Source organism: Cellulomonas sp. Leaf334 (assembly GCF_001424195.1).
Lineage (GTDB): Bacteria > Actinomycetota > Actinomycetes > Actinomycetales > Cellulomonadaceae > Cellulomonas.
Window position 1 is genome coordinate 1,424,191 of record NZ_LMOO01000001.1, and the last position, 54,597, is coordinate 1,478,787.

Consider the following 54,597-nt stretch of genomic DNA (forward strand, 5'->3'; position numbering starts at 1 on the left):
GGTGGTCGGTCTCGTGCTGGACGATCCGCGCGGACCAGCCGCCCAGGATCTCGTCGACCTCGGCTCCGCGCTCGTCGGTCCCGGTCAGGTGCACGTGGCGGGCGCGGGCGACCACGGCCTGGTAGCCCACGACGCTCAGGCACCCCTCGTAGAAGCCGACCACCTCGTCGCCCACGGGCGTGTACCGCGGGTTCACCAGCACCCGGAACGGCAGCGGTTCGCGCTCCCGGACCTGGGCGTGCTCCTCGGAGATGCTGCCCGGGTCCTCGAGCACCGCGAGCGCCACCGGCAGCCCGAGCTGCGGTGCCGCCAGCCCGACGCCCGGCGCCGCCCGCATCGTCCGGTGCATGACGTCGAGCAGCGCCGCCAGCTCCGCGTCCGACAGCTGACCGTCGTACGGCGTCGCGACGGCACGCAACGCCGGGTGCCCCGCCTGCACGATGGGCGCGACCCCGTCGGCCGACTGCGTGCCCGACTCGATGATCCAGAGCGCCACGTCCCGCAGCGCCTGGTCCCACTGCGCGCCCGACGGCACTACAGCGCCAGCCGGTGCAGGACGACGTCCGCGAGCTCGTGGGCCACCCGGTCGGCCTCCGCCTGCGTGCCCGCCTCGACCATGACCCGGACGAGGTCCTCGGTTCCCGACGAGCGCAGGAGAACCCGACCGGTGCTGCCCAGACCGGACTCGGCGGTCCGCACCGCGTCCAGGAGCGACTCGTCCGACGACGCGCGGCGCTTGTCGACGCCCGGCACGTTGACGAGGGTCTGCGGCAGCCGCCGGACGACCCCGGCGAGGTCGGCGATGGTCGTCCCCGTCTGGGCCACGCGCGCGGCCAGCTGGAGCGCGGTCAGAACACCGTCGCCGGTGGTCGCGTGCGCCGCCATGATGATGTGCCCGGACTGCTCGCCGCCGAGGGAGTACCCCCCGGCACGCATCGCCTCGAGGACGTACCGGTCGCCGACCGCGGTGTCGATCGTCACGATCCCGGCCTGCGTCATCGCGATCTTCAGGCCGAGGTTGCTCATGACGGTGGTGACCAGGGTGTCGGCCACGAGGTCGCCACGGTCGCGCATCGCGATCGCGAGGATCCCCATGATCTGGTCGCCGTCGACCAGGTTGCCCGACGCGTCGACGGCCAGGCACCGGTCGGCGTCCCCGTCGAACGCGACCCCGAGGTCCGCCTCGGACGCCACGACGGCCGCCTGCAGCTGCTCCGGGTGCGTGGAGCCGCACTTCTCGTTGATGTTGCGACCGTCGGGCGAGGCGTTGATCACGACGACGTCGGCACCGGCCGCGCGCAGCGTCGCGGGACCGACCTCGCTCGCCGCACCGTTCGCGCAGTCGACCGCGATGCGCAGACCCGTCAGCGGGACGTCGATGGTCCCGACGAGGTGCTCGATGTACTGCTCACCGGCCCGGCCGGTGTCGACGCGGATGCGCCCGACGTCGCCGCCGAGCGGCCTCTCCCAGTGCTCGCCCATGCGCGCCTCGATGGCGGCCTCGAGCTCGTCATCGAGCTTGTGCCCGCCCTTGGCCAGGAACTTGATGCCGTTGTCGGGCATCGGGTTGTGCGACGCCGAGAGCACCACGCCGATGTCGACGCCGAGGGCGGCGGTCAGGAACGCGACCGCGGGCGTCGGCAGCACCCCGACGTTGTTGACGTCCACGCCCGCCGAGGCGAGCCCGGCCGACACGGCGGCCGCGAGGAACTCCCCCGACGCGCGGCTGTCACGTCCGACGATCGCCCGCGGCCGGTGCCCGTCGAACTGTCCCAGCGAGCCGAGGACGTGCGCGGCCGCGACCGAGAGGTCGAGCGCGAGCTCGGCGGTGACGTCCTTGTTGGCGAGCCCACGCACGCCGTCGGTCCCGAACAGTCGGCCCATGGTCAGACTCCTTCGTCCTGCGGCGACGACGATGTCGGCACACGCCCCTCGCTGATGGTTGCAGACGTGCCGATGGCCCTGCTGGTCGCGAGACCAGCAGGGCCATCGGGCCGAGGCGCGAGGATCAGCGCTTCGAGTACTGCGGAGCCTTGCGGGCCTTCTTGAGACCGGCCTTCTTGCGCTCCACGACGCGGGCGTCGCGGGTCAGGAAGCCGGCCTTCTTCAGGGCCGGGCGGTTGTGCTCCTCGTCGATCGCGTTCAGCGCACGGGCGATGCCCAGGCGCAGCGCACCGGCCTGGCCGCTCACGCCACCGCCGGTGATGCGGGCGACGACGTCGAAACGACCCTCGACGTCGACCAGCTTGAACGGGGAGTTCACGAGCTGCTGGTGCACCTTGTTCGGGAAGTAGTCCTCGAGCGTGCGCCCGTTGACCTTCCACTGACCGGTGCCGGGGACCAGGCGCACGCGCGCGATGGCCTCCTTGCGACGGCCGAGCGCGTTCGCCGGTGCCGTGATGCTCTGACCGCGCCCCGTGGGGGCAACCGTCTCGGAGGTGTAGCTGGTGGGGGTGTCATCGCCCTCGAGGTCGATGTCGACCGTGGTCTCTGCCACTGGTGTCCTCGCGTCCTTGTTCTCTGTACTCAGCCGGCTCACGCCTGCTGAGAGACCTGGGTGATCTCGAAGGGCTTCGGCTGCTGCGCCGCGTGCGGGTGCTCCGCACCGGCGTAGACCTTGAGCTTGGTGAGCTGCTGACGCGCGAGCGAGCTCTTGGGGAGCATGCCGCGGACAGCCTTCTCGATCGCGCGCTCGGGGTGCTTCTCCAGGAGGTCGGAGTAGGCCACGGCGCGCAGGCCACCCGGGTATCCGGAGTGGCGGTACGCGAGCTTGTTCTCGCGCTTGTTGCCGGTCAGTGCCACCTTGCTCGCGTTGATGACGATGACGAAGTCACCGCCGTCGACGTGGGGAGCAAAGGTTGCCTTGTGCTTGCCGCGCAGCAACGTGGCCACATGTGTGGCCAGGCGACCCAGGACGACATCGTTCGCGTCGATGATGTGCCAGGTCCGCTCGACGTCGCCGGGCTTCGGGGTGTACGTGCGCACGGTCGTCAGCCTTCGTTTCGTTGCGAATCTTGTCGCGGCGGGACGTCGCAGGGTGCGGGTCCGCCGATGAATGCTCTCGTCGGCATCCAGGCGGCGAGCGGGAACGCACCGGCCCTGCCGTTCTGGCTCGGTGCTGCGTGCTGAGAGGGCACGAGCAGCCGCCGGAACGGGGACGCACAACGACTCACCAGATTACCTGGCTCTGCACCGAGGGGTCAAAACGCGGAACTCGGGGTCATCCCGCGGAAGGTGGCCCGTGGCGACGGACGGGCCGCAGAGCCGCCGACGCAGCCCGCACCACCCGTTCCGTGAGGTCGTCGAGGGTCGGGGTGCGCAGCGCCCAGTGCTGCCAGTAGAGCGGTACGTCCAGGGATCGACCGGCCCGGATCTCGACGAGCGCGCCGGCCGCGATCAGCGGGGCGGCCGCGACCTCCGGCACCATCCCCCACCCGAGCCCCGCCTCGACGAGACCCACGAACGCCGACTGCGACGGCACGTAGTGCACGTTCGGCGTCACCGTGCGACGCCCCACGACGGACGCCACGAAGCGTTCCTGCAGGCCGTCCTCCCTGTTGAACGCCAGCAGCGGCGCCGCGGCGAAGACCTCCGCACCCAGACCGTCGGCGAACCAGCGGTCCCGCCGGTCGGGTGCCGCGACCGCCAGGTAGCGCATGGCACCGAGGCGCCGGACCCGGCAGCCCTGCACGGCGCGCGGGTCGGCGGTGACCGCGGCCATCACGGTGCCGTCGCGCAGCAGGTCGGCCGACAGCTCCTGGTCCTCGCGCCGCAGGTCGAGCAGGACGTCGGGGGGCAGGTCCGCGACGGCGGCCGGGAACCAGGTGGACATCGAGTCGTCGTTGACGGCGACGGGGAGCCGGCGCGACGACGGTGCGGCGCGCGGACCTCCGGGAGCGGGGACCAGCTGCGCCATCGCGTCCCGGCCGAGCAGCTCCATCTGGCCCGCCAGCCGGACGAGCACCTCGCCGTCGTCGGTGGGCCGGCAGGGACGCGTCCGGAGCACCAGCACGCGTCCCACCTGCTGCTCCAGCGCCTTGATGCGCTGGCTGACGGCCGACGGCGTGACGTGCAGACGCTGCGCTGCCGCGTCGAAGCTGCCCTCGTGGACGACCGCCGCGAGGGCGCTGAGCTGATCGACGTCGAAGGCCACATGAATGATCCTAATGGTTGTCCAGGATCTTGATCTGGACTACAGGTCCTGCTCGGCCTAGCGTCGTCCCCATGCCCGCTGCCGCCCTCTCGGGCTACCTCACCGCGCTCTCCCTGATCATCGCCATCGGGGCGCAGAACGCTTTCGTGCTGCGCCAGGGCATCCGTCGCGAGCACGTCCTGCCCGTCGTGGCGGTCTGCGCCGTGGCGGACGCGCTGCTGATCGCCGCCGGGATCGCCGGGCTGGGCGCGCTGGTGACGAACAACCCCGCGGTGCTCACCGTGACCAGGTACGCGGGCGCGGCGTTCCTCCTGGTGCTCGCCGTCGGGGCAGCACTGCGCGCCCGTCGCCCGGAACGTCTCGACCCCGCGACCGAGGGGCCCGCTTCCCTCGGGGCGGTGCTGACCACGTGCCTGGCGCTCACGTTCCTCAACCCGCACGTCTACCTCGACACCGTCGTGCTGCTGGGCTCGCTGGCCCACCAGCACGACCCGGGCGCGTGGGTCTTCGGGGCCGGCGCCGTGCTCGCGAGCATCACCTGGTTCGCCGCCCTCGGGTTCGGTGCGGCCTACCTGCGTCCCGTCTTCGCCCGGCCCCGTGCCTGGCAGGTGCTCGACATCGTCATCGCGGTCGTGATGGCGACGCTCGCCGTCACGCTGCTGGTCTGAGGATCAGCGCACGCGGTCGACGCGCCCCGCGTCCCAGACGGGCTCCGGCGTCTCGACGACCTCCCCGTCCGCGCCGAACACCAGGTACCGGTCGAACGTGCGGGTGAACCACCGGTCGTGCGTGACCGCCAGGACCGTGCCCTCGAACGCGGCCAGCCCGGTCTCGAGCGCCTCGGCGGAGTGCAGGTCGAGGTTGTCCGTCGGCTCGTCGAGCAGCAGCAGCGTCGCTCCCCCGAGCTCCAGCAGCAGGATCTGCAAGCGCGCCTGCTGGCCTCCGGAGAGCGTCTCGTAGCGCTGCTCGGCCGCACCGACCAGCTCGTACCGGTCGAGCGCCTTGCTGGCCTGCTCCCGGCCGAGACCCGCGCGGTGCCCCTCGCCGCGGTGCAGGATCTCGAGCAGCGTCCGGCCCACGAGCTCGGGGTGCCCGTGGTTCTGCGCGAACCAGCCCGGCCGCACGCGCGGGCCGAGGACGACCCGGCCCGTGTGCGTCACCGGAGCGACCGGGAGGTCGTCGGCAGGCGCGTGCTCGGGGCCCGGGTCGCTGCCGCCGGCCGCCAGGAGACGCAGGAAGTGCGACTTCCCCGACCCGTTGGAGCCCAGCACGGCGACGCGCTCGCCGAACCAGACCTCCAGGTCGAACGGCTTCATCAGTCCCGTGAGCTCGAGACCGGTCGCGACGATCGCGCGCTTGGCCGTCCGTCCGCCGCGCAGCCGCACCCGGACGTTCTGCTCGCGCGCCAGCAGGGTCGGCGGCCCCGCCTCCTCGAACTTGCGCAGCCGTGTCTGCGCGGCGGAGTACCGCGACGCGAGCCCGTCGTTGAACGCGGCCTTCGTCTTGAGCGTCAGCACCAGCTCCTTGAGCTTGGCGTGCTCCTCCTCCCACCGCCGCAGCAGCTCCTCCAGCCGCGAGCGCCGGTCCTCGCGCGCCTGGTGGTACGTCGCGAAACCGCCACCGTGCACCCAGACCGCGGCACCGTTGACGCCGGGCTCCAGCGTCGCCACCTGCGTCGCGACCCGGGCGAGCATCTCCCGGTCGTGGCTGACGAAGAGCACGGTCTTGTTCGACGCGCGCAGCTTGTCCTCCAGCCAGCGCTTCGTCGGCACGTCCAGGGCGTTGTCGGGCTCGTCGAGCAGCAGGACCTCGTCGGGACCGCGCAGCAGCGCCTCCAGGACGAGGCGCTTCTGCTCGCCGCCGGACAGCGTGCGCACCTCCCGGTGCTGCGCCGCGTCGAACGGGATGGACAGCACCGCGTCGGTGACGCGGTCCCAGCCCGCCTCCGCCTCGTAGCCGCCCACGTCGGCCCAGTCCACGAGAGCCTGCGCGTACCGCATCTGCGCGGGCTCGTCGTCGACCTCCATGATCAGCAGCTCCGCCGCCGCGAGCTCCACGGCGGCATCGCGGACGGCCGGCGACGCCAGGGACGCCAGCAGGTCCCGGATCGAGCGGTCGTCGTCGATGCGGCCGATGTCCTGCCGCATGATCCCCAGCCCACCGCTGCGACCGACGGACCCGGCGTGCGGCGCCTCGTCGCCCGCGACGATCCGCAGCAGCGTCGTCTTGCCGGCTCCGTTGGGCCCGACGAGCGCGACGCGCGCACCGTCGCCCACCCGGAACGACACGTCGTCGAGGAGAGGACGACCGTCGGGCAGGAAGTACCCGATGCCGCCGATGTCGAGGTGGCCCATGCGCCCAGTCTCCCCGGCCACGGACCTGTCCGGACACCGGATTGTTCGTAGCGTCCCCCACTCCCCCTGGCGCCGGGGGGCGCGCGGTGCGAGGGTCGGACACATGAGTGAGACTCCTGGCACCAGCGCCGACCCCGAGCTCGGCAGCGAGGGCGACACCGACCAGCTGCCCAGCGAGGACACCCTGGTCGACCGCGGGGTCGACGACCTCCTCGACGAGGGCTACACCGTCCCGGACCGGCCGCGCTCGAACCACTACGGCGAGACCCCGTGGGAAGAGGCGCACCGCGAGACGATCGACCAGCGGATCGGCCAGGAGGAGCCCGAGGTCTGGGAGGCCCGGCCGCGCCCCGAGCGCGACGAGTCCCGAGCCGGTCGCCTGGTCGAGGACGACGACGCCGTCGAGGCCGGCGGCACCGACGGGTTCGCCATCGACGCGGGCTACTCGGGAGGCGCCGCGAGCGCCGAGGAGGCGGCCGTGCACCTCATCGAGGAGGAGTACGTCGACGACCGCCGTTACCGCGACGACGTCGACGAGGTCTGACCCTCAGCCGCAGCAGCTCGCGTGGAGCAGGTCGTCGGCCGCCCGTCGCGCCCGCGTCTGCACCGCCCGCGCGCCCAGCTCCTCGTCGGGCGGGTAGCCCACCTCCTCGAGCGTGAGCCCGTGGGCGGCGACGACGTGCACTCCCTCACCACGGCGCCGCGCGGCGAGGAGCTCCGCCGGCCAGCCCGACCCGCGACGCCCCTCCCCCACGGCCAGGCTCGCGCCGACGAGCGACCGCACCATCGAGTGGCAGAACGCGTCCGCCTGCACCGTGGCGACCACCAGGCCCGCATCGGGACCGTCGACGGGGCGTGACCACGCGAACGCCTCGAGCGTGCGGATCGTCGTCGCACCCTGCCGCGGCTTGCAGTACGACGCGAAGTCGTGGCGTCCCACCAGGGGCCGCGCCGCGGACGCCATGGCGTCGACGTCCAGCCCCCGGCGGTGCCACAGCACGTGCGTGCGGGAGAGCGGGTCGCGCCGGGCCGCGTCGTCGCAGATCCGGTACGTGTAGCGGCGACGCAGCGCGGAGAACCGGGCGTCGAACCCCTCGGCCGCCCGTGTCAGGGTGTGCACGACCAGGTCCGACGGCAGGATGCCGCCGAGCCGGGTCAGCAGCACCTCGTCGACCGGGCGCGACGACCGGCCGCTGCTCTTCTCGATGAGACCCGCGGGGATGTCGACGTGCGCCACCTGGCCGCGCGCGTGGACGCCCGAGTCCGTGCGACCGGCCACGGTCACGCGCGGCGGCCCGTCGGTCCGCAGGACGGTGCCCAGGGCGGCCTCCAGCACCCCCTGGACGGTCCGCAGGCCCGGCTGGATCGCCCAGCCCGCAAAGCCGGTGCCGTCGTAGGCCAGCTCGAGCCGCAGCCGGACGGCGGGCTCCTGCGTCGGCACGCCCACGGGCTCGCCGTCCATGCTCTCGCTCACGGGTCCACACGGTAGTCCGCCGGCGCCCCGTCCCTGAGCGCCCGCACCGCCTCCTCGCCCCATCCCGCCCGTTCGCCCGCTCCGTCGCCTAGCGTGGGCTCCGTGCCCGACTCCGGCTCCGACCCGTTCACGCTGGCCGTCGACTGCGGCGGCGGGGGCATCAAGGCGTCGGTCCTCGACGCGGCGGGCACCCTGCACGCACCCGCGGTCCGCGTCCCGACGCCGTACCCGCTCCCACCGGAACGTCTCGTCGCCACGATCGCGGACATCGCAGCCGGCCTCCCGCCCGCCCACCGGGTGACCGTGGGGATGCCGGGAATGATCCGGCACGGCGTCGTCGTCGCGACCCCGCACTACGTGACCCGCTCCGGGCCACGGACAGCGATCGACCCTGCTCTGGTGTCCGCCTGGGCGGGCTGCGACATCCGTGCAGCCGTCGAGAGCCGGCTCGGGCTGCCCACCCTCGTCCTGAACGACGCCGAGGTGCACGGCGCCGGCGTGATCTCCGGGACCGGCGTCGAGCTCGTCCTCACCCTCGGCACCGGGCTCGGCACGGCGTTGTTCGACGGGGGTGTCCTCGCCCCGCACCTCGAGCTCTCGCACGCCCCCGTGCGCTGGGGCACCACCTACGACGCCTACATCGGGCAGGTCGAGCGCGCACGGCTCGGTGACGCGCTCTGGTCCCGACGGGTCCGCCGCGTCGTGGACGGCTTCCGCCCCGTGTTCGTCTGGGACCGGCTCTACCTCGGCGGCGGGAACGCCCGACAGGTCACGGCGACGACGCTCGCGCGGCTGGGCGACGACGTCGTGGTCGTGCCGAACCAGGCCGGCATCGTGGGCGGCGTCCGGGCGTGGTCTCTGGGCCGCTGACAGCGCCGCCGGCACACCTCGCGTCGTCCCGGCCGAGCCGGCGATCCCCCCCGTCGGTCGCGAGCGCAACGGTGGGGCGTCGCGTCCGACCTGGTCGCCGGACACGAGCGTCACGCATCGACGCGTCCGCGGATCACGTCCCGGCCGACACCGCCGACCGGGCCTCGACCTCGTCCAGCGCCTCGAGCAGCACGCGCGTGAACCGCGCCGGTTGCACCAGGCTCACCAGGTGGGTCGCACGCGGCACCACCACGAGCCGCCCGTCCCGGCAGGCCGCGAGGAACCGGCGCTCCTCCCCACGGAAGTGGTCGTACGCACCGTTGACCAGCCACACGGGCGCCTCGACGCGCGCCAGGTCCGCCACGGGGGTCGCGATCGACATCTCCCGCAGGACCTCGTTCGTCGCGTCGAGCGCGAAGCCCCCGGCACCGACGTCCTGGGCGCCGGTCGGCGGCAGCGCGAGGTCGACGAAGAACTGGTTCAGCCGGGCACCCCGGTCCGGCAACCGCGCGATCCCCTGCGCACCGACCGACCACCCCGCCACCAGGATGCGGTGCGGGCGTGTCGAGCACGACGCCGCCACCAGCCCGGCGACCTGCTGCGGGTGCCGTGCCGCGTGCCGGATCCCCACGTACCCCCCGAGCGAGAGCCCGACGACGAACGCCGACCGTCCGACCTCGTCGATCGCGTCCGCCACGGTGTCCACCGCCGCGTCCAGCGTGAACGGCTCACCGATCCGGGTCCCGTGGCCCGGCAGGTCCACCGCGACCGCGCGGTGACCCACCCGCTCCAGCGCCTCGACCTGCGCCCGCCACATCGTGCGGGAGGTCCGCAACCCGTGCACCAGGACGACCGGCAGGCTCATGAGACCGACTCTAGGCTCGCCCGCCGGGCGCTGCCCCGGGACGACGGAAGGCCCGGGACCAGTCGGTCCCGGGCCTTCCCGACGTCGCCGTCAGATCACGCCTTGTCGGCGTCATCCTTGCTCTCGGCGGGCGCGTCCTCGACGGGAGCGTCCTCCACGGGCGCGTCCTCGACGACGGCGTCCTCCACGGGCTTGTCCTCGGCCTTCTTCGCCTTCGGCGCAGCCTTCGCGGCGGCCTTGGTGGCCTCCTTCACGACGGCCTGCTTCGGGGAGAGCGGCTCGAGCACGAGCTCGATGACGGCCATCGGGGCGTTGTCGCCCTTGCGGGGGCCGATCTTGGTGATGCGCGTGTAGCCACCCTGACGCTCGGCGACAGCCGGGGCGATCTCGGTGAACAGCACGTGGACGACGGACTTGTCCTTGACGACGGTCATCACGCGGCGGCGGGCGTGCAGGTCACCACGCTTGGCGAACGTGATGAGGCGCTCGGCGAGCGGACGCAGGCGCTTGGCCTTCGTCTCGGTCGTCGTGATGCGCTTGTGCTCGAACAGCGACGTCGCGAGGTTCGCGAGGATCAGCCGCTCGTGCGCCGGTCCGCCACCGAGCCGGGGACCCTTGGTGGGCGTAGGCATGGTCTTTACTCCTTGAGTTCCAGTGATGGGCTGTGACGGTCAGCCGTCAGGCCGACCGTCTACGTCCCCGGCGTCAGTACTGCTCGTCCTCGACGAAGTCGCCCTCGTCGTCGCCGTAGTAGGCGCCGGCGGCGGACGGGTCGAAGTCGAGCGGGCTGTCCTTGAGCGTCAGGCCGAGCTCGGCGAGCTTCTCCTTGACCTCCGTGATGGACTTCGCACCGAAGTTGCGGATGTCCAGGAGGTCCGCCTCGGACCGGGCGACGAGCTCACCCACGGAGTGGATGCCCTCGCGCTTGAGGCAGTTGTACGAGCGGATCGTGAGCTGCAGGTCCTCGATCGGCAGAGCGAGGTCCGCGGCGAGCGCAGCGTCGGTCGGCGACGGGCCGATCTCGATGCCCTCGGCCTCGATGTTCAGCTCGCGCGCCAGGCCGAAGAGCTCGACGAGGGTCTTGCCGGCGGAGGCCAGCGCATCGCGCGGGCCGATCGCCGACTTGGTCTCGACGTCGACGACCAGCTTGTCGAAGTCCGTGCGCTGCTCGACACGCGTCGCCTCGACCTTGTAGGTCACCTTGAGGACCGGCGAGTAGATCGAGTCGACCGGGATACGGCCGATCTCGGTGTCGAACGACTTGTTCTGGTTCGCCGACACGTACCCACGACCGCGCTCGACGGTCAGCTCGATCTCGAGCTTCCCCTTGTCGTTGAGCGTGGCGAGGTGCAGGTCCGGGTTGTGCACCTCGACACCGGCCGGCGGCACGATGTCTGCGGCGCTGACCTCACCGGCACCCTGCTTGCGCAGGTACATCACGACGGGCTCGTCGTTCTCCGAGGAGACGACCAGCTGCTTGATGTTGAGGATGATCTCGGTGACGTCCTCCTTGACGCCCGGCACGGTGGAGAACTCGTGCAGCACGCCGTCGATCCGGATGGACGTGACGGCGGCACCGGGGATGGAGGACAGCAGCGTCCGGCGGAGCGAGTTGCCGAGCGTGTAGCCGAAACCCGGCTCCAGCGGCTCGATGGAGAACCGCGACCGGTTCTCCGAGATGACCTCTTCGGTCAGGGTGGGGCGCTGTGCAATCAGCACGGTGTATTTCCTCTCAGCGGGCGTCCGCCATATGACGCTGCGCAGTACTACGGGTCGGCCTGGTCTCGGTCCACCTGGTCGACGTAAGGATGTCCGGGTCGGTGCGCGACGTGCGGTCGCGCACCGACCCGTACGAAAGCAGGGTCAGACGCGACGGCGCTTCGGTGGACGGCAGCCGTTGTGCGCCTGGGGCGTCACGTCCTGGATCGAGCCGACCTCGAGGCCGGTCGCCTGCAGCGAACGGATCGCGGTCTCACGGCCGGAGCCGGGGCCCTTGACGAAGACGTCGACCTTCTTCATGCCGTGCTCCTGGGCGCGACGAGCGGCCGCCTCGGCGGCGAGCTGCGCCGCGAAGGGGGTCGACTTGCGCGAACCCTTGAAGCCCACCTGGCCCGACGAGGCCGACGCGATGACGGCGCCGGTCGGGTCGGTGATGGAGATGATCGTGTTGTTGAACGTGCTCTTGATGTGCGCCTGGCCGTGGGAGACGTTCTTCTTCTCCTTGCGGCGCGGCTTGCGCACGGCGGAACGGGTCTTGGGAGGCATTCTCTTCTTCTCTCGAGGTCTGATCGGCGTGCCCTGGCGCGTGGCGCCTGGGGCGGAGGGCTACTTGCGCCCGGCCTTCTTCTTGCCGGCGACGGTGCGCTTCGGACCCTTGCGGGTACGCGCGTTGGTCTTGGTGCGCTGACCGCGCACCGGAAGGCCACGGCGGTGGCGCAGGCCCTCGTAGCAGCCGATCTCGACCTTGCGGCGGATGTCCGCAGCGACCTCACGGCGAAGGTCACCCTCGAGCTTGTAGCTCGTCTCGAGGAAGTCACGCAGCGCGACGAGCTCGGCGTCGCCGAGGTCCTTCACGCGCAGGTCCGGGCTGATGCCGGTCGCGGCCAGAGTTGCCTGGGCGCGGGTACGGCCGACCCCGTAGATGTAGGTGAGCGCGATCTCGAGCCGCTTCTCGCGGGGGAGGTCGACGCCGATAAGACGTGCCATGTGCCTGGTGGCTCCTGAACTGCTTCGGAGGTCTGCCGCACTGCCCTCCCGCGTGCTGCGGGCCCCGGCCTCCGACCGAGGGTGCACCGGCGAGTGATCGCCGGAGTGGCTGTGCGCTTGCTGGTCCCCCGGAGAGGACCGGTGGTGCTGGTCGAGCTGCTGGTCCGACGGACCGGCGTCAGGGCATCAGCCCTGGCGCTGCTTGTGGCGCAGGTTCTCGCAGATCACCTGGACGCGACCGTGCCGGCGAATCACCTTGCACTTGTCGCAGATCTTCTTGACGCTGGGCTTGACCTTCATCGCGTGTTCCTCCGCCGCCGCTCTGCTCCCGGGAGACCCCGAGGGATGACGGCGTGTTCGAGTGGCTGTTACTTGTAGCGGTAGACGATCCGGCCACGGGACAGGTCGTACGGGCTCAACTCGACCACCACCCGGTCCTCGGGGAGGATCCGGATGTAGTGCTGTCGCATCTTGCCCGAGATGTGGGCGAGCACCTTGTGGCCGTTGGTGAGCTCCACGCGGAACATCGCGTTGGGCAGAGCCTCCACGACGCTGCCCTCGATCTCGATGACACCGTCCTTCTTCGCCATATCCTCCGCTAACTGTCGGTTCTGATGAATCAGCCCACATCGGCCGGCCCCGCCCAGGAGTGGACGGGTTCGGCGTGGTGGGGACTTCGGTCGGGACCCTCGCAGGTACAGCGCGCCACGAGAACCGGGCGCACACCCAACGGACAATCTTACGCCATCAGGCCCAGGGGACGAAACCGTCTCAGGCCGCCGACGCGTGCCGTCCGCCACACCGGCACTCCAGGCGCGCTGCACCACCCTCGCCACGACGCGCGGAAGGCCGCCGTCAGCGCGACGGCGGCCCTCCGACGATCGATCAGGTGGTGCGCAGACGACGTGCCAGCAGGAGGCCCGCCCCCGAGAGCACGAGGATCCCGCCGGCCAGCAGTCCGGGCAGCGGGGACGACCCGGTGGCGGCGAGCGACGCACCGCCCGTGCCCCCGTCGGCCAGGACCTCCGAGTAGAAGGTCGCGGTGGGGGTCGGCGTCGGGGTCGAGGCCACGACCTCGGTCGTCGGCGACGGGGTCGGCGTCGGCTCGTCGTCGACCTCGGTGACGGGCGGCGGCGTGACCGACGGTGCGGGCGTCGGCGTCACGGTCGACGTCTCGCTCGGCGTGGGCGCCGGGCTCGACTGCGACGGCGTCGGGAGCGGGGTCGCCGTGGGGGTCTGGGTGGGGGTCGGGGTCACCGTCGGTGTGGGGGTCGCCGTCGAGCACTTCGGCACCGACCCCTTGACCACCTCACGGAGCTCCTTGTGCTCGGCGCGGAAGATGTAGCCCGTCCGGGTCTCCTTGTTCCACCAGCCGATGAAGTCGTGCGGGTAGAACGGCGCCTTGTTCTCGGTGAAGACCGTCGCGCCACCGTAGGCAGCGTCCTGCTGGACGCCCCAGAGGTTGCCGCAGAGCGTCGCGCCGGCCGGCAGGACCGCCCGGATCTCGTCGAGCGTGAAGTCGCGGCGCCAGGAGTCGCCCGGCCACGTCGCGATCAGGTACTGCTGCGTCGAGTTCTCCCACGCAGCGGCCTTCTTGGGATCGCTCTTGAGGTACACGTAGGCGCCGGTGGTCTTCTCGCGGTCGCCTCCGCCGGTGGCGTGGGCAGCACCCGCACCCATCGTCAGGACGAGGGCCGAGGAGACGGCGAGGACGCCGAGCAGGCGGGCGCGCCGACGAGCACGGGAGGAGGTCGGGGAGGAAAGATCGCTGCGCTGCATGAGTCACCCATCACGTCGAGTGCAGGCGCGCGCTGACCACGTGCCTGCCGGAGTCGGGCGCTCACACCCCTCACCGCGCGGACCAGGCCGTGCGGGCCCCGAGGAGCACCCGTGGCGGATCGTTCACCGCCGGTCAGGACCGTATCCGACAAACCGGTCACCGCGCGTCCGTTTCGGCCGATCACGGGCGATTCGTGGCCATCTGGACGCAAGTTCACCTGGTCGGCCCTACTGGCGGGTAGCTGTGTCCCTCATCCGAGCGGTGCGACGGTCACGCCGCGCGCGCCGAGCTCCTCCGCGCCACCGTCCGCAGCCGTCAGCACCCAGATGCCGTCCTCCAGCACGGCGACGGTGTGCTCCCAGTGCGACGCGCGGGAGCCGTCGGAGGTCACGACGGTCCAGTCGTCGTCGAGGACCTGCGTGAACCTCTGCCCGCGGACGACCATGGGCTCGACCGCGACGCACAGCCCCGGGCGGACCCGCGGACCGCGGTCACGGCTGCGGAAGTTCGGGACGTCCGGCGGCTGGTGCATCGACGTGCCGATCCCGTGACCGACGTACTCCTCGACGAGCCCGTAGCGCGCGCCGCCGTTCAGGCCGGCCGCCTCGGCGGCGTCGACGACGTCCTCGACGGCCTCCCCCACGACGCCGAGGCGCTCGGCCCCGGCGAGGGCGGCGATGCCGGACCACATGGCCCGCTCGGTCGTGGCCGCGAGGTCGACGTCCTCGGGAGCGGCGCCGTCCAGCACGACCGTGATCGCGGAGTCACCGTGCCAGCCCTCGACGATCGCGCCGCAGTCGATCGAGACCACGTCACCGGGCTCGAGGACACGCGACCCGGGGATGCCGTGCACGACCTCGTCGTTGACCGACACGCAGAGCGTGGCCGGGTACCCGTGGTAGCCGAGGAACGACGCCGTCGCGTGGTGGTCGGCGATGACCTCGGCCGCGACCGCGTCGAGCCGTGCGGTCGTGACGCCGGGCGCCGCGCTCTCCCGGACCGCGGCGAGCGCCTCCGCGACCACCAGGCCGGCGCGCCGCATCAGCAGCACCTGGTCCGGGGTCTTGTACTCGATCCGCTCTCGCCCGAACACCGTCAGCGCCCGCTGGTGGCGCCGATCGCCGCGACCAGGCGCTCGGTGACCGCGTCCACGTCGCCGATCCCGTCGACCTGCACGAGCAGACCACGCTCGCCGTACACCCGCGCGATCGGAGCCGTCTCCTGGGAGTAGATGTCGAGACGGTGCCGGATGACGTCCTCGGTGTCGTCGTCGCGTCCCTCGATCTCGGCGCGCTTCAGCAATCGCTCGGCCACGACGTCCGGGTCCGCCGTGATCTCCACCGCGAGGTCGAGCGTCAGCCCTGCGTCGGCGAGGATCACGTCGAGCTCGCCGACCTGCGCCACGTTGCGGGGGTACCCGTCGAGCAGGAACCCCTCCGTGACGTCGTCCTGCGCGAGCCGGTCACGCACCATGTCGTTGGTGACGGAGTCCGGGACGAGCGCACCCCGGGAGGTGTACTCCTGCACCGTGCGCCCGAGCGGCGTGCCGCCCTTGATGTTGGCGCGGAAGATGTCACCGGTGGAGATGGCCGGCACCCCGAACCGCTCGGCGAGCCGCGCGGCCTGGGTGCCCTTGCCCGCCCCCGGAGGGCCGAGCAGGACGAGACGGGTGCTCAACGCAAGAACCCTTCGTAGTGCCGCTGCTGCAGCTGGGACTCGATCTGCTTGACGGTCTCGAGCCCGACACCGACGACGATGAGGATCGACGCCCCACCGAACGGGATGTTCGCGCCGACGCCCAGGACGATGAACGCGATGGTCGGGATGAGCGCGACGATCGCCAGGTACACCGAGCCGGGCGCGGTGATCCGCGAGATCACGTAGTCGAGGTACTCGGCGGTCGGCCGCCCGGCACGGATGCCGGGGATGAAGCCGCCGTACTTCTTCATGTTGTCCGCGACCTCGTCCGGGTTGAACGTGATCGCCGTGTAGAAGTAGCAGAAGAAGATGATCAGGATGACGTAGATCGCCAGGTGCAGCGGCGCGCTGGGCGACGCCAGGTACCGCGACACCCACTGGACCCACTCCGCGGCCGGGTCACCGAACTGCGCGAGCAGGCCGGGCACCGCGAGCAGCGACGACGCGAAGATCACCGGGATGACACCGGCCATGTTGATCTTGATCGGGATGTAGGTGCTCGACCCGCCGTACATGCGACGTCCGACCATGCGCTTCGCGTACTGGACCGGCACGCGTCGCTGCGACTGCTCGACGAACACCACCAGCGCGATGACCAGGACGACGATCGCCATGACCACGATGAACTTCGAGACGCCGTTGTCGGCACCGGCGATCGACCACATGGCGCCGGGGAAGCTGGCCGCGATCGACGTGAAGATGAGGAGGGACATGCCGTTGCCGACGCCGCGCTCCGTGATGAGCTCACCGAGCCACATGATCAGGCCGGTACCGGCCGTCATGGTGATGACCATGATCAGCAGCGTCTGCCACGAGTCGTTCGGGATGACCTCGACGGTGCACCCGCTGAAGAGCTGACCGCTGCGCGCGACGGTGATGATCGTCGTCGACTGCAGGACCGCGAGGCCGATCGTCAGGTACCGCGTGTACTGCGTGAGCTTCGCGGTGCCGGACTGGCCCTCCTTGTGCAGCTCCTCGAAGCGAGGGATGACCACCCGGAGCAGCTGCACGATGATGCTCGCCGTGATGTACGGCATGATCCCGAGCGCGAACACCGAGAGCTGGAGCAAGGCTCCGCCGCTGAACAGGTTCACCAGCCCGAGCAGGTCGTTGCCCTGCGACTGCTCGATACACGTCTGCACGTTCGGGTACGACACACCCGGCGTCGGCAAGAACGAGCCGACACGGAAGAGCACCATGATCCCGATGGTGAAGAGCAGCTTGCGCCGCAGGTCGGGCGTCCGGAACGCCCGCACGAATGCGCCTAGCACCTGGTCCTCCTGGGCCGCCGGAGCGGCATCTCGAACGACCGGGCCATTCCGGCCGTGCAGCCCGCGACGAGTCGCGAGCACCGGGGCACCCTAACTGATGCCCGCCGACATACGGAACGGGACCGGTGGGTAACTACGTCCCCACCGGTCCCGTCCTTCGATCAGTCCTGCGCGACGCTTCCGCCGGCGGCCACGATCGCGTCCTTCGCGGACGCCGAGTAGGCGTCGACCGCGACAGAGACCTTGACCGTGAGCTCACCGGTGCCGAGCACCTTGACGGGCTTGCCCTTGCGGACAGCGCCCTTCGCCACGAGGTCGGCGACCGTCACGTCGCCACCGCTCGGGTACAGCGCCGAGAGCTTGTCCAGGTTGACCACCTGGTACTCGACGCGGAACGGGTTCTTGAAGCCGCGCAGCTTCGGGAGGCGCATGTGCAGAGGCATCTGCCCGCCCTCGAAGCGCGTCGGCACCTGGTAGCGGGCCTTGGTGCCCTTGGTGCCACGACCGGCCGTCTTGCCCTTGGACGCCTCGCCACGACCCACGCGGGTCTTGGCGGTCTTGGCGCCCGGGGCCGGACGGAGGTGGTGCACCTTGAGCGTGCCCCCGTTGCCGGGCTGCGCAGCGGCCTCGGCCGCCTTCGCCGCCGCGGCGGAGACCGACTTCTTCGGCGCAGCAGCCTTGGGCTCGGCCTTGGTGGCCTTCGCCTTCGGAGCCGCCTCGGTCTTCGCCTCGGCCTTGTCGGCCTTGGCCGGCTTGTCCGCCGCAGCGGCCTTCGCCTTGGTCGCCTTCGGAGCGGACTCCGTGTCGGCGGCCTTCTTCTCTGCAGCCTTCTTGGTCGCCGGCTTGGCGGCGGCCTTCTTGGGGGCCGTCACCTCGTCGGTGCCCTTCTCGTTCTCGTCAGCCATGGTCACTCCACCTCTTCGACCGCGACAAGGTGCGTCACCGTCTTGACCATGCCGCGGATCTCAGGGCGGTCCTCCTTGACGACGACGTCGCCGATCCGCTTGAGGCCGAGGGTGCGCAGGGTGTCGCGCTGGTTCTGCTTACCGCCGATGCCAGAGCGCGTCTGGGTCACCTTGAGTCGAGCCATCAGGCACCTGCCTTCGAGCCCGCCGCTGCGGCCAGGCCGGCAGCCTGGGCACGGAGGAGGGCAGCCGGGACGACGTGCTCGACCGGGAGACCACGGCGCGCGGCCACGGCCTCGGGACGCTCGAGGCCACGCAGGGCCGCGACCGTCGCGTGCACGATGTTGATCGCGTTCGACGAGCCGAGCGACTTGCTCAGGACGTCGTGGATACCGGCGCACTCGAGCACGGCGCGCACCGGGCCACCGGCGATCACACCGGTACCCGGCGAGGCCGGACGCAGGAAGACGACACCGGCAGCGGCCTCACCCTGGATGGGGTGCGGGATGGTGCCCTGGATGCGCGGGACCTTGAAGAAGTTCTTCTTGGCCTCCTCGACGCCCTTGGCGATCGCCGCGGGCACCTCCTTGGCCTTCCCGTAGCCGACACCCACGGTGCCGTCGCCGTCGCCGACCACGACGAGCGCGGTGAAGCTGAAGCGGCGGCCACCCTTGACGACCTTGGCCACACGGTTGATCGTCACGACGCGCTCGAGGAACGCGCTCTTCTCTGCGGCGTCGCGGCCACGGCCGCCGCCACCGTCACGGCCACGACCGCCGTCACGACGGTCGCCGCCTCCGCCGGTGCCGCCCGCGGGCGCCCCGGTGTTGCTGCGCTGAGGAGCAGCCATCAGTGAGTCCTCTTCTTTCGGAAGGTCGTCGTCGTCACAGCTTCAGCCCACCCTCGCGGGCGCCGTCAGCCACCGCGGCGACACGGCCGTGGTACTTGTTGCCGCCGCGGTCGAAGACCACGGCGTCGAGGCCGGCAGCCTTCGCACGCTCGGCGATGAGCTCGCCGACCTTGCGGGCCTTGGCAGTCTTGTCGTCGTTGGAACCGCGCAGGTCGGCCTCGAGGGTCGACGCGGACACGAGGGTCTGGCCGATGCCGTCGTCCACGACCTGCGCCGTGATGTGCCGGGCGGACCGGGTCACGACGAGACGGGGACGCGCAGCCGAGCCCGAGACCTTCTTGCGAAGGCGCAGGTGACGACGCTGGCGGGCAACACGCTTGCCCTTGCCCATGATCTTGAGAGCAGCCATGTTACTTACCGGCCTTTCCGACCTTGCGGCGCACGTTCTCGCCCGCGTACCGCACACCCTTGCCCTTGTACGGCTCAGGCTTGCGGATCTTGCGGATGTTCGCGGCGACCTCGCCCACCTGCTGCTTGTCGATGCCCTGCACCGAGAAACGCGTGGGGGCTTCGACGACGAAGGTGATGCCCTCCGGCGGGTTGACCGTGACCGAGTGGCTGAACCCGAGCGCGAACTCGAGGTCCGAGCCCTTCGCCGTCACGCGGTAACCGGTACCGACGATCTCGAGCTTCTTGATGTAGCCCTCCGTCACGCCGATGACGAGGTTCGCCAGCAGCGTGCGGGTGAGGCCGTGCAGCGAGCGCGAGGCGCGCTCGTCGTCGGGGCGGGTCACCACGAGGGCTCCTGCCTCGTCGCGCGCCACCTCGATGGGTGCGGGGATCGTGTGCGTCAGGGTGCCCTTGGGGCCCTTGACCGTCACGACCGCTCCGTTGATGTCGACATCCACGCCGGTGGGGACCGGGACGGGGACTCTGCCGATTCGGGACATGGCTAGCTCCTTTCCGTCTCGGACTTACCAGACGTAGGCGAGGACTTCCCCACCCACGCCCTTCTTGGCGGCCTGCTTGTCGGTGAGGAGACCGGAGGACGTGGACAGGATCGCCACGCCGAGGCCACCGAGCACCTTGGGCAGGTTGGTCGACTTGGCGTACACGCGCAGGCCCGGCTTGGACACGCGCTTGACGCCGGCGAGCGCACGCTCGCGGTTGGGGCCGTACTTGAGCTCGATGATGAGGTTCTTGCCGACGACGGCGTCCTCAACCTTCCAGCCCGTGATGTAGCCCTCCGCCTGGAGGATCTCCGCGATGTGCGACTTGAGCTTCGAGAACGGGATCAGCACGGTGTCGTGGTGAGCCGAGTTCGCGTTACGCAGCCGCGTGAGCAGGTCTGCGATGGGGTCGGTCATGGTCATGGGGCTTCCGCCCTTCCTCGCCGGGGTATCCCGCCCTCAAGAGAGCGGGACCTACCGACGTTCGTGTTACCGGGTGGGACTGGGGTTACCAGCTGCTCTTCGTGACGCCGGGGAGCTCGCCGCGGTGGGCCATCTCGCGCACGCAGATCCGGCACAGGCCGAACTTGCGGTACACCGAGTGGGGCCGGCCGCAACGCTGGCAGCGCGTGTAGCCACGCACCGCGAACTTCGGCTTGGCAGCAGCCTTGTTCTTGAGGGCGGTCTTCGCCATGGTCAGATCTCCTTGAACGGGAAGCCGAGGAGCTTGAGGAAAGCGCGACCCTCGTCGTCGGTGTCAGCCGTGGTGACGACCGTGATGTCCATCCCGCGGACGCGGTCGATCTTGTCCTGGTCGATCTCGTGGAACACGGACTGCTCCACGAGGCCGAACGTGTAGTTGCCGTGCCCGTCGAACTGCTGCGGCGAGAGGCCACGGAAGTCACGGATGCGCGGCAGCGCGGTGGAGAGCAGGCGGTCCAGGAACTCCCAGGCACGGTCACCACGCAGGGTGACGTGGGCGCCGATGGGCATTCCCTCACGCAGCTTGAACTGCGCGATCGACTTGCGAGCCTTGGTGACCTGCGGCTTCTGGCCCGTGATCTGGGTCAGGTCGCGGATCGCGCCCTCGATGAGCTTGGAGTCCTTGGCGGCCTCGCCGACGCCCATGTTCACGACGACCTTCACCAGGCGCGCGACCTGGTTGATGTTCTCGTGCGAGAACTGCTCGAAGAGAGCGGTCTTGATCTCGTCGTTGTACTTGGACTTCAGACGCGGGAGCGCCGGAGCCGTGAGAGTGGTCTCGGTCATCAGATGTCCTTACCGGAGCGCTTGGCGATGCGGACCCGAACGGTGCGGGTACGGCCGTCGCGCTCGACCTGCTCGGTGCGGTAGCCGACCCGGGTGCCCTTCTTGGTCTCCGGGTCCACGAGCATCACGTTGCTGATGTGGATGGGCGCCTCGACGGTCTCGATGCCGCCGGTGCGCGTGCCGCGCTGCGTCTGGCCGGCCTTCACGTGCTTCTGCACGCGCTGGACGCCTTCGACGACGAGCCGCTGCGACTCGACGAGCACCTCGAGGACACGGCCCTGACGGCCCTTGTCCCGACCCGAGATGACGAGGACGAGGTCGCCCTTCTTGATCTTCGCCATGGTCAGAGCACCTCCGGCGCCAGCGAGATGATCTTCATGAACTTCTTGTCGCGCAGCTCGCGGCCCACCGGGCCGAAGATGCGCGTGCCACGGGGTTCCCCGTCGTTCTTGAGGATCACTGCGGCGTTCTCGTCGAACTTGATGTACGAACCGTCCGGACGGCGGCGCTCCTTGCGGGTGCGCACGATGACAGCCTTGACGACGTCGCCCTTCTTGACGTTGCCGCCGGGGATGGCGTCCTTGACGGTGGCGACGATGACGTCACCGATGCCTGCGTAGCGACGGCCGGAGCCGCCGAGCACACGGATGCAAAGGATCTCCTTGGCACCAGTGTTGTCGGCGACACGAAGTCGCGACTCCTGCTGGATCATTACCTGCTCCTGTCGTCTGGCGGGTTCTCAGGCCGGTGTGGCCTGAGCCTGGCCGAACGGGTAGTTGCCGTGATGCACACGTCGCGCCGGGTGTCGTCCTGTCGGTCGGCACCCGGCGCCCGTGGGCAACTGGGGGTCGTACGGGAACTGCTGGCTTACTTGGCCTTCTCGAGGACCTCGACCAGGCGCCACCGCTTGGTGGCGCTCAGCGGACGGGTCTCCATGATGAGCACCAGGTCGCCGACGCCGGCCGAGCTGAGCTCGTCGTGCGCCTTGACCTTGCTCGTGCGTCGGATGACCTTGCCGTAGAGCGGGTGCTTGACCCGGTCCTCGACCTCGACCACGACGGTCTTCTCCATCTTGTCGCTGACCACGTAGCCGCGCCGCGTCTTGCGGTCGGCACGCTTCTCGGCAACAGCGGTGGTGTTCTCGTTCTTCTCGTCGCTCATCTGCTCACTCGCTCGCGCTCGGGGCGGTACGGATGCCGAGCTCGCGCTCACGCAGGATCGTGTAGATCCGCGCGATGTCGCGACGAACGGCCTTGAGACGCCCGTGGCTCTCGAGCTGGCCGGTCGCAGACTGGAAGCGGAGGTTGAACAGCTCCTCCTTGGACTTCTTCAGCTCGGCGACAAGCTTCTCGTCGTCGAAGGTGTCCAGCTCGCTGGGAGCCAGGTCCTTGGTGCCGATAGTCATCAGTTACCACCCTCGCGAACCACAAAACGTGTCTTCATCGGGAGCTTGTGCTGCGCGCGGCGCATGGCCTCGCGAGCCAGGGGCTCCGGGACGCCGGCGAGCTCGAAGAGAACTCGGCCCGGCTTGACGTTGGCGATCCACCACTCGGGCGAACCCTTGCCGGAACCCATGCGGGTCTCGGCAGGCTTCTTCGTGAGGGGGCGGTCCGGGTAGATGTTGATCCAGACCTTCCCTCCACGCTTGATGTGGCGGGTCATGGCGATACGAGCAGCCTCGATCTGCCGGTTGGTGACGTAGGCGGGCTCGAGAGCCTGGATGCCGTACTCACCGAAGGAGATCGCGGTACCACCGGTCGCGGCGCCGGAGCGCCCCGGGTGGTGCTGCTTGCGGTGCTTCAGCCTGCGCGGGATCAGCACGGTCAGGCCTCCGTTCCACTGTCGGGGGTCGTCGCTGCCGGAGCAGCGGCGGCCTCAGGAGCGGCTGCCTCAGGGGCGTCAGAGCGCTCACGACGAGGAGCACCGGTGCGCGGACCGCGGTCCGAACGCTCGCCACCGGGGCGATCCGTCCGCGGGCCACGAGCCGGCCGCGAGGGCTGGGTCGCCTGCTCGCGAGCGAACTCCTTCTCGGTCATGTCGCCCTTGTAGACCCACACCTTGACGCCGATGCGCCCGAAGGTGGTGCGAGCCTCGAAGAAGCCGTAGTCGATGTTCGCGCGGAGCGTGTGCAGGGGCACGCGGCCCTCGCGGTAGAACTCCGTGCGGCTCATCTCCGCGCCACCGAGGCGGCCGGAGACCTGCACGCGGATGCCCTTGGCACCGGCGCGCTGGGCCGACTGGATGCCCTTGCGCATGGCACGGCGGAACGAGACGCGGCTCGCCAGCTGCTCGGCGATGCCCTGGGCGACCAGCTGAGCCTCGATCTCGGCGTTCTTGACCTCGAGGATGTTCAGCTGCACCTGCTTGCCCGTGAGCTTCTCGAGCTCGCCGCGGATGCGGTCGGCCTCCGCGCCACGACGCCCGATGACGATGCCCGGGCGGGCGGTGTGGATGTCGACGCGGACGCGATCACGCGTGCGCTCGATCTCGACCTTGGCGATGCCGGCACGCTCGAGGCCCGTGGCCATGAGCTTGCGGATCTTGACGTCCTCGCCCACGTAGTCGCGGTAGCGCTGACCCGGCTTCGTCGAGTCCGCGAACCAGCGCGACCGGTGGTCGGTGGTGATGCCCAGGCGGTACCCGAGCGGGTTGACTTTCTGTCCCACTATCGGGCCCGTCCCTTCGTCTCACGCTCAGCGACGACCACGGTGATGTGGCTCGTCCGCTTGAGGATCTGGCTGGCCCGACCCTGTGCCCGCGGACGGAACCGCTTGAGCGTCGGACCCTCGTCGACGAATACCTCGGAGATGTAGAGGTCCGCCTCGTCCAGACGCTCGTTCGACCGCTTGGCGGTCTCCCGAGCGTTGGCGATCGCGCTCTCCACAACCTTGAGCACCGTCTCCCCCGCGGCCTGCGGTGCGAACTTCAGCACCGCCACAGCCTCGCCGGCCTGCTTGCCACGGATGAGGTCCACGACGCGCCGGGCCTTCTGGGGCGTGACGCGGACGAACCGCGCCTTCGCCTTGGCTTCCATTGCTGTCCTGCCTTCTTGTCTCTGCCGGTGAGGGCGTCGCCTGGCTGACCCGGGGGTCAGCGGCGACGACCCTTCCGGTCGTCCTTCTCGTGGCCGCGGAACGTCCGCGTCGGGGCGAACTCGCCGAGCTTGTGCCCGACCATCGCCTCCGTCACGAACACCGGGGTGTGCTTGCGTCCGTCGTGCACCGCGAACGTGTGGCCGAGGAAGTCCGGCGTGATGACCGAACGGCGCGACCACGTCTTGATGACGTTCTTCGTGCCGGCGGTGTTCTGGACGTCGACCTTCTTCTGCAGGTGACCGTCGACGAACGGGCCCTTCTTCAGGCTACGTGGCATCTCAGGCTCCTATCAGCGCTTGTTCTTGCCGGTGCGCCGACGGCGCACGATGAGCTTGTCGCTCGGCTTGTTCGGACGGCGGGTACGGCCCTCGGCCTGACCCCACGGGCTGACGGGGTGACGTCCACCGGACGTCTTGCCCTCGCCACCACCGTGCGGGTGGTCGATCGGGTTCATGGCGACACCACGGACGGTCGGGCGCTTGCCCTTCCAGCGCATGCGGCCGGCCTTGCCCCAGTTGATGTTCGACTGCTCGGCGTTGCCCACCTCGCCGACCGTCGCGCGGCAGCGCAGGTCGACGTTGCGGATCTCACCGGACGGCATACGCAGCTGGGCGTAGGGGCCGTCCTTGGCGACGAGCTGCACGGACGCACCAGCCGAGCGGGCGATCTTCGCACCGCCACCGGGCCGAAGCTCGATGGCGTGGATGACCGTACCGGTCGGGATGTTGCGCAGCGGCAGGTTGTTGCCGGGCTTGATGTCGGCGCCGGGGCCGTTCTCGATGCGGTCACCCTGCGACAGCTTGTTCGGCGCGATGATGTAGCGCTTCTCGCCGTCCGCGTAGTGCAGGAGCGCGATGCGGGCGGTGCGATTGGGGTCGTACTCGATGTGAGCGACCTTGGCCGGCACGCCGTCCTTGTCATGGCGACGGAAGTCGATGACGCGGTACGCACGCTTGTGACCGCCACCCTGGTGGCGCGTGGTGATGCGACCCGTGGAGTTACGGCCGCCCGTCTTGTGGAGGGGACGGACGAGCGACTTCTCCGGAGTGGAGCGCGTGATCTCGACGAAGTCGGCGACGCTGGAGCCACGACGGCCCGGCGTGGTCGGCTTGTACTTGCGGATTCCCATGAGTTCTCAGTCCTTCGCTCAGCCGACCGGACCACCGAAGATGTCGATCGTTCCCTCGCGGAGGGTGACGATCGCACGCTTCGTGTCCTTGCGGCGGCCGATGCCGAAACGGGTCCGACGGGCCTTGCCCTGACGGTTCGCGGTGTTGACCGACTCGACCTTGACGCCGAAGACCTGCTCGACGGCAATCTTGATCTCGGTCTTGTTCGCCCGCGGGTCGACGAGGAAGGTGTACTTCCCCTCGTCGAGCAGGCCGTAGCTCTTCTCGGAGACGACCGGCGCGAGCAGGATGTCGCGCGGGTTCTTGCCGATGTCGGTCACTTGGTCTCCTCCTCGGTCTCGGGAGACCCGACGGTCGCAGCCACGGCGGCACCCTTGACGGGGCCGGCCAGGAACGCGTCGAGCGCGCCCTGCGTGAACACGACGTCGTCCGAGATCAGGACGTCGTAGGTGTTGAGCTGGTCGGAGACCAGCAGGTGCACCCGCTCGACGTTCCGCAGCGACTTCCACGTGATCTCGTCCTGACGCTCGACGACCACCAGGACGTGCTTGCGCCCCGACAGGTTGTCGAGCACGGCGAGCGCGGACTTCGTCGACGGCGCCGTGCCCGGGGCGAAGCCCGAGACGACGTGCACGCGGCCGGCACGAGCGCGGTCCGAGAGAGCACCGCGGAGCGCCGCGGCCTTCATCTTCTTGGGGGTGCGCTGCGAGTAGTCGCGCGGGGTGGGGCCGTGGACGACGCCACCACCGGCGAACTGCGGAGCACGCGTCGAACCCTGACGGGCGCGGCCGGTGCCCTTCTGCTTGTACGGCTTGCGCCCACCACCGCGCACCTCGCCACGAGACTTCGTGTCGTGGGTGCCCTGGCGTGCCGCCGCGAGCTGCGCGACGACGACCTGGTGGATCAGCGGGATGTTGGTCTGCACGTCGAAGACGTCCGCGGGCAGATCGGCCGAGCCGGTCTTCTTGCCCTCGGAGTCGACCACGTCGACGGTCAGCGTGTCACTCATGGTCACGCCCCCTTCACAGCGGAACGCACGACCACGACGCCACCCTTGGGGCCGGGAACGGCACCCTTGACGAGGAGCAGGCCCCTCTCGACGTCGACCGCGTGCACGGTCAGGTTCTGGGTGGTCTGGCGGTCCACGCCCATGCGACCGGCCATCTTGATGCCCTTGAACACGCGCGACGGCGTCGAGGCGCCACCGATCGAGCCGGGCTTGCGGTGGTTGCGGTGCGCACCGTGCGAGGCGCCGACGCCGTGGAAGCCGTGACGCTTCATGACACCGGCGGTGCCCTTGCCCTTGGTGGTGCCGATGACGTCCACGAGCGAGCCGGCCTCGAAGAGGGCGGCCGTGAGCTCCTGGCCGAGCGTGAACTCGGAGGCGTTCGGCGTACGGATCTCGGCCACGTGCCGGCGGGGGGTGACCCCGGCCTTCTCGAAGTGGCCCTTCAGCGGCTTGGTGACCTTGCGCGGGTCGATCTGGCCGTGGGCCAGCTGGACCGCGGCGTAGCCGTCAGCATCGGCGGAGCGCACCTGGGTCACGACGTTCGTGCCGACAGCGACGACGGTGACCGGGACGAGACGACCGTTGTCGTCCCACACCTGGGTCATGCCGAGCTTCGTGCCGAGCAGAGCCGTGACTGCGCGCTCGTTCTGCTGGGTAACCATAGAAATCAGTTCCTTCCCAGCGTCAGAGCTTGATCTCGATGTTCACGTCCGCAGGCAGGTCGAGACGCATGAGCGAGTCGACGGCCTTCGGCGTGGGATCGATGATGTCGATGAGCCGCTTGTGAGTACGCATCTCGAAGTGCTCGCGGCTGTCCTTGTACTTGTGGGGCGACCGGATGACGCAGAACACGTTCTTCTCCGTCGGCAGCGGCACCGGACCCACGACCGACGCACCAGCGCGAGTCACCGTGTCGACGATCTTGCGCGCCGAGCTGTCGATGACTTCGTGGTCGTAGGACTTGAGCCTGATGCGGATCTTCTGTCCCGCCATGGCGCTTCTACTTCCCTCTGTTTGGAACCGGCCCGTCCGACCCCCGCACTCGGGCGTGTCGCTTGGCGCGACACACCGTTGCGCTGCGTACCCTCTCAGGCACGAGATCGGTGGTTGTTGTCGGGCGTCAACCACCGGGTGATCCCGGGGTCCAGACGCCTTCCACGTGTGTGAGCCCTGTCGTGCGCTGCGCGCGCGAACGCGCCGCCCTCAACTAGGCAACCTGAACAGTGTGCCAGAGAGCGCGCCGTAACTCCAATTGCGTCCGTCACACCCTGCGCGACGATCGGCGTGATCTCGCGCACAACGACGCTCCACACTCCACGCACCCCGGCCGCCCGACGGCGCTCCCCCGCCACCCGCACCGACCACAGCAAGGACCGTGCCGAGCGCTGCCCGAACACTCGATCGCACCCGCTGCAGGGCACGCTCTCGACGGTTCCGGGCGCGCTCAGCGATGCGGCTGGATGGCGAGAGGAGTGGGGGTGCGCGTGGGCGCCGGGCGCGCAAGCAGCGCCGCGCTCCGGGCAGGGGCGCGGGCGGGCGAGGACCGGTCAGCGTTGTAGCGCAGGGTGCAGACCGTGCCGGGCGAGGGCCGCCCCGAACCGGTCACGGTCCAGCGCCACGTCCCAGGTCCACCGCACGACGCGGGCGCCACCGGCACGCAGCCGGTCCTCACGCAGCTTCTCGGCCCAGAGCCGGTCCTCGACCCTGCGCTCGTCGGCGATGCCGTCGACCTGGTACTTGAGCCGCCCGTCGAACTCCCCGACGAGGCGTAGCTCCGGCCACCAGAAGTCGACCCGGCCGATCGCCCCGTCCCTATCCCCCAACCGATGCTGGAGGACGGGCGACGGCAGCCGGAGCTCGATCATGCGCCCCCTGCTGAGCGACTCGCCCGGAGACTCGGCGAGCCCTGAGGTGTGCTCGAGCACGCGGCGCGCGGCTCGGACGCCCCGCGCGGGACCGAGGCTCTCGACCGTCGACCGGAGCTCTTCGACGGTGGTCAGCCGTCGTCGGAGCGCATGATCGGCGGCCGCGAGGCCCGAGACGAACGGCACGCTGCGCGCGAGGTCGACGACGGTGCGGCTCACCGACGACCGCCGGACCCCGTCGACCTCGACGACGTCGAGGTGACCCGAGCACGACCGGCGCGTGACGCCCGGCCTCGACCGCCCACCCGGAGCAGCGCCGACGGCGATCTCGACCGAGGCCGGCCACGGACCGATGAGCGTGAGTCCCCAGAGAGCGGCCGCGGACGCGTGGGAGAACACCGCGTCCGGCTGGTCGCGGTGCGCTGCGACGACCAGCAGTCGGTGACGCTCCGTCGGAGTGGTCGCGCGCCACCGCTCCGCACCGACGTAGGCGCCGCGCCGCAGCCGGACGATCTCGCCCCGGTCCGCGGCTCGTCGCAACGCCCCCGTGCCCACGCCTCGGTCGTGCGCCGTCCTCGTCCAGAACAGCCCGCCCTGAAGCAGTCTCTGCAGCTCGCCGGCCCCCTCCATCCCGGCACCCTGGCAGAGGGGAAGGGCGACCGGAGCATGCCTTCCACAGCCCCACCGCACCCGCAGGTGCGCTCCGGCGCCGAGCGCGCCCGACATCGTCGAGCGCTCCTGGTGCAGCCTGCGCGCTCGACGCTGACGGGCGCGCTCGGCGTGAGGGGTGTCGTGACGGAATCGTTGTGTGGGGCGGGGGCCGTAGCGGGGCGGGGGCCGTAGCGTGGGGTCATGTCACGACCGGTCACCTGGGTGCTTGTCGGCTCCGTCGGCGCCCTGGTGCTCGCGGGATGCACCCCCGAGTCGTCGCCGGGTTCCCCGAGCTCGCAGCCGACGTCGTCCAGCCCTTCGCCATCCACGGCCGCCGCCTCACCGAGCGTGCCGGCATCTCCCCCCGCCGAGACCCAGACGGCGACCCCGACGTTGCTGCCCGGTGAGCCCTGCGACCCCGCGGACGGCTCCCCCGACTGCACCGACGCGACCGGCATCGAGGGCGGCGGGTATCGGTACATCGAGGGATACGCCGACTGCGTCGCGACGTTCGGCGGCGAGGAGGCCTACGGCATCTGCTTCGACCTCGAGGGAGACGGCTACGCCGGCTACCCCGACTCGGGCTGAGCCGCCGACCGCACGCACGAGAAGGGCCCGGGAGCCGAAGCTCCCGGGCCCTTCTGCGTCAGTTCAGCTGCCCCGAGGGGCGAGCATCACTTGATGATCTTGATGACCTTGCCCGAGCCGACGGTGCGGCCACCCTCGCGGATGGCGAAGCCGAGGCCCTCTTCCATCGCGATGGGCTGGATGAGGTTCACGTGGATCTCGGTGTTGTCACCGGGCATGACCATCTCGGTGCCCTCGGGCAGCGTGATGACGCCGGTGACGTCGGTGGTGCGGAAGTAGAACTGGGGGCGGTAGTTCCCGTAGAACGGGTTGTGACGGCCACCCTCGTCCTTGGCCAGGATGTAGACCTGGCCCTCGAACTCGGTGTGCGGCGTGATCGAGCCGGGCTTGACGACGACCTGGCCGCGCTCGACCTCCTCGCGCTTCGTGCCACGCAGGAGCAGACCGACGTTCTCGCCGGCCTCGGCGTAGTCGAGCAGCTTGCGGAACATCTCGACGCCGGTGACCGTGGTCTTGATCGCCTTCTCCTTGATGCCGACGATCTCCACCTCCTCGTTCACCTTGAGCTTGCCGCGCTCCACGCGACCGGTGACGACGGTGCCACGACCGGTGATCGTGAAGACGTCCTCGATCGGCATGAGGAAGGGCTTGTCGATGTCGCGCACCGGGTCCGGGACGGACTCGTCGACGGCCTCGAGCAGGTCCTCGACGGACTTGACCCAGACCGGGTCGCCCTCGAGCGCCTTCAGGCCGGAGACGCGCACGACGGGGACGTCGTCGCCGTCGAAGCCCTGGGCCGAGAGGAGCTCGCGCACCTCGACCTCGACGAGCTCCAGGATCTCCTCGTCGTCGACCATGTCGGTCTTGTTCAGCGCGACGAGCAGGTAGGGCACGCCGACCTGACGGGCGAGCAGGACGTGCTCACGCGTCTGGGCCATCGGGCCGTCGGTCGCCGCGACCACGAGGATGGCGCCGTCCATCTGCGCCGCACCCGTGATCATGTTCTTGATGTAGTCAGCGTGACCCGGAGCGTCGACGTGAGCGTAGTGACGCTTCTCCGTCTGGTACTCCACGTGCGCGATGTTGATGGTGATACCGCGCTGCTTCTCCTCAGGGGCCTTGTCGATCTCGTCGAAAGGCGTGAAGGGGTTCAGGTCGGGGTACTTGTCGTGCAGCACCTTCGAGATGGCCGCCGTCAGCGTCGTCTTGCCGTGGTCGACGTGGCCGATGGTGCCGATGTTGACGTGCGGCTTCGTCCGCTCGAACTTCGCCTTGCCCACTGGGTGTCCTCCTCAGGACTTGGTAGAGATTGGCCGACGTTCTGCGGCTACCGGACGGTAGCCGTTCGACGCGGCGTCCTACGGGTCGGTTTGTGTGATGGAACTACAGGGTTCGACCTGTGGGACTACTCGCCCCGGGTCTTCTTGATGATTTCCTCGGCAACGTTCCGAGGAACCTCGGCGTAGCTGTCGAACTGCATCGAGTACACCGCGCGACCCTGGGTCTTCGACCGCAGGTCACCGACGTACCCGAACATCTCGGACAGAGGAACCTGGGCGCGGATGACCTTCACGCCCGTCGCGTCCTCCATCGACTGGATCATGCCGCGGCGCGAGTTGATGTCGCCGATGACGTCACCCATGTACTCCTCAGGAGTACGGACCTCGACGGCCATGACCGGCTCCAGGAGAACCGGGTCGGCCTTGCGGACCGCTTCCTTGAGGATCATCGAGCCCGCGATCTTGAACGCCATCTCCGAGGAGTCGACGTCGTGCGCGGCACCGTCGAGCAGGATCGCCTTGACGCCCACGAGCGGGAAGCCCGCCAGGACGCCGAGCTGCATCGCGCTCTGGATGCCGGCGTCGACCGACGGGATGTACTCGCGCGGGATGCGGCCACCGGTGACCTTGTTCGAGAACTCGTACAGCTCGCCCTCGGCGGGGTCCAGCGGCTCGAAGGTCATCTGGACCTTCGCGTACTGGCCCGAGCCACCGGTCTGCTTCTTGTGCGTGTAGTCGATCTTCTCGACCGTGCGACGGATCGTCTCGCGGTACGCGACCTGCGGCTTGCCGACGTTGGCCTCGACCTTGAACTCGCGACGCATGCGGTCCACGAGGATGTCGAGGTGGAGCTCGCCCATGCCGCCGATGACGGTCTGGCCGGTCTCCTCGTCGTGCTTGACGCGGAAGGTCGGGTCCTCCTCGGCCAGCTTCTGGATGGCCACGGAGAGCTTCTCCTGGTCACCCTTCGTCTTCGGCTCGATGGCGACGTCGATCACCGGCTCCGGGAACGTCATCGACTCGAGCACGACGGGGTGCGCCGGGTCGCTCAGGGTGTCACCGGTGGTGACGTCCTTGAGCCCGATGAAGGCGTAGATGTGACCGGCCGTGGCGTCCTCGACCGGGTTCTCCTTGTTGGAGTGCATCTGGAAGAGCTTCCCGATGCGCTCCTTCTTGTTCTTGGTCGAGTTGAGCACCTGGGCGCCCTGCGCCACCTTGCCGGAGTACACCCGGACGTAGGTGAGCTTGCCGAAGAACGGGTGCGAGGCGACCTTGAACGCGAGGGCCGAGAACGGCTCCGTCGAGTCCGGGTGACGCTCGACGACGAGCTCCGGGTCCTTCATGTCGTGGCCCTCGACCGCCGGGACGTCCAGGGGCGTCGGCAGGTAGTCGATGACGGCGTCGAGCATGGGCTGGACGCCCTTGTTCTTGAACGCCGAACCACACAGGACCGGGTACGCCTCGGACTTGACGGTGAGCTTGCGGATGCCGGCCTTGATCTCGGCGACCGTCAGCTCCTCGCCACCGAGGAACTTCTCGAGCAGCTCGTCGTCGGTCTCGGCGACGGCCTCGAGGAGCTCGGCGCGGTACGTGTCCGCCTTCTCCACCAGGTCGGCCGGGATGTCCTCGACCTCGTACTTCTCGCCCAGGGCGGTCTCACCGCGCCAGACGAGGGCACGCATGGTGACCAGGTCCACGACGCCGATGAAGTCGTTCTCGGCGCCGATGGGCAGCTGGATGACCAGCGGCTTGGCCTTGAGGCGGTTCACGATCGTGTCGACGGTGAAGTAGAAGTCCGCGCCGAGCTTGTCCATCTTGTTGACGAAGCAGATGCGCGGGACGTCGTACTTGTCGGCCTGACGCCAGACGGTCTCCGACTGGGGCTCGACGCCCTCCTTGCCGTCGAAGACGGCGACGGCACCGTCGAGGACGCGCAGCGAGCGCTCGACCTCGACCGTGAAGTCCACGTGGCCGGGGGTGTCGATGATGTTGATCTGGTTGTCGTGCCAGTAGCAGGTCGTCGCGGCCGACGTGATCGTGATGCCGCGCTCCTGCTCCTGCTCCATCCAGTCCATCGTCGACGCGCCGTCGTGCGTCTCACCGATCTTGTAGTTGACCCCGGTGTAGAACAGGATCCGCTCGGTGGTCGTCGTCTTGCCGGCATCGATGTGAGCCATGATGCCGATGTTGCGGACCTTCGTGAGGTCCGTCAGCACATCCAGTGCCACGTGAGTTGCCCCTTGTCGGTTGGCTTGGGTGGCGCCACCGGTCCGGCCCGAGGATCGGACCGGCGGCGCAGCGCCCGTGAGTGCCGGGTTTACCAGCGGTAGTGCGCGAAGGCCTTGTTGGACTCGGCCATCTTGTGCATGTCCTCGCGACGCTTCACCGCGGCACCGAGGCCGTTGGACGCGTCGAGGATCTCGTTCATGAGGCGCTCGGTCATCGTCTTCTCGCGGCGAGCGCGCGAGTAGTCCGTGAGCCAGCGCAGCGCGAGGGTGGTCTGACGGACCGGGCGCACCTCGACGGGCACCTGGTAAGTGGCGCCACCGACGCGGCGCGAACGCACCTCGAGCGACGGGCGGACGTTGTCCAGTGCGCGCTTGAGCACGACGACCGGGTCGCCCTGCGTCTTCTCACGGACACCCTCGAGGGCGCCGTAGACGATGTGCTCCGCGACGGACTTCTTGCCGTCGAGCAGGACCTTGTTGATCAGCTGCGTGACGACCGGGGACCCGTAGACCGGGTCGATGACGAGCGGCCGCTTCGGGGCCGGACCCTTGCGAGGCATCAGCCCACCTTCTTCGCGCCGTAGCGGCTGCGCGCCTGCTTACGGTTCTTGACGCCCTGCGTGTCGAGGGCACCACGGACGATCTTGTACCGGACACCCGGGAGGTCCTTCACACGGCCACCGCGCACGAGCACGATGGAGTGCTCCTGCAGGTTGTGACCGACACCGGGGATGTACGCGGTGACCTCGACCTGGCTCGAGAGGCGGACGCGCGCGACCTTGCGGAGCGCGGAGTTCGGCTTCTTCGGGGTCGTGGTGTAGACGCGGGTGCACACACCGCGTCGCTGGGGGGAGCCCTTGAGGGCAGGCGTCTTCGACTTGTTCGTCTTCGCCTGCCGGCCCTTGCGGACCAGCTGCTGGATCGTAGGCACTACGTCTCCGTCTGTTGGATGAATCTCTGGTCGACCGGCACCCGTCACCCTGGACGGCCGGCATGGTCGAGGTTCGTCGCCCGTCGCGCGACTACCTCGCAGTTCTTGCGTCCCGCACCGACCCCCGCACCCGGGCGTGTCGCCCCGGTCCTCCGCACCGCAGTCCGCAAGGTTGCCTTGACGGAGAGACGGCGCGGTGGGGGAAACCACCCGATGCAACCGGACCCGCCCATCCCGAACAGATGTCCGGAGCCGGGGCGTCCACCGAGTGCATGCGCGAGAGCCCGACGGCGCGGGCACGGTGTCCTACGTTACCTGGCGCCCGGATGGGCGTCAAAGCGGCTAGGTCACACCTGGAGTGAACGTCGCCACGTGCGCAACTGTTCCGGACAGCCCGAAGGGCCCACCGCGAACGGTGGGCCCTTCGGTGGTGCTTCGATCAGCGGTAGTCGCCGAAGTCGATGTCCTCGAGCGGGATCGCCTCGCCCGAGCCGAGGCCCAGGGCGGGGAAGTCGATCTCGTCGTAGCCGAAGGTCGGGTACAGCTCGGCCTTGGCCTCCTCGGTGGGCTCGACCGCGATGTTGCCGTAGCGGGGCAGCCCCGTGCCGGCCGGGATGAGCTTGCCCAGGATGACGTTCTCCTTGAGGCCGAGCAGCGGGTCGGACCGACCCGACATCGCGGCCTCGGTGAGCACCCGGGTGGTCTCCTGGAAGGAGGCCGCCGACAGCCACGAGTCCGTCGCGAGCGACGCCTTCGTGATGCCCATGAGCTCCGGACGACCCGACGCCGGCTGACCGCCCTCGGACACCGCAGCGCGGTTCGCGTCCTCGAAGCGACCCCGCTCGGCGAGCTCGCCGGGCAGCAGGTCCGTGGTGCCGGAGTCGAGGACCGTCACGCGGCGCAGCATCTGCCGCACGATGACCTCGATGTGCTTGTCGTGGATGTCCACACCCTGGGAGGAGTAGACGACCTGCACCTCGTCGACCAGGTGCTTCTGCGTCGCACGCGGGCCGAGGATGCGCAGGACCTTCTTCGGGTCGACCGCACCCTGGACCAGCTGGGTGCCCACGGAGACGTGGTCACCGTCCGAGATCAGCAGGCGCGAGCGCTTGGTGATCGGGTAGGCGATCTCCTCCGAGCCGTCGTCCGGCGTGAGGACGAGGCGACGCGAACGGTCCCCCTCCTCGACCGCGATGCGGCCGGAGAACTCCGCGATGGGCGCCTCACCCTTGGGGGTGCGGGCCTCGAAGAGCTCCTGGACACGCGGCAGACCCTGCGTGATGTCGTCGGCCGACGCCACACCACCGGTGTGGAAGGTACGCATCGTCAGCTGCGTGCCGGGCTCACCGATCGACTGGGCCGCGATGATGCCGACGGCCTCGCCGATGTCGACGAGCTTGCCCGTGGCCAGCGAACGGCCGTAGCAGCGCGCGCAGGTGCCGACGCGGGACTCGCAGGTGAGCACCGAGCGGATCTTCATCTCGGTGACGCCCGCCTCGAGCAGGCGGTCGAGCAGCACGTCGCCGACGTCGTCACCGGCGTGACCGATGACCTCGCCGTCGATCGCGACGTCCGTCGCCAGCGTACGCGAGTAGACGCTCGTCTCGACCTTGTCGTGACGACGCAGCGCACCGTCGGTACCCGGCACGCCGATCGGCATGGTCAGACCACGCTCGGTGCCGCAGTCGTCCTCACGGACGATGACGTCCTGCGAGACGTCCACCAGACGACGGGTCAGGTAGCCCGAGTCGGCGGTCCGCAGAGCGGTGTCCGCCAGGCCCTTGCGGGCACCGTGCGTCGCGATGAAGTACTCGAGGACCGACAGCCCCTCGCGGTAGTTCGACTTGATCGGGCGAGGGATAATCTCGCCCTTCGGGTTGGCGACGAGGCCACGCATACCGGCGATCTGACGGACCTGCATCCAGTTACCACGGGCACCGGAGCCGACCATCTTGTAGACGGTGTTCTGACGCGGGAAGTTCTCCTGCATCGCCTTGGCGACCTTGTCCGTCGCCTGCGTCCAGATCTCGATGAGCTCCTGGCGCCGCTCGTCGTCGGTGATCAGGCCCTTCTCGTACTGGCCCTGCACCTTCGCCGCACGTCCCTCGTGCTCCTCGAGGATGGCTGCCTTGGCCGCCGGGGTCGCGACGTCCGAGATGGAGATCGTGACGCCCGAGCGGGTGGCCCAGCGGAAGCCGGCCTCCTTGAGCGCGTCCAGCGAGGCAGCGACCTCGACCTTGGGGTAGCGCTCGGCCAGGTCGTTGACGATGACCGAGAGACGCTTCTTGTCGACGACGCCGTTCTCGTACGGGTAGTCCACGGGCAGCAGCTCGTTGAACAGCGCACGACCCAGGGTCGTCTCGAAGATGAGCGTGTCACCCTCGGTCCAGCCCTCGGGCGCGTCCTCCTCGGTCAGCACGAGGTCGTCGAAGCGGATCTTGACCACGGCGTTCAGGTCCAGGGAACCCTGGTCGAACGCCATGACCGCCTCGGAGACGGTGCTGAAGGAGCGGCCGGCGCCGAGCGCCTCGTCCTTGTCGTTGGTCAGGTGGTACAGACCGATGATCATGTCCTGCGAGGGCATGGTCACCGGACGACCGTCCGACGGCTTCAGGATGTTGTTGCTCGAGAGCATGAGGATGCGGGCCTCGGCCTGCGCCTCCGCGCTCAGGGGCAGGTGGACGGCCATCTGGTCACCGTCGAAGTCCGCGTTGAACGCGGCGCAGACGAGCGGGTGCAGGTGGATCGCCTTGCCCTCGACCAGCTGGGGCTCGAACGCCTGGATGCCCAGACGGTGCAGCGTGGGTGCGCGGTTGAGCAGCACCGGGTGCTCCGTGATGACCTCTTCGAGGACGTCCCAGACGACGGGACGGGCACGCTCGACCATGCGCTTGGCCGACTTGATGTTCTGCGCGTGGTTGAGGTCAACGAGGCGCTTCATCACGAACGGCTTGAACAGCTCGAGCGCCATCTGCTTGGGCAGGCCGCACTGGTGGAGCTTGAGCTGCGGGCCGACGACGATGACCGAACGGCCCGAGTAGTCGACGCGCTTGCCGAGCAGGTTCTGGCGGAACCGACCCTGCTTGCCCTTGAGCATGTCCGAGATCGACTTGAGCGGGCGGTTGCCCGGACCCGTCACCGGACGGCCACGGCGGCCGTTATCGAACAGCGAGTCGACGGCCTCCTGGAGCATCCGCTTCTCGTTGTTGACGATGATCTCGGGCGCGCCCAGGTCGAGCAGCCGCTTGAGGCGGTTGTTCCGGTTGATCACGCGGCGGTACAGGTCGTTCAGGTCCGAGGTGGCGAACCGGCCACCGTCGAGCTGGACCATCGGACGCAGGTCCGGCGGGATGACCGGGACGGCGTCGAGCACCATGCCGGTGGGCGAGTTGGTCGTCGTCAGGAACGCGTTGACGACCTTGAGCCGCTTCAGGGCACGCGTCTTGCGCTGGCCCTTGCCGGTCTTGATGATCTCGCGCAGCGAGTCGGACTCGGCCTCGAGGTCGAACGCCTCGAGACGCTTCTGGATCGCCGCGGCGCCCATCGAGCCCTCGAAGTAGTTGCCGTACCGGTCCTGGAGCTGGCGGTACAGCATCTCGTCGCCCTCGAGGTCCGCGACCTTGAGGTTCTTGAACCGGTCCCAGACCGCGTCGAGACGGTCGAGCTCGAGGTCGGCACGCTTGCGCAGCTGCGCCATCTCGCGCTCGGCCGAGTCGCGCACCTTGCGGCGGGCGTCGGCCTTGGCACCCTCGGCCTCCAGCTCGGCCAGGTCGGCCTCGAGCTTGGTGGCGCGGGTGTTGATGTCGTTGTCGCGGCGGTCCGAGATCTCCTTCTTCTCCAGGTCGATCCCGTTCTGGAGGTTGGGGAGGTCCTCGTGGCGACCGTCGACGTCGACCCACGTGATCATGTACGCCGCGAAGTAGATGACCTTCTCGAGGTCCTTCGGGGCGAGGTCGAGCAGGTAGCCGAGACGCGACGGCACACCCTTGAAGAACCAGATGTGCGTGACGGGCGCGGCGAGCTCGATGTGGCCCATGCGCTCACGACGGACCTTCGAGCGGGTCACCTCGACGCCGCAGCGCTCACAGATGATGCCCTTGAAGCGCACGCGCTTGTACTTGCCGCAGTAGCACTCCCAGTCCCGGGTGGGACCGAAGATCTTCTCGCAGAACAGGCCATCCTTCTCCGGCTTCAGGGTCCGGTAGTTGATGGTCTCGGGCTTCTTCACCTCACCGTGCGACCAGGCACGGATGTCGTCGGCCGAGGCAAGGCCGATACGCAGCTCGTCGAAGACGTTGACGTCGAGCAAGGGGGGTCCTACTTCCTTCGCTTGCCGGTCTCGATGGACCGGCGGACGGAAATGTTGCTAAAAGGTGCGGGCACCCGGTCGGCATCTCAGGTGAGCAGCCGACCGGAGCTCGACGTCAGATCTCTTCGATGCTGCTGGCGTTCGGACGCCGGGACAGGTCGATGCCGAGCTCCTCCGCTGCGCGGTAGACCTCGTCGTCGTTCTCCTTCATGTCGATGGAGACGCCGTCCGAGGAGAGCACCTCCACGTTCAGGCAGAGCGACTGCATCTCCTTGAGGAGGACCTTGAAGGACTCCGGGATGCCCGAGTCGGGGATGTTCTCCCCCTTGACGATCGCCTCGTACACCTTGACGCGTCCGGGGACGTCGTCCGACTTGATGGTGAGGAGCTCCTGCAGCGTGTAGGCGGCGCCGTACGCCTCCAGGGCCCACACCTCCATCTCGCCGAACCGCTGGCCACCGAACTGCGCCTTACCACCCAGCGGCTGCTGCGTGATCATCGAGTAGGGACCCGTGGAGCGTGCGTGGATCTTGTCGTCGACGAGGTGGTGCAGCTTGAGGATGTACATGTAGCCGACCGCGACCGGGTCCGGGAACGGCTCGCCGGAACGCCCGTCGAACAGGCGCGCCTTGCCGTCGCCACCCACGGTGCGCACACCGTCACGGTTCGGCAGCGTGGCCGAGAGCAGACCGGTGAGGGTCGTCTCCGGGACACCGTCGAACACGGGCGTGGCCACCGGGTTGCCGGCCGGCGAGGACGCGGCGATGGCCGGGACGTCGTCCCGCCAGGACACGTCGCCCTCGGCGAGCTGGATGTCCCAGCCCTGCTTGGCGACCCAGCCGAGGTGCGTCTCGAGGACCTGGCCGACGTTCATGCGGCCGGGCACACCGAGCGGGTTGAGGACGACGTCGACCGCGGTCCCGTCGGCGAGGAACGGCATGTCCTCGACGGGCAGGATCTTGGAGATGACGCCCTTGTTGCCGTGACGGCCGGCGAGCTTGTCGCCGTCGGTGATCTTGCGGCGCTGCGCGATGTACACGCGGACCAGCTCGTTCACGCCGGCGGGCAGCTCGTCGCCGTCCTCCCGGCTGAACGTGCGGACCTCGATGACCGTGCCGGACTCACCGTGGGGCACCTTGAGCGACGTGTCGCGGACCTCGCGCGCCTTCTCACCGAAGATCGCACGGAGCAGGCGCTCCTCCGGGGTCAGCTCGGTCTCACCCTTGGGCGTGACCTTGCCGACGAGGATGTCGCCGGCGCCGACCTCGGCACCGATGCGGATGATCCCGCGCTCGTCCAGGTCCGCGAGGACCTCCTCGGAGACGTTCGGGATGTCCCGCGTGATCTCCTCGGGGCCGAGCTTGGTGTCGCGCGCGTCGACCTCGTGCTCCTCGATGTGGATCGAGGACAGCACGTCGTCCTGCACGAGGCGCTGCGACAGGATGATCGCGTCCTCGTAGTTGTGGCCCTCCCACGACATGAACGCGACCAGCAGGTTGCGGCCGAGCGCGAGCTCGCCCTCGTCCGTGGCCGGGCCGTCGGCGAGCACCGAGTTGACCTCGACGCGGGCGCCGGTGTCGACCAGCACGCGCTGGTTGTACGAGGTGCCCTGGTTCGAGCGGCGGAACTTGGCGACGCGGTACGTCGTCGTGGTGGCGTCGTCGTTGGCGACGACGATCAGGTCCGCCGACACCTCGGTGACGACACCCGGCTTCGTCGCGACGATGACGTCGCCCGCGTCGATGGCCGCACGACGCTCCATGCCGGTGCCCACGAGCGGGGCCTCGGAACGGACCAGCGGGACGGCCTGGCGCTGCATGTTGGCACCCATGAGGGCGCGGTTGGCGTCGTCGTGCTCCAGGAACGGGATCAGGGCCGTGGCCACCGACACCATCTGGCGCGGGGAGACGTCCATGTAGTCGACGGCCTCGCCGGCGACGTACTCGATCTCGCCGCCCTTGACGCGGACCAGGACGCGGTCCTCCTCGAAGGCACCGTTCGCCTTGAGCGGGGCGTTGGCCTGCGCGATGACGTGGCGGTCCTCGTCGTCGGCGGTCAGGTAGTGGACCTCGTCGGAGACCTTGCCCTTGATGACCTTGCGGTACGGGGTCTCGACGAAGCCGAACGGGTTGATCCGCCCGTACGTGGCGAGCGAGCCGATGAGGCCGATGTTCGGGCCTTCCGGGGTCTCGATCGGGCACATGCGGCCGTAGTGCGACGGGTGGACGTCACGGACCTCCATGCCGGCGCGGTCGCGGGACAGACCACCCGGGCCGAGCGCGGACAGGCGACGCTTGTGCGTCAGGCCCGCGAGCGGGTTGTTCTGGTCCATGAACTGCGAGAGCTGCGACGTGCCGAAGAACTCCTTGATCGACGCCACCACGGGGCGGATGTTGATCAGGGTCTGCGGCGTGATCGCCTCGACGTCCTGCGTCGTCATGCGCTCGCGCACGACGCGCTCCATCCGCGACAGGCCCGTGCGGACCTGGTTCTGGATGAGCTCGCCGACCGCGCGGATGCGACGGTTGCCGAAGTGGTCGATGTCGTCGGGCTCGACGCGGATCTCGACCGACTCGCCGGCACGCGTGCCGGGCAGCGAGGGCAGGTCGATGTGCAGCGACGCGAGGTACTTGATCGTGGCGACGACGTCGTCACGCGAGAGCACCGAGTCCGCGAGCGGGACGTCCAGGCCGAGCTTCTTGTTCAGCTTGTAGCGACCGACCTTCGCGAGGTCGTAGCGCTTCGGGTTGAAGTAGAAGTTCTCGATGAGCGCGCGGCCGGCCTCGACCGTGGGCGGCTCGCCCGGGCGGATCTTGCGGTAGAGGTCGAGCAGCGCCTCGTCCTGCGTCTGGACGTGGTCCTTGTCCAGGGTGTCGATGACGGCCGGGTAGTTGGCGAACTCCTCGCGGATCTCCGCGTCCGTCATGCCGAGCGCCTTGAGCAGCACCGTGGCGTTCTGCTTGCGCTTGCGGTCGACGCGGACGCCGACGTTGTCGCGCTTGTCGATCTCGAACTCGAGCCAGGCACCACGGCTCGGGATGACCTTGGCGGTCAGGACGTCCTTGTCGGACGTCTTGTCCGCGGTGCGCTCGAAGTACACGCCGGGCGAACGGACGAGCTGCGAGACGACGACGCGCTCGGTGCCGTTGATGATGAACGTGCCGCGCTCGGTCATGAGCGGGAAGTCGCCCATGAAGACCGTCTGGCTCTTGATCTCACCGGTCGTGTAGTTGACGAACTCCGCCGTGACGAAGAGCGGCGCGGCGAAGGTGAAGTCCTTCTCCTTGCACTCCTCGGCCGTGTACTTCGGCGGCTCGAAGCGGTGCTCGCGGAACGACAGCGACATGGATCCGCCGAAGTCCTCGATGGGCGAGATCTCCTCGAAGATCTCCTCGAGACCGGCGGTCTCGGGAACGTCCTGCCGACCGGCCTCGAGGGCCAGGGCCACGCGGGCCTGCCACTTCTCGTTGCCGAGCAGCCAGTCGAAGCTCTCCGTCTGCAGACCGAGCAGGTCCGGGACCTCGAGGGGCTCGTGGATCTTGGCGAAGGAGATACGGCGAGAGGCGGTGCGGTTCGCGATGGCGTCGGCGGTCGGAGCAGAAGGGGTGCGCGAGGCAGCCAAAAGAGGGGTCCTTCCCAGCGGATCGAGTGCACGCTGCACTGGTCCTGGCTAGGCGCGATCCCCCGGCCGGCGAGCCCCACGACGACGTGTCTTGACGACGAAGGTGGGCTCGGGTTATACGGGATCGCGGGCACAGGCCAGCGCAAAGCGCTAGCATACTCGGCCGCCGAGTCAAAGTCCACCCGGCATCGACACCTCCTGGCGCCACCCGACAAGTCGGGCGACGGACCCTGAGGCGTCCGGTACGAACGGGCGGCTCCGCCCGCACGGCGACGTCATTGGCGCCGCGCACATGGTGGCACACGTGGCCCGACCGCGAAAGTCCGTCCCCCATGCGGACGCGACGAGGCCCGCACCCCGTGCAGGGTGCGGGCCTCGTCGAGCGTGCTGCGTGCTACCTCCGCGCGACCGGCTGACCGGCGACGGAGGTGGTGATCACTTGAGGGTGACGGTGGCGCCAGCGGCCTCGAGCTGCGCCTTGGCCTTCTCGGCGGCCTCCTTGGTGACACCCTCCAGGACGGCCTTGGGGGCGGCGTCGACGACGTCCTTGGCCTCCTTCAGACCGAGGGACGTCAGGACGCGCACCTCCTTGATGACCTGGATCTTCTTGTCACCGGCGGCCTCGAGGACGACGTCGAACGAGTCCTTCTCCTCCTCGGCCTCGACCTCGGCAGCGCCACCGGCGCCGGCGGGGGCCGCAGCGGCGACGGGAGCGGCAGCGGTGACCTCGAAGGTCTCCTCGAACGCCTTCACGAACTCGGAGAGCTCGATGAGGGAGAGCTCCTTGAACGCGTCGATGAGCTCGGTGGTGGTGAGCTTCGCCATGGTGGCGGTTCCTTCCGATCGATGTCCGAGGGCCGTGCTGGCCATGCTCGGACGGGGGTTCTTGAGCGCCTGTGCCGGATGGCTCAGGCAGCGACCTCGGTCGACTCCTCCAGCTTGAGCCGGAGAGCGTCGACGGTGCGTGCAGCCTGAGCGGCGGGCGCGGTGAACAGGTAGGCCGCCTGGAACAGCGACGCCTTGAACACGTTGGCCGCCTTGGCCAGCAGGACCTCACGGGACTCGAGGTCCGCGAGCTTGGTGACGTCCGCAGCGGTCAGGGCGCGTCCTTCGAGGACACCGCCCTTGATGACCAGTGCGGGGTTCGCCTTGGCGAAGTCACGCAGACCCTTGGCGGCCTCGACCGGGTCACCGGAGACGAAGGCGATCGCCGACGGGCCCTTGAGCGCGTCGTCGAGGCCTTCGAGGCCGGCATCCTTGGCCGCGATCGCGGTCAGCGTGTTCTTCACCACGGCGTAGGTTGCGTTGCCGCTGAGCGCCTTGCGCAGCTTCTTGAGCTGCGCAACGGTGAGCCCGCGGTACTCGGTCAGCACGGCCGCGTTGGAGTCACGGAACAGGTCCGTGAGCTCTGCGACAGCGGCTGCCTTGTCCGGCCTCGCCATGGCAATCCTTCCGATGGTGGTGCCACCGGTCGTCACGCCCCGCAAACGAAAGAGCCCCGCGCAGGCGCGGGGCTCGGCAGGCAGCTCGGCGCAAGCCGAACCATCCGGGAACTCTCACCTGCGCTGGCCTCCGCTGCTGCGGGACTTCGGGCGATCGGGCCGCGAGCACTGCGTGCGCACGACACGGTCGACGACCGGCGGTCTTTGGGTGCTCCCAGAGTACGGCACCGCCCGGGGGCGGCCAAATCCGCTCCCCTCCGAGCACCCGACGCGCCCGACGCCGTGCGCTCAGGCCGCGCCGTGGGCGCTGAAGGTGCTCCAGTTGACGTACCCACCGGGGGTCTCGCGATCGATCTGCGCGCGGGCCGCGTGCAGGGCGTGCGCCATCGTCTCGCCCGCAGCCAGACCGCGGTGCAGGGCGACCATCAGGTCGACCGCCTCCACGTCGGGGATCGCCGCCACGCTCGCGACGACCCCGGCCGTGCCCTGGGCGAGCATCGCGCTGACGAATCCGAGCACCTCCCCGCCCGCGTACGCCACGTCCGCGCCGGCGTGGCACGACGCCAGGACCAGCCGCCGCGGTGCGACCCCCGCGGCGTGCAGCTCCTGCACCGTCACGGGGCCGTCCGCCAGCTCGAGCGAGGAGAACATCGGGTTGTCGGCGCGCAACGAGCCGTGGCACGCGAGGTGGCCGAGATCCGCCTCGGCAAGGAGCGCCGCGACCGGCGCAGCACGGCTCTCGTGCGCGGGCACGACCACGGAGTCCGGGTGGACCGTCCGCAGCGCGTCGACCTCCTCCTGCGCGCCCGCGAGCCCGGGACCCGCGACCAGCACCGTCCGGCCGCTGCCGCGGGACGGCTCCGTCTCCAGCGTGCGGATCCAGAACGTCGCCGACGGTGCGAGCGCCAGCGGGCCGTCGTGCAGCGCCGACCACGGGATCCCGTGGAGCAGACCGACCGGCACGACGACGAGCTCGTCCGCCGGGTCCACGCCGAGCGGTTCGACGAGCATCCGGCGCAGGCGCGCGACCCGGAAGTCGGCGCTCGTCCGCGCGGCGTCGGCGGTCGCAGGGCTGTGCGGGTTGGCGAGGCGGCGCAGGGCGAAGAAGAGCGACCGCAGCTCGGTGCTGACGTCCGGCTCGGGCGCCAGCTCGACCACGCGTGCGCCGCGCGGTTCGACGACGACGGCCACCAGCCGACCGTCGAGGCGGCCGTACTCGACGAGGACACGTCCGTCCAGAGCGTCGCGGATCCGACCCAGCGTGGGCACCGACCCCGCGCTCGGCCGCCTGACGGTGACGTCCACGAGCCACGCCGACGAGCGGTCGAGCGCCGACTCCCCCGTGGCGAGCCCGCCCGACCGGGTCGACATCCGCGGCTCGCCCGCCGGTCCGGCGCCCTCGGACCCTCCGCGGGGGCCGAGTCGGCCGAGATCGTCGTCGAGCACCGGCAGACGCGTCAGGAGGGCTGCGGCCCGCGTGCGTTCCATCCAGGCGAGCACCCGGGCGGGCGAACGGCCCTGCAGCGCCACCCCCAGCCCGATCTCTCCGAGCTCTGCACCGTGGCCCGAGGCCAGGGCGCGCAGCTCCATCGTGGGCAGGCTCGACCGGTGGACCGCCAGGTCACGCAGCCCGGCACGGCACGCCGACATGGTGGCCGGCGAGTCCCCGCGGATCCGCGCGCCGAGCGCCTCGGCGACCCTGCCCCGGATCCGCACGAGGACCGGCCCCTTCGGCGCGAGGTTGCTCGCGCGGGCGAACTCGCGCACCGCCACGGAGTCACGGCCGGACTCGGCGGCCACCCGGCCTGCCACCAGGTGGGCGTGGACCGCCCCCGTCCTGCTCCCGGCACGCTCCAGCCGCGCGGCGGCGCGCCGCACGACGTCCAGCTCCGCCGTGCCGACGGGTCCGGCCGACAGCTGCGCCTCCACACCGATGAGGCGCGCCCGGTCCCGCCACCCGGTACGCCGCTGGCGTTCCAGGACCGTCGCCGCGACCGCCGCGGTGTCCCGAGCGGTCTCGACGTCGCCGTCCAGCAGGCAGATCTGGGCCAGCCGGAGCTGTGCCTCCGCGCCCATGAACGGGACGTTCGCGGCACCGAACTCGTCGACGGCGCGCGCCGCCGCCGCGCGCGCCTCGGGCAGCAGACGGAGGTCCGCCATCGTGTCGGCGTACTCCGCGTAGTACTCCCCCAGCGGCAGACCGGCGTCGGCGTAGATCCGGGCCGCCGCCTCGAAGTCGCGCAGGCCGCGCGCCAGCTGCCCGGACTGGACGGCGATCCACGCCCGGCTCTGGATCGCGGGCGCCGCGGCCGCGGGTCCCAACCGGTCGGCGACGGCGACCGCCTGGTCCGCCCGCCGCATCGCCTCCGCGTGACCGCCGCGCTCGGCCACGATGAGCGCGAGGTTGTTGAGCAGCTTGTAGCGGTCGGTGTCGGTCAGGTCGGGCAGGTCGACCAGGGACCGGTACTGCGCCTCCGCGCGGTCGAGCAGGCCGGCGTTGTGGTCGAAGGTCGCCCGCTGCGCCCGGATGTGCAGGAGGACCTCGCGCCGCTCCCCGTCGCCCACGTCGGACGCACCCTCGACCGCGACCAGCGCCGCGTCGAGGTCACGCCGGGCCGCCGCGACCCGCCCCATCTCCTGCCGGACGGCCTGCCGGGTCATCAGCAGGTGCGCCTCGAGCATGCCGAGATCGTGCCGACGGCTCACCCGGACCGCCTCACCGAGCAGCCGTTCCGCCGTCGCGTGGTCCCACGCCGACCTGCGCGCCCACGCCAGAGCACGAAGGCTCCACGCGAGAGCCTCGGGATCTGCCATCCTCCGAGCCAGGGCAACCGCGTCGAGCGCATCCGGCTCTCCCCGGCGGGGGTCCGTGCTCACCACATCAAAAAGTGCCCGTGCATGTATCACGAGCGCCACCGGCTGCTCTAACACTTCAGACCGGTCGGGGCTCGAGGACCGGGCACTCGAGGACCGCGGGTACACACCTGCGGATTCTAGGCGGACGAAAGGGACCGAACGTGACGAACTCCGGCGACGGCGGACAGCCCGGCCTGCCCTTCGGCAGCGACTACACGCCCGACGCGGCAGCGGCAGAGCCCGGGGCGCGGGTGCGACGACGCGTCCAACGGCAGGTCGAAGAGCTCTCGACGAACCGCACCAACCCCGTCTCACAACGACAGCTCGTCCGCGCCGTCAGCAGCCGCTACCAGGAGCGTCGTGGCCGCAGGCTCGCCACGGTCGTCGACCCCCGCGGGCTCGACGTGCTGCTCGTCTCCGACGAGATCCTCGTCACCGAGCAGACCTGGGCCGACCCGGGCGCCCGCGGCTACCTGGAGCGTCAGGGGCTGAGCGAAGACGACCTCGGCTGTCCCGACCTGGAGAGCCGCCTCGTCCGGCTGGTGACCTCGGAGGACCGGACCGCGCAGGACCTCGACGACATCGCCACGGAGCTCCGCAGCCGCGGGTTCGCCGCCTCGCTCACCCACATCACGCCCTGTTCCCCGGTCATCAAGTCCCGCAGCCTGGGCGGGCCCGCACCCGCCGACGGGCTCGTCCCCTTCGCCGACTACCCCGTCGTGGACGCCGGCAGCGGACCCGTGGCACGCGTGGCCGTCATCGACACCGGGATCGTCGGCGCCCCCCGGACCGACGGGTGGCTCCAGTCCGTGGAGCGGCACCGCCGGGACGACCCCGACACGCACGGGAACGAGAACAACATCGACCTGCTCGACGTCGAGCCGCGCGACGGGCTCCTGGACTTCTCGGACGGGCACGGGACGTTCGTGAGCGGCATCGTCGCCCAGGTGGCACCGTCGGCGGACATCGCGGTGTACCGGGCCCTGCGGGGCGGCGGCGCCGGCAGCGAGCTCGACGTCGCCTGCGCGATGGTGCGCGCGGTGAAGGCCGGAGCCCAGGTCCTCAACCTCTCCCTCGGCTGCCAGACGCGTCACGACCAGCCGTCGTTGGCGATCGCCGCCGCGCTCGACTGGATCGGCGAGTTCGAGCGGACCCACGACGCCGAGGTCGTCGTGGTCGCGGCCGCAGGCAACTACGGCGACACCGCTCCGGTGTGGCCCGCCGCCTTCCGGCGCGTCGTCTCGGTCGCTGCGCTCGCGAGCGACCTGCGAGCCACGCCCTGGTCGAGCCACGGCTTCTGGGTGGACTGCTCGACGGTCGGCGAGGGCATCCAGTCCACGTTCGTCGAGGGCACCGAGTCCTACGAGTTCACCGGCGAGCCCGACACCTTCGGCCCCAACGCGTTCGCGCACTGGAGCGGCACCTCGTTCGCCGCACCGCAGGTCACCGGCGCGATCGCCCGAGCCATGCACGAGCACGGTCTCGGACCCCGCGAGGCATTCAGGTGGCTGATGGCTCGGGGCCGTGCGATCCCCGACTTCGGCCAGGCGCTGAGCATCCTCCCCGGCGTGTGAGCCTTCGGACAAGGGCCGCGCGGAGCGACATGATGAGGGAGGGGAAGAATGCGCGGATCTGAGAGGGAATGCGTCATGGAGCTAGAACCCGACCTCACCGACTCGTACCGGACGTGGGGGACGACCGCGCTCGTCACCGGTGCCCTCGGGGGCGACGAGCAGGCCTGGAACGAGATCGTCCGCCGGTACGCCCCTGCCGTCCTCGCCCGGGTCAGGCAGTTCCGGCTCACCCCCGACCTGGCCGAGGACGTCGCGCAGACCGTCTGGCTCAACCTGCTCGAGAACCTCGACAAGCTCCGTGAGCCCAAGGCGCTGCCCGGGTGGATCGCGACCACGGCGCACCACGAGTGCATCCGCGTCACCACGCGCAACCGCCGGTCGGTCCCCGTGGACCCGCTCGCGGGCAAGCTCGACGGACAGCTGGTCGTGGACCTCGACGAGGGCATCGACCGCGTCGAACGCCAGCGCGTGCTGCGGGAGAGCCTCAGCGAGCTCAACGAGCACCAGCGAGAGCTGCTCATGCTGCTGGTGGACGACCCTCCGCTCCCGTACGCGGAGATCGCACGACGGCTGGACATCCCGGTCGGTTCGATCGGTCCCACCCGGGGCCGCATCCTGGCGCGGCTGCGACAGACAGCCGCGATACGCAACTACGTCGCGGCGAACGTCGCCGCATTCGGGGAGGAGGGTCACAGTGTCCTGGCACTCGAGTGACGGCGCGAACGAATCAGGCAGGGGCATGCACCCCGCCAACAGGTGGAGCGACGACGAGGCGCTGAGCGCGGAGCTGGTCGACGCGCTCATCGAAGGGCCGCTCTACGACCGCGTGGTCGCCGGTGCGACCACGGCCTTCCGCACCCACCGCCGGATGCTGGCGGACGACGACCAGATGGACTTCATCCTGCTGTCGCTCGTCCACGACTCCCGGATCTCGGGTGACGTGGTCGGTGTGCGCGACCGGACCGGTGGCGCCGCGCGGACCCTCGTCTTCCACGGCGACGACCTCGGCGTCGAGGTGGAGGTGCAGGCGGACGCGATCGACGGTCAGCTCGTGCCGCCGCGACCGGGTCAGGTCATCGTGCACGCCCCGGACGGCGTCGTGACGACGGTGGAGACGGACGAGGTCGGGTGCTTCCGCGTGGAGCTCGAGGCCGGCGGTCTGCTGCGCCTCGAGTGCAAGAGCGCCGGGAGCAGGTGCCTGACGGAGTGGTTCCCCTGGTGACCTGACGGGTCACACGACGAAGGCCCGGTCCGCAGGGGGGACCGGGCCTTCGTCGTGCTGGCGCAACCGTCAGGCGGCGTCGTCCTCCGACGTGAGGTTCCGCGTCTTGTTCTGGTCGACGAGGATGCCGGGGCCGTTCGTCGTCGAGAAGGTCGCCTTCGCGATGTAGCGGCCCTTCGAGGCGGACGGCTTCAGACGCAGGATCTCGTCGAGCGCGGCGGCGTAGTTCTCCACCAGCGCGGTGTCGCTGAACGAGGTCTTGCCGATGATGAAGTGCAGGTTCGCGTGACGGTCCACGCGGAACTCGATCTTCCCGCCCTTGATGTCGGACACGGCCTTGGCCACGTCCATCGTCACGGTGCCCGTCTTCGGGTTCGGCATGAGACCACGCGGGCCCAGGACCTTGCCCAGTCGACCGACCTTGCCCATGAGGTCGGGCGTCGCGACGGCGGAGTCGAAGTCGGTGTACCCGGCCGCGACCTTGTCGATCAGCTCGTCGCCGCCGACCTCGTCGGCGCCGGCCGCACGGGCCTGCTCGGCACGCTCGCCCGTCGCGAAGACGATGACGCGGGCGGTCTTGCCGGTGCCGTGGGGCAGGTTGACCGTGCCACGGACCATCTGGTCCGCCTTGCGCGGGTCGACACCGAGGCGGAAGGCCACCTCGACGGTCGCGTCGTACTTGGTGGTCGACGTCGTCTGCGCGAGGCGGACGGCCTCGAGGGGCGTGTAGAGGTGCCCCTCCTCGATCTTCTCGACCGCGGCGCGGTACGCCTTGCTGTGCTTGGCCATGCTGTTCTCCTGTCGTGGTCAGTCGGGCTGTTCAGGCCCTTCCACATGTGTCTCAGCGAGCCGGACTCGGCCCACTGTGTCGTGCTGTCGGTCAGCCCGAGGTTCCTTCTTCTCGGTCTGACCTTCGCTCACACTCCGGTCAGCCCTCGACCTTGATGCCCATCGAGCGGGCCGTGCCGGCGATGATCTTCTCGGCCGCGGCGAGGTCGTTCGCGTTGAGGTCCTCGAGCTTGGTGCTCGCGATCTCGCTGATCTGCGCCTTGGTGAGAGTGGCGACCTTCACGGTGTGCGGCGTCGGGGAGCCCTTGGCGACACCGGCGGCCTTCTTGATCAGCTCAGCGGCCGGCGGCGTCTTCGTGATGAAGGTGAACGAGCGGTCCTCGTACACCGTGATCTCCACGGGGATGACGTTGCCGCGCTGCGCCTCGGTGGCCGCGTTGTACGCCTTGCAGAACTCCATGATGTTGACGCCGTGCTGGCCCAGTGCCGGACCGATGGGCGGCGCAGGAGTGGCCGCGCCGGCCTTGATCTGGAGCTTGATCAGGCCGGTGACCTTCTTCTTCGGGGGCATTGCTACATCCGTTCGTGTCGTGGGCCGACGCCGTGGGCGATGACCCGGTTGCAGTGCTCGCCCGCAGCGCGGGGAGCGTCAGTCAGATCTTGGCGACCTGGCTGAAGGACAGCTCGACCGGGGTCTCCCGGCCGAAGATGGAGACGAGGACCTTGAGCTTCTGGTTCTCGGCGTTGATCTCGGAGATCGTCGCGGGCAGCGTGTCGAACGGGCCGTCCGTGACGGTGACCGACTCGCCGACGGTGAAGTCGACCTTGATCTGCGACGCGGCCTTCGCGGCACCCGCGGCCGTGGTCGGCTGCTTGGGCTCCAGCGACGGCGCGAGCATCGAGAAGACCTCGTCGAGCGTCAGCGGCACGGGCTGGTGCGTGTGGCCGACGAAGCCGGTCACGCCCGGCGTGTGCCGGACGGCGCCCCACGACTCGTCGGTGAGGTCCATGCGGACCAGGACGTACCCGGGGATCCGGACGCGCTTGACGACCTTGCGCTGCGCGTTCTTGATCTCCACGACCTCTTCCATGGGGACCTCCACCGCGAAGATGTAGTCCTCCATGTTCAGGCTCTGGCGACGGTTCTCGAGGTTCGCCTTCACGCGGTTCTCGTAGCCCGCGTAGGAGTGGATGACGTACCAGTCACCGAGCTGGCTCCGGAGCTGCGCCTTGAACGCGGCGACCGGGTCCTCCTCGACGTCGGGCTCGTCCTCGGCCTCCTCGGCCTCGTCGGCGGCAGGCTCAGCACCCTCGTCGGCCGGCTCGTCGCTCTCGGTGGCGTCGGCGACGACGTCCTCGGACGAGGCGTCCTCGACGGCCGACGACTCGACGGCCTCGACCGACGCGATGGCGTCCTCGAGCTCCGCCTCGGCGCCCGTGGTGGGCTCCTGCGACTCCTGCGACACGTGCGAACCTGCTTTCTCCTGCGTGTGCGCCCCGGCGTGCCGGTGCGATGTGTGCTCGACCCAGGTGGGGCGACATCCTCGTTCGTCGGAGCCGGAGCCCCGCGCGGTGTCAGCCTCCGAAGACCCAGAACGTGAGCTTGCCGATGCCCAGGTCGACCACCGTGACGAAGGCCATGACCACCGCGACGAACACCAGGACGACGCTCGTGTAGGTGATCAGCTCCGACCGCGTGGGTCGGACGACCTTCTTCAGCTCCGCGACGACCTGGCGGACGAAGAGCGCGATGCGCGCGAACAGTCCGCCACGGGACTCGCCCTTGCGGGCGGCCTTGGACGTCGACGGGCGTGCCGCCGAACCCTCGGCGTCGGACGCCGCAGCCGGTGCTGTTTCGCTCACGTCTGGCCCCTACGTCTCGTGATGGTTCGTCGAGCCGAGTTCCGTGCGGAAATCGGCGAACGGACGGGCCGACGCGTCGCGCCGGACCGACCGGCGGTCCTGCTCGCTTCTCCTGGACCACCGGGCGAACCCGGAGAACCAGACGCGTGCGCAGGGCAGACAGGACTCGAACCTGCAACCTGCGGTTTTGGAGACCGCTGCGCTACCAATTGCGCCACTGCCCTACGGCGGTCTGGCCTCCATGACCGGACCCGCGCGACACCGACGGACACCACCCGGAGGGGGTCCGTGCAGCTACCGGAGTTCTCCGGGGCACGGCTGATCATGGCGGACGTCAACCGCCGGGGGTCCACTGTACGCGACGAGCGCCGATGGGTCGAACCGTCCTCGAGGCGGCGTGAAACCCACCGATATCACTCCCCGACATCGATGGGCACCGGCGGACGTGACCTCTGCCACTATGGCCCCGTGAGCGAGCAGACCCCTCCCCGTGCCCGTGTGTCCGCCCGACTGGCCGCGATCGCCGAGTCCGCGACGCTGGCGGTCGACGCCAAGGCCAAGGCGCTCAAGGCCGCCGGTCGCCCCGTGATCGGCTTCGGCGCCGGGGAGCCCGACTTCCCGACGCCCGGTTACATCGTCGAGGCCGCGATCGCCGCGGCGAAGGACCCGGTCAACCACCGCTACACGCCCGCCGCGGGACTGCCGGCGCTGCGGGAGGCGGTCGCCGCGAAGACGCTGCGCGACTCCGGGTACGAGGTGAAGCCGTCGAGCGTGCTGGTCACCAACGGCGGCAAGCAGGCGGTCTACCAGTCGTTCGCGGCGATCGTGGACCCGGGCGACGAGGTCCTGCTCCCCGCCCCCTACTGGACCACCTACCCGGAGGCGATCCGGCTGGCGGGCGGCGTGCCCGTCGAGGTGTTCGCGGGGGTCGACCAGGGCTACCTCGTGACGGTCGAGCAGCTCGAGGCCGCGCGCACGCCGCGCACCAAGGTGCTGCTGTTCTGCTCGCCGTCCAACCCGACCGGTGCGGTGTACTCGCCCGAGCAGACCGCCGCGATCGGCCGCTGGGCCCTCGAGCACGGAGTCTGGGTCATCACCGACGAGATCTACGAGCACCTCACCTACGACGACGCGGTGTTCACGCCCATCGTTCGCGCGGTGCCGGAGCTGGCGGACACGACGATCGTCCTCAACGGCGTCGCCAAGACCTACGCGATGACGGGGTGGCGGGTCGGCTGGATGATCGGCCCGGCCGACGTCATCACCGCCGCGACGAACCTGCAGTCGCACCTGACGTCGAACGTCGCGAACGTGTCGCAGCGGGCCGCGATCACCGCGCTCACGGGCGACCTCGCCGCCGTCGAGGAGATGCGGACCGCGTTCGACCGGCGCCGGCGCACGATCGTCGAGATGCTGTCGCAGATCGACGGCGTGCGGATCCCCGCACCCGAGGGGGCGTTCTACGTCTACCCGTCCGTCGAGGGCGTGCTGGGCCGCACGATCCGGGGCGTGACGCCGCGCACGTCGGCGGAGCTGGCCACCCTGATCCTGGAGCAGGCCGAGGTCGCGGTGGTGCCCGGTGAGGCGTTCGGCCCGAGCGGGTACCTGCGGCTGTCCTACGCGCTGAGCGACGCCGACCTGGTCGAGGGCGTCACCCGGATCCAGGCGCTGCTGGCCGAGGCCGAGTAGTCCGGCGATGCCTCCCCCGAAAGACGCAGCCGTCGAGGTCACGGGGCTCCGCAAGGTCTACGGCGAGAAGCGGGCGGTCGACGGCCTGGACCTGCACGTGGGGCACGGCGAGGTCGTCGCGATCCTCGGCCCCAACGGCGCGGGCAAGACGACGACCGTGGAGATCCTCGAGGGCTACCGGTCGCGCGACGGCGGAGAGGTGCGGGTGCTCGGGCAGGACCCGCAGGACGGCGACCGCGCCTGGCGCTCCCGCCTGGGCATCGTGCTGCAGAGCAACAACGACCTCGCCGAGGCGACGGTCGCGGAGCTGGTCCGGCACTTCGCGCGGTTCTTCCCGGATCCCCGGGACCCCGACGAGGTGATCGCGTCCGTGGGCCTGCAGGACAAGGTGCGGACCCGAGCGCGCCAGCTGTCCGGTGGGCAGCGGCGGAGGCTCGACGTCGCGCTCGGCATCGTCGGGCGCCCCGAGCTCCTGTTCCTCGACGAGCCGACCACCGGCTTCGACCCCCAGGCCCGGCGCTCGTTCTGGGACCTGGTCGAGTCGCTCGCGGCCGACGGCACGACGATCCTGCTGACGACCCACTACCTGGAGGAGGCCGAGCGCCTCGCCGACCGGGTCGTGGTGGTGCGGGACGGGCAGGTCGTGGCGCAGGGCGCACCGGCGGACCTCGGGGGGCGGACCGCGCGACAGGCCGTGGTGCGCTGGACGCAAGACGGGCAGACGCACGAGGTCCGCACCGACACCCCGACGCAGACCGTGGTCGAGCTGACCGCGGCGCTGGGCGGCGAGGTGCCCGGGCTGCAGGTGCTGCGCCCCACGCTCGAGGACGTGTACCTGAGCCTGATCGACGGGGCCGAGGCATGAGCGACGTCGACACGCGGACGCGGCTTCCCGGCGTGCTGCGCCTCGGGGCCGCGCGGACCGGCTACGAGGTCCGGACGTTCTTCCGCGAGCGCGACGCGGTCGTCTTCATCTTCGCGTACCCGATCATCATGCTCGCGATCTTCGCGACGGTGTTCGGCCAGGACGGCGCGACGGTCGGCCCGCCGCCGGGGATCCCGTTCGCGCAGTACTTCCTGCCCGGGATGCTGGCCACGGGCATCATGCTGTCGAGCTTCCAGCATCTCGCCATCTCCATCGCCGTCGAGCGTGACGAGGGTGGCCTCAAGCGCCTGCGCGGCACCCCGCTGCCTCCGTCCGCGTTCTTCCTGGGCAAGATCGGCGAGGTGCTCGTGACCTCCGTGGTCCAGACAGCGCTGCTGCTGACAGCCGCGGCGCTGATGTTCGGCGTCGCGCTGCCCACGACCG

Annotated in this window: 63 protein-coding genes and 1 tRNA gene (2 of these 64 cut by a window edge); 10 read left to right on the plus strand and 54 right to left on the minus strand. The window is 69.9% G+C overall.

Features of this window, described 5'->3' with window-relative positions:
- From ASF78_RS06320 to ASF78_RS06340, 5 genes are all read right to left on the minus strand, one after another.
- Positions 1-496: the 5' portion of a peptide deformylase gene (locus ASF78_RS06320; protein ID WP_235518416.1), read on the minus strand. The gene continues 131 nt to the left of window position 1, outside the view; only the first 496 of its 627 coding nucleotides appear in the window; its start codon is at positions 494-496; its stop codon lies off the left edge, out of view.
- Between the two features lie 38 nt (positions 497-534).
- Positions 535-1,884, minus strand: coding sequence for a phosphoglucosamine mutase (glmM, locus tag ASF78_RS06325; protein ID WP_056585826.1), 1,350 nt, complete (start codon positions 1,882-1,884; stop codon positions 535-537).
- Between the two features lie 124 nt (positions 1,885-2,008).
- Positions 2,009-2,497: a 30S ribosomal protein S9 gene (gene rpsI, locus ASF78_RS06330; protein ID WP_055912205.1), complete on the minus strand. Its 489-nt coding sequence runs from the start codon at positions 2,495-2,497 to the stop codon at positions 2,009-2,011.
- A 38-nt stretch (positions 2,498-2,535) separates the two neighbouring features.
- Entirely contained in the window at positions 2,536-2,985 is a 450-nt protein-coding gene (gene rplM / locus ASF78_RS06335; RefSeq protein WP_055912203.1) for a 50S ribosomal protein L13, read from the minus strand.
- A 235-nt stretch (positions 2,986-3,220) separates the two neighbouring features.
- Complete coding sequence (locus tag ASF78_RS06340) at positions 3,221-4,153, minus strand: LysR family transcriptional regulator ArgP (RefSeq protein ID WP_056585828.1); 933 nt, start codon at positions 4,151-4,153, stop codon at positions 3,221-3,223.
- A gap of 71 nt (positions 4,154-4,224) precedes the next feature.
- Between ASF78_RS06340 and ASF78_RS06345 the strand changes: the two genes are divergently transcribed.
- A complete protein-coding gene (locus ASF78_RS06345) occupies positions 4,225-4,821 on the plus strand; it encodes a LysE/ArgO family amino acid transporter (RefSeq protein ID WP_056585829.1) in 597 nt (198 codons plus the stop codon).
- Between the two features lie 3 nt (positions 4,822-4,824).
- On the opposite strand, the gene ASF78_RS06350 is transcribed toward ASF78_RS06345, so the two are convergent.
- Positions 4,825-6,507, minus strand: coding sequence for an ABC-F family ATP-binding cassette domain-containing protein (locus ASF78_RS06350; protein WP_056585832.1), 1,683 nt, complete (start codon positions 6,505-6,507; stop codon positions 4,825-4,827).
- A gap of 103 nt (positions 6,508-6,610) precedes the next feature.
- Here ASF78_RS06350 and ASF78_RS06355 point away from each other — a divergent pair, with 103 nt between their 5' ends.
- Complete coding sequence (locus tag ASF78_RS06355) at positions 6,611-7,051, plus strand: DUF5709 domain-containing protein (protein WP_056585834.1); 441 nt, start codon at positions 6,611-6,613, stop codon at positions 7,049-7,051.
- A gap of 3 nt (positions 7,052-7,054) precedes the next feature.
- Here the strand turns inward: ASF78_RS06355 and truA are convergent, their stop codons facing one another.
- A complete protein-coding gene (gene truA, locus ASF78_RS06360) occupies positions 7,055-7,969 on the minus strand; it encodes a tRNA pseudouridine(38-40) synthase TruA (RefSeq protein WP_056585835.1) in 915 nt (304 codons plus the stop codon).
- Positions 7,970-8,083: 114 nt separating this feature from the next.
- Between truA and ASF78_RS06365 the strand changes: the two genes are divergently transcribed.
- A complete protein-coding gene (locus tag ASF78_RS06365) occupies positions 8,084-8,851 on the plus strand; it encodes an ROK family protein (RefSeq protein ID WP_056588260.1) in 768 nt (255 codons plus the stop codon).
- Between the two features lie 133 nt (positions 8,852-8,984).
- On the opposite strand, the gene ASF78_RS06370 is transcribed toward ASF78_RS06365, so the two are convergent.
- The 33 genes from ASF78_RS06370 to ASF78_RS06530 form a co-directional block, all read right to left on the minus strand.
- Positions 8,985-9,716, minus strand: a complete 732-nt coding sequence (locus tag ASF78_RS06370) for an alpha/beta fold hydrolase (protein ID WP_056585837.1) — start codon at positions 9,714-9,716, stop codon at positions 8,985-8,987.
- Positions 9,717-9,811: 95 nt separating this feature from the next.
- Positions 9,812-10,348, minus strand: a complete 537-nt coding sequence (rplQ, locus tag ASF78_RS06375; protein WP_056585839.1) for a 50S ribosomal protein L17 — start codon at positions 10,346-10,348, stop codon at positions 9,812-9,814.
- A gap of 73 nt (positions 10,349-10,421) precedes the next feature.
- Positions 10,422-11,435, minus strand: a complete 1,014-nt coding sequence (locus tag ASF78_RS06380; protein WP_055912188.1) for a DNA-directed RNA polymerase subunit alpha — start codon at positions 11,433-11,435, stop codon at positions 10,422-10,424.
- A 144-nt stretch (positions 11,436-11,579) separates the two neighbouring features.
- Positions 11,580-11,981, minus strand: coding sequence for a 30S ribosomal protein S11 (rpsK, locus tag ASF78_RS06385; protein ID WP_055912186.1), 402 nt, complete (start codon positions 11,979-11,981; stop codon positions 11,580-11,582).
- Positions 11,982-12,041: 60 nt separating this feature from the next.
- Positions 12,042-12,422, minus strand: a complete 381-nt coding sequence (rpsM, locus tag ASF78_RS06390; protein ID WP_056023447.1) for a 30S ribosomal protein S13 — start codon at positions 12,420-12,422, stop codon at positions 12,042-12,044.
- A gap of 186 nt (positions 12,423-12,608) precedes the next feature.
- A complete protein-coding gene (gene rpmJ, locus ASF78_RS06395) occupies positions 12,609-12,722 on the minus strand; it encodes a 50S ribosomal protein L36 (RefSeq protein WP_013117849.1) in 114 nt (37 codons plus the stop codon).
- A 68-nt stretch (positions 12,723-12,790) separates the two neighbouring features.
- Positions 12,791-13,012, minus strand: coding sequence for a translation initiation factor IF-1 (gene infA / locus ASF78_RS06400; RefSeq protein WP_013770189.1), 222 nt, complete (start codon positions 13,010-13,012; stop codon positions 12,791-12,793).
- Positions 13,013-13,307: 295 nt separating this feature from the next.
- Complete coding sequence (locus ASF78_RS22270; RefSeq protein ID WP_056585841.1) at positions 13,308-14,201, minus strand: LPXTG cell wall anchor domain-containing protein; 894 nt, start codon at positions 14,199-14,201, stop codon at positions 13,308-13,310.
- Positions 14,202-14,452: 251 nt separating this feature from the next.
- A complete protein-coding gene (gene map, locus ASF78_RS06410; RefSeq protein ID WP_056585843.1) occupies positions 14,453-15,295 on the minus strand; it encodes a type I methionyl aminopeptidase in 843 nt (280 codons plus the stop codon).
- 2 nt (positions 15,296-15,297) lie between these two features.
- Positions 15,298-15,879, minus strand: a complete 582-nt coding sequence (locus ASF78_RS06415) for an adenylate kinase (RefSeq protein ID WP_056585845.1) — start codon at positions 15,877-15,879, stop codon at positions 15,298-15,300.
- Positions 15,876-17,171, minus strand: a complete 1,296-nt coding sequence (gene secY, locus ASF78_RS06420) for a preprotein translocase subunit SecY (RefSeq protein WP_056585847.1) — start codon at positions 17,169-17,171, stop codon at positions 15,876-15,878. The genes ASF78_RS06415 and secY overlap by 4 nt, the downstream gene beginning before the upstream one ends.
- Before the next feature lie 161 nt (positions 17,172-17,332).
- Entirely contained in the window at positions 17,333-18,076 is a 744-nt protein-coding gene (gene rplO, locus ASF78_RS22715; RefSeq protein WP_082494822.1) for a 50S ribosomal protein L15, read from the minus strand.
- A 2-nt stretch (positions 18,077-18,078) separates the two neighbouring features.
- Entirely contained in the window at positions 18,079-18,261 is a 183-nt protein-coding gene (rpmD, locus tag ASF78_RS06430) for a 50S ribosomal protein L30 (protein ID WP_028045050.1), read from the minus strand.
- Entirely contained in the window at positions 18,261-18,926 is a 666-nt protein-coding gene (rpsE, locus tag ASF78_RS06435; protein ID WP_055912175.1) for a 30S ribosomal protein S5, read from the minus strand. Before rpsE ends, rpmD begins: the two co-directional genes overlap by 1 nt.
- A 34-nt stretch (positions 18,927-18,960) precedes the next feature.
- Positions 18,961-19,335 (minus strand): 50S ribosomal protein L18, encoded by a 375-nt coding sequence (gene rplR, locus ASF78_RS06440; RefSeq protein WP_056585849.1) that lies wholly within the window; start codon positions 19,333-19,335, stop codon positions 18,961-18,963.
- Position 19,336: 1 nt separating this feature from the next.
- Positions 19,337-19,876, minus strand: coding sequence for a 50S ribosomal protein L6 (rplF, locus tag ASF78_RS06445; RefSeq protein ID WP_056585851.1), 540 nt, complete (start codon positions 19,874-19,876; stop codon positions 19,337-19,339).
- Positions 19,877-19,900: 24 nt separating this feature from the next.
- A complete protein-coding gene (gene rpsH / locus ASF78_RS06450; RefSeq protein WP_055912171.1) occupies positions 19,901-20,299 on the minus strand; it encodes a 30S ribosomal protein S8 in 399 nt (132 codons plus the stop codon).
- A gap of 85 nt (positions 20,300-20,384) precedes the next feature.
- Complete coding sequence (locus tag ASF78_RS06455; protein WP_028045055.1) at positions 20,385-20,570, minus strand: type Z 30S ribosomal protein S14; 186 nt, start codon at positions 20,568-20,570, stop codon at positions 20,385-20,387.
- Between the two features lie 2 nt (positions 20,571-20,572).
- On the minus strand, positions 20,573-21,145 hold the full coding sequence (gene rplE / locus ASF78_RS06460; protein ID WP_055912169.1) for a 50S ribosomal protein L5: 573 nt from the start codon (positions 21,143-21,145) through the stop codon (positions 20,573-20,575).
- Positions 21,145-21,486 carry a 50S ribosomal protein L24 gene (gene rplX, locus ASF78_RS06465; protein WP_056585852.1) on the minus strand — a complete coding sequence of 114 codons (342 nt, stop codon included), beginning with the start codon at positions 21,484-21,486 and terminating at the stop codon, positions 21,145-21,147. The genes rplE and rplX overlap by 1 nt, the downstream gene beginning before the upstream one ends.
- A 2-nt stretch (positions 21,487-21,488) precedes the next feature.
- Positions 21,489-21,857: a 50S ribosomal protein L14 gene (rplN, locus tag ASF78_RS06470; RefSeq protein ID WP_034625870.1), complete on the minus strand. Its 369-nt coding sequence runs from the start codon at positions 21,855-21,857 to the stop codon at positions 21,489-21,491.
- 155 nt (positions 21,858-22,012) lie between these two features.
- A complete protein-coding gene (gene rpsQ, locus ASF78_RS06475) occupies positions 22,013-22,306 on the minus strand; it encodes a 30S ribosomal protein S17 (protein WP_056585853.1) in 294 nt (97 codons plus the stop codon).
- A gap of 4 nt (positions 22,307-22,310) precedes the next feature.
- Entirely contained in the window at positions 22,311-22,550 is a 240-nt protein-coding gene (rpmC, locus tag ASF78_RS06480) for a 50S ribosomal protein L29 (RefSeq protein ID WP_056023416.1), read from the minus strand.
- Positions 22,550-22,966 carry a 50S ribosomal protein L16 gene (rplP, locus tag ASF78_RS06485; RefSeq protein WP_055912160.1) on the minus strand — a complete coding sequence of 139 codons (417 nt, stop codon included), beginning with the start codon at positions 22,964-22,966 and terminating at the stop codon, positions 22,550-22,552. Before rplP ends, rpmC begins: the two co-directional genes overlap by 1 nt.
- Before the next feature lie 2 nt (positions 22,967-22,968).
- A complete protein-coding gene (rpsC, locus tag ASF78_RS06490) occupies positions 22,969-23,811 on the minus strand; it encodes a 30S ribosomal protein S3 (protein WP_056585854.1) in 843 nt (280 codons plus the stop codon).
- Positions 23,811-24,179 carry a 50S ribosomal protein L22 gene (rplV, locus tag ASF78_RS06495; protein WP_055912156.1) on the minus strand — a complete coding sequence of 123 codons (369 nt, stop codon included), beginning with the start codon at positions 24,177-24,179 and terminating at the stop codon, positions 23,811-23,813. The genes rpsC and rplV overlap by 1 nt, the downstream gene beginning before the upstream one ends.
- Positions 24,180-24,235: 56 nt before the next feature.
- Positions 24,236-24,517, minus strand: coding sequence for a 30S ribosomal protein S19 (rpsS, locus tag ASF78_RS06500; RefSeq protein WP_055912154.1), 282 nt, complete (start codon positions 24,515-24,517; stop codon positions 24,236-24,238).
- 12 nt (positions 24,518-24,529) lie between these two features.
- Positions 24,530-25,369, minus strand: coding sequence for a 50S ribosomal protein L2 (gene rplB, locus ASF78_RS06505; protein WP_055912153.1), 840 nt, complete (start codon positions 25,367-25,369; stop codon positions 24,530-24,532).
- 18 nt (positions 25,370-25,387) lie between these two features.
- Complete coding sequence (gene rplW / locus ASF78_RS06510) at positions 25,388-25,690, minus strand: 50S ribosomal protein L23 (protein ID WP_056585856.1); 303 nt, start codon at positions 25,688-25,690, stop codon at positions 25,388-25,390.
- Positions 25,687-26,379: a 50S ribosomal protein L4 gene (gene rplD, locus ASF78_RS06515; protein WP_056585858.1), complete on the minus strand. Its 693-nt coding sequence runs from the start codon at positions 26,377-26,379 to the stop codon at positions 25,687-25,689. The genes rplW and rplD overlap by 4 nt, the downstream gene beginning before the upstream one ends.
- A 2-nt stretch (positions 26,380-26,381) precedes the next feature.
- Positions 26,382-27,041, minus strand: a complete 660-nt coding sequence (gene rplC, locus ASF78_RS06520; protein WP_055912147.1) for a 50S ribosomal protein L3 — start codon at positions 27,039-27,041, stop codon at positions 26,382-26,384.
- Positions 27,042-27,063: 22 nt separating this feature from the next.
- Positions 27,064-27,372, minus strand: a complete 309-nt coding sequence (gene rpsJ, locus ASF78_RS06525) for a 30S ribosomal protein S10 (protein ID WP_013117879.1) — start codon at positions 27,370-27,372, stop codon at positions 27,064-27,066.
- Positions 27,373-27,926: 554 nt separating this feature from the next.
- The gene (locus ASF78_RS06530; protein ID WP_156374054.1) at positions 27,927-28,874 is read right to left on the minus strand and encodes a type IV toxin-antitoxin system AbiEi family antitoxin domain-containing protein; all 948 of its coding nucleotides are present in this window, start codon (positions 28,872-28,874) and stop codon (positions 27,927-27,929) included.
- Between the two features lie 222 nt (positions 28,875-29,096).
- On the opposite strand from ASF78_RS06530, the gene ASF78_RS22280 reads away from it, so the two are divergent.
- Entirely contained in the window at positions 29,097-29,483 is a 387-nt protein-coding gene (locus tag ASF78_RS22280) for a hypothetical protein (RefSeq protein ID WP_156374055.1), read from the plus strand.
- A gap of 86 nt (positions 29,484-29,569) precedes the next feature.
- On the opposite strand, the gene tuf is transcribed toward ASF78_RS22280, so the two are convergent.
- The 9 genes from tuf to ASF78_RS06580 form a co-directional block, all read right to left on the minus strand.
- Entirely contained in the window at positions 29,570-30,763 is a 1,194-nt protein-coding gene (gene tuf, locus ASF78_RS06540; RefSeq protein ID WP_056585863.1) for an elongation factor Tu, read from the minus strand.
- A 125-nt stretch (positions 30,764-30,888) separates the two neighbouring features.
- Positions 30,889-32,991, minus strand: a complete 2,103-nt coding sequence (fusA, locus tag ASF78_RS06545; RefSeq protein WP_056585864.1) for an elongation factor G — start codon at positions 32,989-32,991, stop codon at positions 30,889-30,891.
- Between the two features lie 89 nt (positions 32,992-33,080).
- Positions 33,081-33,551, minus strand: a complete 471-nt coding sequence (gene rpsG, locus ASF78_RS06550; RefSeq protein ID WP_028045072.1) for a 30S ribosomal protein S7 — start codon at positions 33,549-33,551, stop codon at positions 33,081-33,083.
- Complete coding sequence (rpsL, locus tag ASF78_RS06555; protein ID WP_013770160.1) at positions 33,551-33,922, minus strand: 30S ribosomal protein S12; 372 nt, start codon at positions 33,920-33,922, stop codon at positions 33,551-33,553. The genes rpsG and rpsL overlap by 1 nt, the downstream gene beginning before the upstream one ends.
- A gap of 439 nt (positions 33,923-34,361) precedes the next feature.
- Entirely contained in the window at positions 34,362-38,231 is a 3,870-nt protein-coding gene (locus tag ASF78_RS06560) for a DNA-directed RNA polymerase subunit beta' (RefSeq protein WP_056585866.1), read from the minus strand.
- A 115-nt stretch (positions 38,232-38,346) separates the two neighbouring features.
- Complete coding sequence (gene rpoB / locus ASF78_RS06565) at positions 38,347-41,853, minus strand: DNA-directed RNA polymerase subunit beta (protein ID WP_056585867.1); 3,507 nt, start codon at positions 41,851-41,853, stop codon at positions 38,347-38,349.
- A gap of 435 nt (positions 41,854-42,288) precedes the next feature.
- Positions 42,289-42,678: a 50S ribosomal protein L7/L12 gene (gene rplL, locus ASF78_RS06570; protein ID WP_056585868.1), complete on the minus strand. Its 390-nt coding sequence runs from the start codon at positions 42,676-42,678 to the stop codon at positions 42,289-42,291.
- An 83-nt stretch (positions 42,679-42,761) separates the two neighbouring features.
- Positions 42,762-43,295, minus strand: a complete 534-nt coding sequence (gene rplJ, locus ASF78_RS06575) for a 50S ribosomal protein L10 (protein ID WP_056585871.1) — start codon at positions 43,293-43,295, stop codon at positions 42,762-42,764.
- 288 nt (positions 43,296-43,583) lie between these two features.
- Positions 43,584-46,109 carry a CHAT domain-containing protein gene (locus tag ASF78_RS06580; protein ID WP_056585873.1) on the minus strand — a complete coding sequence of 842 codons (2,526 nt, stop codon included), beginning with the start codon at positions 46,107-46,109 and terminating at the stop codon, positions 43,584-43,586.
- Between the two features lie 203 nt (positions 46,110-46,312).
- Between ASF78_RS06580 and ASF78_RS06585 the strand changes: the two genes are divergently transcribed.
- The 3 genes from ASF78_RS06585 (at position 46,313) to ASF78_RS06595 (ending at position 48,947) form a co-directional block, all read left to right on the plus strand.
- A complete protein-coding gene (locus ASF78_RS06585; RefSeq protein WP_056585875.1) occupies positions 46,313-47,725 on the plus strand; it encodes a S8/S53 family peptidase in 1,413 nt (470 codons plus the stop codon).
- Positions 47,726-47,800: 75 nt separating this feature from the next.
- Entirely contained in the window at positions 47,801-48,439 is a 639-nt protein-coding gene (locus tag ASF78_RS06590) for an RNA polymerase sigma factor (RefSeq protein WP_056585876.1), read from the plus strand.
- A gap of 25 nt (positions 48,440-48,464) precedes the next feature.
- Positions 48,465-48,947 (plus strand): hypothetical protein, encoded by a 483-nt coding sequence (locus ASF78_RS06595; protein ID WP_056585877.1) that lies wholly within the window; start codon positions 48,465-48,467, stop codon positions 48,945-48,947.
- Between the two features lie 69 nt (positions 48,948-49,016).
- On the opposite strand, the gene rplA is transcribed toward ASF78_RS06595, so the two are convergent.
- From rplA to ASF78_RS06620, 5 genes are all read right to left on the minus strand, one after another.
- Positions 49,017-49,736, minus strand: a complete 720-nt coding sequence (gene rplA / locus ASF78_RS06600) for a 50S ribosomal protein L1 (RefSeq protein ID WP_056585878.1) — start codon at positions 49,734-49,736, stop codon at positions 49,017-49,019.
- A 139-nt stretch (positions 49,737-49,875) separates the two neighbouring features.
- Positions 49,876-50,307, minus strand: coding sequence for a 50S ribosomal protein L11 (gene rplK / locus ASF78_RS06605; RefSeq protein WP_055912123.1), 432 nt, complete (start codon positions 50,305-50,307; stop codon positions 49,876-49,878).
- An 82-nt stretch (positions 50,308-50,389) separates the two neighbouring features.
- Positions 50,390-51,202 carry a transcription termination/antitermination protein NusG gene (gene nusG / locus ASF78_RS06610; protein WP_056585883.1) on the minus strand — a complete coding sequence of 271 codons (813 nt, stop codon included), beginning with the start codon at positions 51,200-51,202 and terminating at the stop codon, positions 50,390-50,392.
- 109 nt (positions 51,203-51,311) lie between these two features.
- The gene (gene secE, locus ASF78_RS06615) at positions 51,312-51,599 is read right to left on the minus strand and encodes a preprotein translocase subunit SecE (protein ID WP_056585885.1); all 288 of its coding nucleotides are present in this window, start codon (positions 51,597-51,599) and stop codon (positions 51,312-51,314) included.
- 151 nt (positions 51,600-51,750) lie between these two features.
- Positions 51,751-51,823 (minus strand) — tRNA-Trp (locus ASF78_RS06620).
- 205 nt (positions 51,824-52,028) lie between these two features.
- On the opposite strand from ASF78_RS06620, the gene ASF78_RS06625 reads away from it, so the two are divergent.
- The 3 genes in view from ASF78_RS06625 to ASF78_RS06635 are tightly spaced (at most 7 nt apart) and all read left to right on the plus strand, a layout consistent with a single transcriptional unit that may run on beyond the window.
- A complete protein-coding gene (locus tag ASF78_RS06625; RefSeq protein WP_056585887.1) occupies positions 52,029-53,288 on the plus strand; it encodes a pyridoxal phosphate-dependent aminotransferase in 1,260 nt (419 codons plus the stop codon).
- A gap of 7 nt (positions 53,289-53,295) precedes the next feature.
- Complete coding sequence (locus tag ASF78_RS06630; RefSeq protein WP_056585889.1) at positions 53,296-54,153, plus strand: ABC transporter ATP-binding protein; 858 nt, start codon at positions 53,296-53,298, stop codon at positions 54,151-54,153.
- Positions 54,150-54,597, plus strand: partial view of an ABC transporter permease gene (locus ASF78_RS06635; protein ID WP_056585890.1) — the 5' portion only. Its footprint extends 389 nt past the window's final position; the window shows 448 of its 837 coding nt (coding positions 1-448); its start codon is at positions 54,150-54,152; its stop codon lies beyond the right edge, outside the window. The genes ASF78_RS06630 and ASF78_RS06635 overlap by 4 nt, the downstream gene beginning before the upstream one ends.

What these genes read in the sequence shown, in the direction of transcription:
- rplO (WP_082494822.1), bottom strand. Translation starts at nt 18,076, where the DNA reads ATGGCTGACGAGAACGAGAAGGGCACCGACGAGGTGACGGCCCCCAAG.
- rpsG (WP_028045072.1), bottom strand. Translation starts at nt 33,551, where the DNA reads ATGCCTCGCAAGGGTCCGGCCCCGAAGCGGCCGCTCGTCATCGACCCG.
- glmM (WP_056585826.1), bottom strand. Translation starts at nt 1,884, where the DNA reads ATGGGCCGACTGTTCGGGACCGACGGCGTGCGTGGGCTCGCCAACAAG.
- ASF78_RS06530 (WP_156374054.1), bottom strand. Translation starts at nt 28,874, where the DNA reads ATGGAGGGGGCCGGCGAGCTGCAGAGACTGCTTCAGGGCGGGCTGTTC.
- rplJ (WP_056585871.1), bottom strand. Translation starts at nt 43,295, where the DNA reads ATGGCGAGGCCGGACAAGGCAGCCGCTGTCGCAGAGCTCACGGACCTG.
- ASF78_RS06355 (WP_056585834.1), top strand. Translation starts at nt 6,611, where the DNA reads ATGAGTGAGACTCCTGGCACCAGCGCCGACCCCGAGCTCGGCAGCGAG.
- rplQ (WP_056585839.1), bottom strand. Translation starts at nt 10,348, where the DNA reads ATGCCTACGCCCACCAAGGGTCCCCGGCTCGGTGGCGGACCGGCGCAC.
- rplX (WP_056585852.1), bottom strand. Translation starts at nt 21,486, where the DNA reads ATGGCGAAGATCAAGAAGGGCGACCTCGTCCTCGTCATCTCGGGTCGG.
- ASF78_RS06455 (WP_028045055.1), bottom strand. Translation starts at nt 20,570, where the DNA reads ATGGCGAAGACCGCCCTCAAGAACAAGGCTGCTGCCAAGCCGAAGTTC.
- rplC (WP_055912147.1), bottom strand. Translation starts at nt 27,041, where the DNA reads ATGGTTACCCAGCAGAACGAGCGCGCAGTCACGGCTCTGCTCGGCACG.
- rplA (WP_056585878.1), bottom strand. Translation starts at nt 49,736, where the DNA reads ATGGCCAAGCACAGCAAGGCGTACCGCGCCGCGGTCGAGAAGATCGAG.
- truA (WP_056585835.1), bottom strand. Translation starts at nt 7,969, where the DNA reads ATGGACGGCGAGCCCGTGGGCGTGCCGACGCAGGAGCCCGCCGTCCGG.
- rplN (WP_034625870.1), bottom strand. Translation starts at nt 21,857, where the DNA reads ATGATCCAGCAGGAGTCGCGACTTCGTGTCGCCGACAACACTGGTGCC.
- ASF78_RS22270 (WP_056585841.1), bottom strand. Translation starts at nt 14,201, where the DNA reads ATGCAGCGCAGCGATCTTTCCTCCCCGACCTCCTCCCGTGCTCGTCGG.
- ASF78_RS06590 (WP_056585876.1), top strand. Translation starts at nt 47,801, where the DNA reads ATGGAGCTAGAACCCGACCTCACCGACTCGTACCGGACGTGGGGGACG.
- ASF78_RS06350 (WP_056585832.1), bottom strand. Translation starts at nt 6,507, where the DNA reads ATGGGCCACCTCGACATCGGCGGCATCGGGTACTTCCTGCCCGACGGT.
- rplK (WP_055912123.1), bottom strand. Translation starts at nt 50,307, where the DNA reads ATGCCCCCGAAGAAGAAGGTCACCGGCCTGATCAAGCTCCAGATCAAG.
- infA (WP_013770189.1), bottom strand. Translation starts at nt 13,012, where the DNA reads ATGGCGAAGAAGGACGGTGTCATCGAGATCGAGGGCAGCGTCGTGGAG.
- rplR (WP_056585849.1), bottom strand. Translation starts at nt 19,335, where the DNA reads ATGGCTGCTCTCAAGATCATGGGCAAGGGCAAGCGTGTTGCCCGCCAG.
- rpmD (WP_028045050.1), bottom strand. Translation starts at nt 18,261, where the DNA reads ATGGCTCGACTCAAGGTGACCCAGACGCGCTCTGGCATCGGCGGTAAG.
- rpsE (WP_055912175.1), bottom strand. Translation starts at nt 18,926, where the DNA reads ATGGCTGCTCCTCAGCGCAGCAACACCGGGGCGCCCGCGGGCGGCACC.
- ASF78_RS06370 (WP_056585837.1), bottom strand. Translation starts at nt 9,716, where the DNA reads ATGAGCCTGCCGGTCGTCCTGGTGCACGGGTTGCGGACCTCCCGCACG.
- rpmJ (WP_013117849.1), bottom strand. Translation starts at nt 12,722, where the DNA reads ATGAAGGTCAAGCCCAGCGTCAAGAAGATCTGCGACAAGTGCAAGGTG.
- rpsH (WP_055912171.1), bottom strand. Translation starts at nt 20,299, where the DNA reads ATGACCATGACCGACCCCATCGCAGACCTGCTCACGCGGCTGCGTAAC.
- rpsJ (WP_013117879.1), bottom strand. Translation starts at nt 27,372, where the DNA reads ATGGCGGGACAGAAGATCCGCATCAGGCTCAAGTCCTACGACCACGAA.
- rplD (WP_056585858.1), bottom strand. Translation starts at nt 26,379, where the DNA reads ATGAGTGACACGCTGACCGTCGACGTGGTCGACTCCGAGGGCAAGAAG.
- rplE (WP_055912169.1), bottom strand. Translation starts at nt 21,145, where the DNA reads ATGACCGAGACCACTCTCACGGCTCCGGCGCTCCCGCGTCTGAAGTCC.
- rplL (WP_056585868.1), bottom strand. Translation starts at nt 42,678, where the DNA reads ATGGCGAAGCTCACCACCACCGAGCTCATCGACGCGTTCAAGGAGCTC.
- rpsM (WP_056023447.1), bottom strand. Translation starts at nt 12,422, where the DNA reads ATGGCACGTCTTATCGGCGTCGACCTCCCCCGCGAGAAGCGGCTCGAG.
- rplB (WP_055912153.1), bottom strand. Translation starts at nt 25,369, where the DNA reads ATGGGAATCCGCAAGTACAAGCCGACCACGCCGGGCCGTCGTGGCTCC.
- ASF78_RS06630 (WP_056585889.1), top strand. Translation starts at nt 53,296, where the DNA reads ATGCCTCCCCCGAAAGACGCAGCCGTCGAGGTCACGGGGCTCCGCAAG.
- ASF78_RS06580 (WP_056585873.1), bottom strand. Translation starts at nt 46,109, where the DNA reads ATGGCAGATCCCGAGGCTCTCGCGTGGAGCCTTCGTGCTCTGGCGTGG.
- rpmC (WP_056023416.1), bottom strand. Translation starts at nt 22,550, where the DNA reads ATGACTATCGGCACCAAGGACCTGGCTCCCAGCGAGCTGGACACCTTC.
- ASF78_RS22280 (WP_156374055.1), top strand. Translation starts at nt 29,097, where the DNA reads ATGTCACGACCGGTCACCTGGGTGCTTGTCGGCTCCGTCGGCGCCCTG.
- ASF78_RS06625 (WP_056585887.1), top strand. Translation starts at nt 52,029, where the DNA reads ATGGGCACCGGCGGACGTGACCTCTGCCACTATGGCCCCGTGAGCGAG.
- rplV (WP_055912156.1), bottom strand. Translation starts at nt 24,179, where the DNA reads ATGGAAGCCAAGGCGAAGGCGCGGTTCGTCCGCGTCACGCCCCAGAAG.
- rplF (WP_056585851.1), bottom strand. Translation starts at nt 19,876, where the DNA reads ATGTCCCGAATCGGCAGAGTCCCCGTCCCGGTCCCCACCGGCGTGGAT.
- rpsK (WP_055912186.1), bottom strand. Translation starts at nt 11,981, where the DNA reads ATGCCTCCCAAGACCCGTTCCGCCGTGCGCAAGCCGCGCCGCAAGGAG.
- ASF78_RS06345 (WP_056585829.1), top strand. Translation starts at nt 4,225, where the DNA reads ATGCCCGCTGCCGCCCTCTCGGGCTACCTCACCGCGCTCTCCCTGATC.
- ASF78_RS06595 (WP_056585877.1), top strand. Translation starts at nt 48,465, where the DNA reads ATGCACCCCGCCAACAGGTGGAGCGACGACGAGGCGCTGAGCGCGGAG.
- rpsQ (WP_056585853.1), bottom strand. Translation starts at nt 22,306, where the DNA reads ATGAGCGACGAGAAGAACGAGAACACCACCGCTGTTGCCGAGAAGCGT.
- rpsS (WP_055912154.1), bottom strand. Translation starts at nt 24,517, where the DNA reads ATGCCACGTAGCCTGAAGAAGGGCCCGTTCGTCGACGGTCACCTGCAG.